Origin of the sequence: Mucilaginibacter polytrichastri (assembly GCF_001911425.1) — a bacterium.
Lineage (GTDB): Bacteria > Bacteroidota > Bacteroidia > Sphingobacteriales > Sphingobacteriaceae > Mucilaginibacter > Mucilaginibacter polytrichastri.
The window spans coordinates 577,604-627,788 of sequence record NZ_MPPL01000001.1 but is presented as its reverse complement, the minus strand read 5'-3'; the positions used below and the strand labels follow the sequence as shown (position 1 = coordinate 627,788).

The 50,185-nt window shown below is 39.7% G+C and carries 45 protein-coding genes and 5 tRNA genes; 10 read left to right on the top strand and 40 right to left on the bottom strand.

The annotated features are described in order from the left end of the window. The 10 genes from RG47T_RS02840 to RG47T_RS02795 all read right to left on the bottom strand — a co-directional run. Positions 1–850, bottom strand: an 850-nt coding sequence (locus RG47T_RS02840) for a glycosyltransferase family 4 protein (RefSeq protein WP_216350998.1), incomplete at its 3' end; no start/stop codon positions are given. A 13-nt stretch (positions 851–863) separates the two neighbouring features. Further along, positions 864–1,952 carry an acyltransferase family protein gene (locus RG47T_RS02835; protein ID WP_074487976.1) on the bottom strand — a complete coding sequence of 363 codons (1,089 nt, stop codon included), beginning with the start codon at positions 1,950–1,952 and terminating at the stop codon, positions 864–866. 9 nt (positions 1,953–1,961) lie between these two features. Continuing rightward, positions 1,962–2,834 carry a glycosyltransferase family 2 protein gene (locus RG47T_RS02830; protein WP_074487974.1) on the bottom strand — a complete coding sequence of 291 codons (873 nt, stop codon included), beginning with the start codon at positions 2,832–2,834 and terminating at the stop codon, positions 1,962–1,964. A 4-nt stretch (positions 2,835–2,838) separates the two neighbouring features. Continuing rightward, entirely contained in the window at positions 2,839–3,969 is a 1,131-nt protein-coding gene (locus RG47T_RS02825; RefSeq protein WP_074487973.1) for a glycosyltransferase family protein, read from the bottom strand. 2 nt (positions 3,970–3,971) lie between these two features. After that, complete coding sequence (locus RG47T_RS02820; protein WP_074487972.1) at positions 3,972–4,544, bottom strand: acyltransferase; 573 nt, start codon at positions 4,542–4,544, stop codon at positions 3,972–3,974. 55 nt (positions 4,545–4,599) lie between these two features. Continuing rightward, positions 4,600–5,550 (bottom strand): hypothetical protein, encoded by a 951-nt coding sequence (locus RG47T_RS02815; protein WP_074487970.1) that lies wholly within the window; start codon positions 5,548–5,550, stop codon positions 4,600–4,602. A gap of 13 nt (positions 5,551–5,563) precedes the next feature. Continuing rightward, entirely contained in the window at positions 5,564–6,838 is a 1,275-nt protein-coding gene (locus tag RG47T_RS02810; protein ID WP_216350997.1) for an MATE family efflux transporter, read from the bottom strand. 33 nt (positions 6,839–6,871) lie between these two features. Next, positions 6,872–9,220, bottom strand: a complete 2,349-nt coding sequence (locus tag RG47T_RS02805; RefSeq protein ID WP_074487966.1) for a GumC family protein — start codon at positions 9,218–9,220, stop codon at positions 6,872–6,874. A gap of 8 nt (positions 9,221–9,228) precedes the next feature. Further along, a complete protein-coding gene (locus RG47T_RS02800; RefSeq protein ID WP_083627278.1) occupies positions 9,229–10,017 on the bottom strand; it encodes a polysaccharide biosynthesis/export family protein in 789 nt (262 codons plus the stop codon). Positions 10,018–10,109: 92 nt separating this feature from the next. Then, the gene (locus RG47T_RS02795; protein WP_074487964.1) at positions 10,110–10,421 is read right to left on the bottom strand and encodes a DUF3467 domain-containing protein; all 312 of its coding nucleotides are present in this window, start codon (positions 10,419–10,421) and stop codon (positions 10,110–10,112) included. Between the two features lie 259 nt (positions 10,422–10,680). Here RG47T_RS02795 and RG47T_RS02790 point away from each other — a divergent pair, with 259 nt between their 5' ends. Further along, complete coding sequence (locus RG47T_RS02790) at positions 10,681–11,268, top strand: hypothetical protein (RefSeq protein WP_074487962.1); 588 nt, start codon at positions 10,681–10,683, stop codon at positions 11,266–11,268. Positions 11,269–11,715: 447 nt separating this feature from the next. Beyond that, complete coding sequence (locus tag RG47T_RS26285) at positions 11,716–11,904, top strand: hypothetical protein (protein WP_139235621.1); 189 nt, start codon at positions 11,716–11,718, stop codon at positions 11,902–11,904. Positions 11,905–12,076: 172 nt separating this feature from the next. Here the strand turns inward: RG47T_RS26285 and rpoC are convergent, their stop codons facing one another. From rpoC to rpsU, 17 genes are all read right to left on the bottom strand, one after another. After that, on the bottom strand, positions 12,077–16,366 hold the full coding sequence (gene rpoC / locus RG47T_RS02785; RefSeq protein ID WP_074487960.1) for a DNA-directed RNA polymerase subunit beta': 4,290 nt from the start codon (positions 16,364–16,366) through the stop codon (positions 12,077–12,079). Between the two features lie 124 nt (positions 16,367–16,490). Further along, positions 16,491–20,294, bottom strand: coding sequence for a DNA-directed RNA polymerase subunit beta (rpoB, locus tag RG47T_RS02780; protein WP_074487958.1), 3,804 nt, complete (start codon positions 20,292–20,294; stop codon positions 16,491–16,493). 153 nt (positions 20,295–20,447) lie between these two features. Next, positions 20,448–20,828: a 50S ribosomal protein L7/L12 gene (rplL, locus tag RG47T_RS02775; protein ID WP_074487956.1), complete on the bottom strand. Its 381-nt coding sequence runs from the start codon at positions 20,826–20,828 to the stop codon at positions 20,448–20,450. Between the two features lie 57 nt (positions 20,829–20,885). Further along, the gene (gene rplJ, locus RG47T_RS02770) at positions 20,886–21,407 is read right to left on the bottom strand and encodes a 50S ribosomal protein L10 (protein WP_074487954.1); all 522 of its coding nucleotides are present in this window, start codon (positions 21,405–21,407) and stop codon (positions 20,886–20,888) included. A 2-nt stretch (positions 21,408–21,409) separates the two neighbouring features. Further along, a complete protein-coding gene (gene rplA, locus RG47T_RS02765) occupies positions 21,410–22,108 on the bottom strand; it encodes a 50S ribosomal protein L1 (RefSeq protein ID WP_074487952.1) in 699 nt (232 codons plus the stop codon). 23 nt (positions 22,109–22,131) lie between these two features. After that, on the bottom strand, positions 22,132–22,575 hold the full coding sequence (gene rplK / locus RG47T_RS02760; RefSeq protein WP_074487949.1) for a 50S ribosomal protein L11: 444 nt from the start codon (positions 22,573–22,575) through the stop codon (positions 22,132–22,134). Positions 22,576–22,727: 152 nt separating this feature from the next. Further along, a complete protein-coding gene (gene nusG / locus RG47T_RS02755) occupies positions 22,728–23,270 on the bottom strand; it encodes a transcription termination/antitermination protein NusG (RefSeq protein ID WP_074487947.1) in 543 nt (180 codons plus the stop codon). 14 nt (positions 23,271–23,284) lie between these two features. Next, positions 23,285–23,479: a preprotein translocase subunit SecE gene (gene secE / locus RG47T_RS02750; protein ID WP_074487945.1), complete on the bottom strand. Its 195-nt coding sequence runs from the start codon at positions 23,477–23,479 to the stop codon at positions 23,285–23,287. A 25-nt stretch (positions 23,480–23,504) separates the two neighbouring features. Then, positions 23,505–23,575: transfer RNA gene (locus tag RG47T_RS02745), tRNA-Trp, on the bottom strand. A gap of 72 nt (positions 23,576–23,647) precedes the next feature. Next, positions 23,648–24,835 (bottom strand): elongation factor Tu, encoded by a 1,188-nt coding sequence (tuf, locus tag RG47T_RS02740; protein WP_074487943.1) that lies wholly within the window; start codon positions 24,833–24,835, stop codon positions 23,648–23,650. Between the two features lie 66 nt (positions 24,836–24,901). After that, a tRNA-Thr gene (locus RG47T_RS02735) sits at positions 24,902–24,973 on the bottom strand. A 96-nt stretch (positions 24,974–25,069) separates the two neighbouring features. Continuing rightward, positions 25,070–25,142 (bottom strand) — tRNA-Gly (locus RG47T_RS02730). 86 nt (positions 25,143–25,228) lie between these two features. Continuing rightward, positions 25,229–25,312, bottom strand: a tRNA-Tyr gene (locus tag RG47T_RS02725). A 77-nt stretch (positions 25,313–25,389) separates the two neighbouring features. After that, positions 25,390–25,462: transfer RNA gene (locus RG47T_RS02720), tRNA-Thr, on the bottom strand. 171 nt (positions 25,463–25,633) lie between these two features. After that, positions 25,634–25,987, bottom strand: coding sequence for a ribosome hibernation-promoting factor, HPF/YfiA family (gene hpf / locus RG47T_RS02715; RefSeq protein WP_074487941.1), 354 nt, complete (start codon positions 25,985–25,987; stop codon positions 25,634–25,636). 13 nt (positions 25,988–26,000) lie between these two features. Continuing rightward, the gene (locus tag RG47T_RS02710; RefSeq protein WP_317041618.1) at positions 26,001–26,921 is read right to left on the bottom strand and encodes a tyrosine-type recombinase/integrase; all 921 of its coding nucleotides are present in this window, start codon (positions 26,919–26,921) and stop codon (positions 26,001–26,003) included. 46 nt (positions 26,922–26,967) lie between these two features. Further along, on the bottom strand, positions 26,968–27,159 hold the full coding sequence (gene rpsU, locus RG47T_RS02705; RefSeq protein ID WP_074487938.1) for a 30S ribosomal protein S21: 192 nt from the start codon (positions 27,157–27,159) through the stop codon (positions 26,968–26,970). A 278-nt stretch (positions 27,160–27,437) separates the two neighbouring features. Between rpsU and RG47T_RS02700 the strand changes: the two genes are divergently transcribed. Beyond that, positions 27,438–29,849: an ABC transporter permease gene (locus RG47T_RS02700; protein WP_074493068.1), complete on the top strand. Its 2,412-nt coding sequence runs from the start codon at positions 27,438–27,440 to the stop codon at positions 29,847–29,849. Positions 29,850–30,007: 158 nt separating this feature from the next. On the opposite strand, the gene RG47T_RS02695 is transcribed toward RG47T_RS02700, so the two are convergent. From RG47T_RS02695 to RG47T_RS02675, 5 genes are all read right to left on the bottom strand, one after another. Next, positions 30,008–30,535: an adenine phosphoribosyltransferase gene (locus RG47T_RS02695; protein ID WP_074487937.1), complete on the bottom strand. Its 528-nt coding sequence runs from the start codon at positions 30,533–30,535 to the stop codon at positions 30,008–30,010. 47 nt (positions 30,536–30,582) lie between these two features. Beyond that, the gene (locus tag RG47T_RS02690; protein WP_074487936.1) at positions 30,583–30,858 is read right to left on the bottom strand and encodes a hypothetical protein; all 276 of its coding nucleotides are present in this window, start codon (positions 30,856–30,858) and stop codon (positions 30,583–30,585) included. Positions 30,859–30,949: 91 nt separating this feature from the next. Beyond that, on the bottom strand, positions 30,950–32,521 hold the full coding sequence (locus RG47T_RS02685) for a glycoside hydrolase family 28 protein (RefSeq protein WP_074487934.1): 1,572 nt from the start codon (positions 32,519–32,521) through the stop codon (positions 30,950–30,952). Between the two features lie 81 nt (positions 32,522–32,602). Then, the gene (locus tag RG47T_RS02680; protein WP_074487933.1) at positions 32,603–33,832 is read right to left on the bottom strand and encodes a DUF3179 domain-containing (seleno)protein; all 1,230 of its coding nucleotides are present in this window, start codon (positions 33,830–33,832) and stop codon (positions 32,603–32,605) included. 9 nt (positions 33,833–33,841) lie between these two features. Then, complete coding sequence (locus tag RG47T_RS02675; protein ID WP_074487932.1) at positions 33,842–34,420, bottom strand: carboxymuconolactone decarboxylase family protein; 579 nt, start codon at positions 34,418–34,420, stop codon at positions 33,842–33,844. Positions 34,421–34,678: 258 nt separating this feature from the next. On the opposite strand from RG47T_RS02675, the gene RG47T_RS02670 reads away from it, so the two are divergent. From RG47T_RS02670 to RG47T_RS02660, 3 genes are read left to right on the top strand one after another with little or no spacing between them, the layout of a single operon-like run. Beyond that, positions 34,679–35,515, top strand: a complete 837-nt coding sequence (locus RG47T_RS02670; protein WP_074487931.1) for a beta-1,6-N-acetylglucosaminyltransferase — start codon at positions 34,679–34,681, stop codon at positions 35,513–35,515. 16 nt (positions 35,516–35,531) lie between these two features. Next, positions 35,532–35,906, top strand: coding sequence for a sugar 3,4-ketoisomerase (locus RG47T_RS02665; RefSeq protein ID WP_074487929.1), 375 nt, complete (start codon positions 35,532–35,534; stop codon positions 35,904–35,906). Beyond that, entirely contained in the window at positions 35,903–36,988 is a 1,086-nt protein-coding gene (locus RG47T_RS02660; RefSeq protein ID WP_074487928.1) for a DegT/DnrJ/EryC1/StrS family aminotransferase, read from the top strand. The genes RG47T_RS02665 and RG47T_RS02660 overlap by 4 nt, the downstream gene beginning before the upstream one ends. A 4-nt stretch (positions 36,989–36,992) precedes the next feature. On the opposite strand, the gene RG47T_RS02655 is transcribed toward RG47T_RS02660, so the two are convergent. From RG47T_RS02655 to RG47T_RS02620, 8 genes are all read right to left on the bottom strand, one after another. Next, the gene (locus tag RG47T_RS02655) at positions 36,993–37,295 is read right to left on the bottom strand and encodes a type II toxin-antitoxin system RelE/ParE family toxin (protein WP_074487926.1); all 303 of its coding nucleotides are present in this window, start codon (positions 37,293–37,295) and stop codon (positions 36,993–36,995) included. After that, the gene (locus tag RG47T_RS02650) at positions 37,280–37,471 is read right to left on the bottom strand and encodes a hypothetical protein (RefSeq protein WP_216350995.1); all 192 of its coding nucleotides are present in this window, start codon (positions 37,469–37,471) and stop codon (positions 37,280–37,282) included. Before RG47T_RS02650 ends, RG47T_RS02655 begins: the two co-directional genes overlap by 16 nt. A 109-nt stretch (positions 37,472–37,580) precedes the next feature. After that, positions 37,581–38,720 (bottom strand): glycoside hydrolase family 26 protein, encoded by a 1,140-nt coding sequence (locus RG47T_RS02645; protein ID WP_074487924.1) that lies wholly within the window; start codon positions 38,718–38,720, stop codon positions 37,581–37,583. Between the two features lie 117 nt (positions 38,721–38,837). After that, positions 38,838–40,109: a glycoside hydrolase family 27 protein gene (locus RG47T_RS02640; RefSeq protein WP_074487922.1), complete on the bottom strand. Its 1,272-nt coding sequence runs from the start codon at positions 40,107–40,109 to the stop codon at positions 38,838–38,840. Positions 40,110–40,118: 9 nt separating this feature from the next. Next, entirely contained in the window at positions 40,119–41,330 is a 1,212-nt protein-coding gene (locus RG47T_RS02635; RefSeq protein ID WP_074487921.1) for an AGE family epimerase/isomerase, read from the bottom strand. 25 nt (positions 41,331–41,355) lie between these two features. Then, positions 41,356–42,534, bottom strand: a complete 1,179-nt coding sequence (locus tag RG47T_RS02630) for a glycoside hydrolase family 130 protein (RefSeq protein ID WP_074487920.1) — start codon at positions 42,532–42,534, stop codon at positions 41,356–41,358. Positions 42,535–42,541: 7 nt separating this feature from the next. Next, entirely contained in the window at positions 42,542–44,374 is a 1,833-nt protein-coding gene (locus RG47T_RS02625) for a sodium:solute symporter family protein (RefSeq protein WP_074487918.1), read from the bottom strand. Between the two features lie 165 nt (positions 44,375–44,539). Continuing rightward, complete coding sequence (locus RG47T_RS02620; protein WP_074487917.1) at positions 44,540–45,415, bottom strand: AraC family transcriptional regulator; 876 nt, start codon at positions 45,413–45,415, stop codon at positions 44,540–44,542. 225 nt (positions 45,416–45,640) lie between these two features. Between RG47T_RS02620 and RG47T_RS02615 the strand changes: the two genes are divergently transcribed. The 4 genes from RG47T_RS02615 (at position 45,641) to RG47T_RS02600 (ending at position 49,640) form a co-directional block, all read left to right on the top strand. Then, entirely contained in the window at positions 45,641–46,453 is an 813-nt protein-coding gene (locus RG47T_RS02615; RefSeq protein WP_074487916.1) for an MlaE family ABC transporter permease, read from the top strand. A 3-nt stretch (positions 46,454–46,456) separates the two neighbouring features. Beyond that, positions 46,457–47,230 carry an ABC transporter ATP-binding protein gene (locus RG47T_RS02610; RefSeq protein ID WP_074487915.1) on the top strand — a complete coding sequence of 258 codons (774 nt, stop codon included), beginning with the start codon at positions 46,457–46,459 and terminating at the stop codon, positions 47,228–47,230. Beyond that, a complete protein-coding gene (locus RG47T_RS02605) occupies positions 47,231–48,250 on the top strand; it encodes an MlaD family protein (protein WP_074487913.1) in 1,020 nt (339 codons plus the stop codon). Positions 48,251–48,533: 283 nt separating this feature from the next. Further along, positions 48,534–49,640, top strand: coding sequence for an acyltransferase family protein (locus RG47T_RS02600; protein ID WP_074487912.1), 1,107 nt, complete (start codon positions 48,534–48,536; stop codon positions 49,638–49,640). Positions 49,641–50,185: the final 545 nt, after the last annotated feature.

The following is a 50,185-nucleotide window of genomic DNA, read 5'->3' as shown; positions in this document are numbered from 1 at the left end:
GCCCCCCGCTTGCAGATACTATTGGAACACACCCGCAAGCCATACCTTCTAAAGCCACTATACCAAACGGTTCTTCCCATACCGAGGGTATAAGTATATATCTGTGCTCATTTAATGCATTTACTAAGGCTTCTCCTTTCATCGAACCGGCAAAAGTTATGGCCTTATCAAGACCATATTCAGAAACTTGTTTTTTTAAATTATCAAATTCCTCACCAGTACCTATAACAGTTAAAGTATATGCATAAGGAGGTGACGTTGAAAGGGCATTTTTATTTAATAGATATATTGCTTCAACAGCCATACTTGCCCCTTTATCAGAAACCAATCTTCCTAAAAAAACGAATTTTTTTTGCCGGTTAGCTATTGGAACAGTATTTAAAAACAGCGTATCATTATATGCATTTTCGATAACAGTTGCAGTTGGCCAGCATCTTTTTCTAACAGCGTCACTAACTGCAATAATAGATGTTGCTCGTTTAAGCCATTGATATTTAAATGTACTTTGTAATGATTGCTTTTTGGCTTCAAAGTCGTCCAGCCAAGTGTTTATGGATATTACTAAAGGCTTTTTAATAAATAAAGATGGCCATGAAAGGCGCAGAACAGGGCTGTTTTCAAATACAATATCTGCCCAGCGATGCTCTTTTAACAAAACTCTTAAGCTGGGATTACGAATGACTTTATGAGGAAATTCCTTTTCCCCGGTTTGTAATGTCCATGTTAAAACGTGTACTTCTATACCATAGCCTACAAATACCTTAGCCAAAAATTCTGCATTCGCTTCAGTACCACCGATATCGGGATAAAATTTATGCGTTATAAGCAACAATTTATAATGCTTTACCATTTACTCAAGTTCATTACTGAATTACTAATTTTATCTTATTCAAAAATTGTTTAAAGGGAGAAATCCATCTAAAACGATTTTTCTCCATTATACTCCCCAAGTACATACAAGTAATAAAAACTATTACTAAGCCTACAATCATATTTAAGCTATTATTTGCATATTCTTTATTTATTACTCTAAATAATACCAAGAGTGGTTCATGCAATACGTAAAGAGGAAATGTCAAATCTGCAAATTTCCTAAAAGTTTTTAATGCCTTTCCGGGTACCTTTTCTGATGCAATATTGTAGCTGGGTAAAAGCCAGAACGCTATGCCTATAAACAAGCTAACTATAGTATCGGATATAAACTGAGCTGAAAAAAACAGCGGTGAAGTTCCTAATTTAAAAGGCAATGCCGGTAATGCAATATAAAGGATAATTGCAATTGACAAAGCGCCGGCTACCAAAAACCAAGATATTGCATACCTATTTTTTAACGGATTATTTAGTCGATATGCTATGTTTCCAAAAAGCCAAATAGGCATCATTGATAAAATTTTAGGGCCAGCAATCATACAGGCTAACAATGGTATTATTACTGATTGCCAACCTTTAAATTTAAAAAAAACACAACCAAAAATAACGTAATACCAATATTCATAAGATAATGACCATAAAGGGCCATTTATTGGGGGCGATGCAGAAAAAAACCACATTTCATTCAAAAACAAGCCCGAAAGTATATAACGCGGTAGTGGATTCCCTCGTTGATAACCTATTGCAATTTCGGGAGATAACTTAACCACTGCAAATTCAATAATAGCTGTGATTATTAACGTCGGCAATAATACCGAATACAATCTGCTTAAACGTGCTTGAGCATATTGCAAAGGACCTCTATTTTTTTTTGAGGTGGTATGGGCAATTACGTATCCCGATAATACAAAAAATATAAGTACAGAAAAATGTCCAAAGTCAGCCCCCATAAAGTTATTGCCTACAGTAATATATCCCTGGGCATAAGCGTGGCCTATAAAAACAACTATTGAGGCTATTATCCTTAGTGCATCTAAAAATATACTGCTTAAGCCTGAAAGGCTTCGGGGTGTATGGGCCATATAATAGTATTATATCGTACCGTTAACAAAAAGTGAGATAAGTTTTGAGCGCGAATATGCCTTATCTTTTCTGACCTCTTCAGAATATTTAAAGCGCCCCAAAACATTTATAAAAACATACTCAATACTTAACCGACCTATAATAATCATATTTAAAAGAGGCCCAAGTGGGTATTTATTAAATTTCTTGAGCAGCATAACTCTGTTTTTGTAAAAGCGTATCAATCTCTTGCTTACAAGTTGTGGAGTACCGCTTCCCTTATGAAAAGCTTTTATTGGCATTACGCCTATATGCCAGCCTTTTCTTATAGCTCTCATGCAAATATCATGATCTAGCTCTAACCAGTCGTAATTCTCATCAAAACCGCCAATTTCCTGTAATACTTCTTTACGAATTACCATGGCACATGTATAAACCGTAATTAGTTTAGGGTTTTTGTTAAATTTAGACTGGTAGTATTTATGCAGTTTCTGGCCGAGTACTACACTCATAGCATCGGGCTCTGGTTCAAATACTGCCGTTGGCTGGCCTTCGGCATTCTCTATCTCATATGCAGCTATGCCCACTTTAGGATTATCTCTAAAATATGCTTTCGTTCTTTCAATATATTTTTCTAGTGGCCATGCATCAGAATCAAATAGGATAACCAAATCCGTATCTAAGGCTGCTAATCCCACATTAAGGCTTTTAACCAATCCTTTATTCTCAACGTTTCTAATCAAAGTGACATTATCAAACTCCACGTCAAATTTTTCATTAGAACAATCATCAACAACTACAAATTTATCTATGGTATCGTCAGCAAAACGCAAGCAATTCTCAATACATTTAGTACTTAACTCATACGTATTGTAATTGGTAGTTAATAAACCTACTGTCATATGGTTATTGGTTAAAATTTTTTAAATATTTTTCAAATGCCTCTTTTGCTCCATAAAGTGCCGAAAAGCTTTTATCCTGATCAAAGAATTTTTTAAAATCGAAATTTTCGCTCCATTCTTTTAGTTCAGTAATTTGACGGTTATCTTGTTCAAAAGATTCCTTAAATAAAATAACCGGACAACCATTAATTAATAAAGCAGCTATGCTACCGCTTTTTTCATAAAGTATTTTAGGATAAGTAGAAAGCCCTAAATCAATTGTAGACAAATAATCAGCTACGTCATATTCATCCCATTCTCCAAGCACTGCAGTTTCTATGTTTGTAGTTTTAGTAATATTATCTAAAACCTCTTTTACTTTATCTGCCTTACCTATATGTGTTACCATTAGCTTTTTACCGAGTTTATCTTCAATCGTTTTTGCAACTTGATTTAGTTGCTGCCCTAACTCAGTATAGGCATGAAAACCACCGAAAAACGACGCAATAACGTAATTGGCTTTATTATCTAAAACAGATTTTGGTAGTTGCATAAATATTTTCCCGGGCGATGAACTACCAGCTGGAATGTTGCTAAAAACTGGGATTTTGTCCGTTTGAATGCCCAAATTAGAAAAGCATTTTTTATAATACTCATTAGTCGTAGAAATAAAAACGGGTTTCAGCTTTGATATAATACCAAGAGTTATTCTTTTCTGGAAGTATCCAATTATCTTATCCTTGATTGTACTCTCTATAGATTCTCCCTGCCATATTTCGTGAAACATAATGCTCCATTTTGCAAATGGCCTTAATTTCTTAAGCTTTTTACCCAAGTTAATTGGCAGGGCTCTTTTATCAAAAGAATAAGGTACATACTGGAAGCTAATCCAATCGGGGTCAAAAATTTTTAAATATTTCTCAGCTTCTTTAAATTGATATTTTTTTTCCAGTGAATGAGGGATACGTAACGTGCTAACTTCCACCCCATCTATTACCTGTGACCCTACTGCAATTTTATTTATATGACGATCAGCAAGAGAAATTACAACTACCTCATGATTATTTTGCTGAAACTCTTTGGCTAACCTGCGCGTGTAGTCGCCAACGCCATCTTTACCGGGCTCTAATCCTCCACAAAGAAATGCAATTTTCATGTTTAATTTCGTTGGCTTATTTTTTTTGCAGGTATACCTGCCCATATTTCATAGGGTGGTATATCTTTGGTTACTACGGCCCCAGCTGCAACAATAACTCCATCGGCAATTTCAACACCTTTTAGTACAACAACGTTACAGCCCAACCATACATCGTTTCCAATAAGTATAGCTTTTTCTGGCCCCTGCTGCTTATGCATTGGTGATGATAGTGATGTACCATGATCGTGATCAATAAACTTGCAGCCGGAAGCTATAAGGGAATTATCACCAATAACAATTTCCTTACGAATATTGAATTCACACCCGGCACCAATAAATACATTGTTTTTTATAATTATGGAAGGCCCTTGTTTCCATATGCCGTCAAATTTAAAGTAAATACCTTGTTCTAAACTGCAGTTATCTCCAATTACTACTTGGTGCGGCCAAGTTATTTTAATTGAAGGCAAGTACGTATTATGCCCTACATACATGCCTTGCATATGATACCACAGCTTTCTAAACCAGCTTAAAAAGTTATATAGATAACGTGATATTAAAATAAAAAACACCTTCTGAACTAATTTAGCCATTGTAACTATTTGCTTATTGCATACACTAATGTCCTACAATATTTCAAGTATGGTACTACGGACGATGATAAAAACGCCCAATGAATTTAGCAATTAACATACTTGTTACTTTATACTTAATAAACGCCTTGCTATGAACATTTAATGGTACCGCCCCTTGCATATTCAGCCAATATAAATTATCAGGCAAACTTGGTGCTTTGCCTTTAAAAGCATTTGAAATGAATTTTTTGCTCCAGGGCTTTGGTGTACCCGTTGCGTGTGACATAGTCCAACCTCCGTAAGTTAGATCCATACCTTCTGGGCCCATTTCACTGATTGGAGATGTTGTGCACATTGCCGTGATATTAAAAGCATCCTGATCTATACTCCAAAAAGGATAAGTTCTATCAAATGATGAAAACTTTTTTGGGTCTGCTTTATAAACATTTATGGCGGTATCTATTAACTTTTCCCAAGTTTCAAGAAATTCGATATCTCTTATATTAACACCACAAAAACCACCATTAATGTAAGCACTTACTTGATGATTTATTATTTTACCAATGCTATGTATTACTTTAGTCCACTCCATGCGGATTGGGTGCGTAAACGGCAAATCATTGCTAACAATCTCATGCACCATTGCAACTCCGTGGTTTACCCATTCTTCATAAAATGACCATCTGCATTTAATTACAATGTCGGGGTCAAAATAAAACAAGTTGGTACAATCGCTTCTAAGATCTCTCCAAAGTTTAAGCATAAAAGTTGCCTTATAGTTGGTAAGATGGTATTCAGTATCAAGAGGCAAAAAGTGAATTTCAATATCATTAGTAACATTTAACGTAGTACTTCCCACCCAGTTGAAAGAACTGGAAGATTTTCCTTCAGCCCACTTAGGCAATGCGCCCTTGTACCCAACAAATATTTCCCCTTTATACCCCTGCTTATAAAGCGAATTTACCAATCCAGCTATGCCATAGTGATAGTTTTTTTCAAAAAGTGTACAAACGATTGAAGACATAGATGTGATGTAATTATGTATGATTAGATGATTTTATTATTTTTATTAGACAATAAAGTGCATTAATCAGGTATTCTGCAGATGCTATAAAAATATTATATAACAAAGCACCTTCAATAGTTGACACTTTTAAAACCAAAATCCCAAGTATTATACAGCTAACATTAATAGGAACAGAAATTACCGGATTAATTGCCCACCCCCTGGCCGTATATAGCCCAAACATAATTCCTGAAGCTAACACGATACAACTTCCAAGTATACTTTTAACCAAAGCAGAACCTAAATTCCCATAGCTTTTTCCTAATAACCATAATATTTGAGTTGGAAATAAATAAGCTACACCAACTATAAGTGCACCAATGCCAATTAACACAAACTGAATTTTAACATAGTTTTTCAATAGCGTTGTCTTATCGTCTGGAAGTTTTGAAAAACTGGGAATTATTAAGGTTGTAAATACTATACTTACAACGCTTAGCATCATTGATAAACGTCCCAGAGCACCTACCTGGGCTACCGTAGTACTATTACCAAATACTGATATTATCCAAATTGTTACCTGTCCTGAAACACAGTAATAGATAGAACCGGGAAGAATTCTTTTTACCCCTCTAAGTATTTGCCGCTGAATATTAGGATTAGGCTCTGCGTGCCAATTTGCATAACCAGCAGATATTTTTTTTAACTTCAAATTACCCCACATTCTGGGTATACCTGCCGCCAGTATTGCAATAGCTGCAAATGGTGATATTAAAAGACTACCAAGCATTAAAAATCTTAATATATTAACTATAATTTGATTTTTCTGGAGTGAATTAATATCCTGATGCAGCTTTGGAGCAATCTCCAATAAAGAATCTGAGAGGGCAGCCACAAATGCCGGAATAAGTGTTATTACAATAATAGTTGCTTTTAAAGTTGAAGCTCCATTATGCATAAGCAGATAAAACAGTATAGGCACTGCAACTAATAAACTGCCTATAGCAAATTTTTTCCTTAAGCTTAGCCCTGTAACTAATACTTCTCCAAGCTTATCACCATCTTTCCATACTTTCCCTCCCTGAGCCATTACACCAGCCCCAATTCCGCCATCTGCCAAAACTGTCATAGTACCAAGCATTGTATTTACTAATGTATACAATGCATATTCCTTAGTTGGAAGTAATCGTATTATAAGTATTCCGCTAACCAACCCTAAGCCTTGAACAATAATCTGCGCAAACCCGGTAACGGATATTAATTTAGCCCATTGAACTATTTTTGAATACTTGGGGTTAATGGACATTGAGGGCATATGCTACGGAAAAATAAATTTTAATTATCGTTTACCCAGAATTTTCTTCCAAAAACTCTTATCGGGCGTAGTTTCTTCATAATAACCGTAGCCATAACCGTAGCCGTAGCCGTAGCCGTAACTACTTCTTTTATGATCCACGGAATTGAAAATTATGCTCATTTTTTTGAATACCTTTTTTAATCGAAACTCTTCTAATGAAGCAATACTTTCTTTATGTGTATAATCATATCTAACAATAAAAAATGTTGCATCCGCATACTTACTTAAAATTTGAGCGTCTGCTAACAATCCTACCGGCGGGGCGTCCATAATTATATATTCATAATCATTTTTCAGCTCATTAAAAAGTGTTTCAATACGTCCATTCAATAGTAGTTCAGCGGGATTGGGAGGCTTAATTCCGCTGGTTATAATATCTAAATTTGGCTGCTGAGGATGGGTTCTGATAATTTCTTTATAATCCTGCTTGCCAATTAAATAACTAGACAATCCAACAGAGTTATCGATACCGAGAGTTATATAAAATCTGGGCTTTCTTAAATCAAGCTCTAAAACAATTACTTTTTTTCCTGTACTTGCCAAACTTGCACCTAAGTTTAAAGAAATAAATGACTTACCTTCACCGCTAATACTTGAAGTAAATAATATATTTTTGTGCTTACTTTCAGGTACAATAAAATCCAGGTCTGCTCTCAAAGATCTTATCTGCTCTGAGATCATAGATCTTGGGTGGCTTATTGTAACCAATGCGTCTGAAATATCAGAATGATTCAATTGAGCTATAATAGGTACCCTTGTTGCTCTCTCAATATCAGCTTTTCTTCTTACGGTGCTATTAAATATACCTCGTATGTAAATTATTACAATGGGTAAAAATATACCAATTAAAAAGAAAGTTATATAGATTAAATTTTTGGCGGGTTTAAAGTACATCCCAGAACTTACTGCTGTATCAATAGTTTTACTATCAGAAACTGTTGAGGCTAAAAGTATTTGTGTTTCTTCTCTTTTTTGAAGTAAAAAAGTAAATAAATTATTTTTAATATCGCGATCACGCATTACATCTATAAGCCCTCTTTCCTTGGTAGGAACATTTCTAATAGTTGACTCAAATTTAGAATTTTGCGCTTGAAGCTGTTTTTTACTATTCTCTAAACCCGATCTCACGTTTAGCAGCGTATGTAGAATTGTTTTCTTTAAAGCCTTGATCTGGTCATTAATAGAATTGACAATAGGATTGGTTTCTGGTATAGTACGAAGCTTTTGTTCTCTATCAAGCATGGCGTTGCTTAATTGCGTTACCAAACCTAACAGGGTTGGGTCTTCAACCCCTTGCATAGAAGGAAGCTTTTCTAAATTTGTACTCTCATTTTTTAAATAAGTTTCCAAATTATTAAGAATGCCAAACGTTAAATCTATTTTGGTTATTTGCGCGTCGTTATTTTGGACATTATTTAAAAAAATGCCAGATTGCGCCGTTATATCAATAATTTGATTTTTAGATTTGTAGTTTTCTACGCTTTTCTCAACATTGTTTAATTCTGATGCTACAACAGTAAGTCTGCTTTCAATAAAACTAAGCGTATTGGATGTAGTTATATTTTTGTCATCGATTGACGTTTGGTTATACTCATCAACCAATTTTGTTAAAACATCTTTACCCCGCTCAGGTATTTCATCTTCCATTGATATAAATAGCACCGTAGCCTGTTTGCTTGCAGGCACTATACTGAGCTTACTTATATAATATTGCGCAACACCTTCTACCGTACCAAAGTTAACTTTAACGGGAATATGTGTAGGGTTTACAACATGCTGAGGAATTGCAATCAATAAGCCTGCCTCAGTTTGAACCGGTTTATCATATGGAATTATTTTCCCATCAAATTCAATACTTTTATCATCTATATATTTGGCTATCCATTTCTTATTATTTGCATTTTTATATTCCCCAATTAATTTTATTTTGAAGGGCACATATTTATTGTATAAAATTATTTTTCGCAGATTGTTCTCAATAATGTAGGTATTCTCTAATTCCAAAGATTTAATAACCTTTTCCATTAGCATTCGAGTTCTCAAAACTTGTATCTCGTTATCTATAATTTTATCAGACGAATTCAAGTTCAATTGCTGCAATACATCTTTATCATTATTTTGCTCTTTATCTTTAATCAATAAAGCAATATCAATCTTGTACTGTGGTACCTGCATTTTAGAATAGATACTTCCCAGAATTAACATTGAGCCGATGGATAATATAAACCAACGCCAATAGGTTAAATACCCAAACAGTACTTCCTTAATGTTTACTTCTTTTTCAAATTTGCCGTCAGGCATCTCTTCAACTGTATCTGAGTTATACCTCATTTTTATTGCTATTTTATGATAAGTAATATAACTGTGACCAAACTTATCGCAATCGGCAACAACCGAATTGTCAAATCAGATTGTACAACTTTGCTTTTAGTTGCTTTTACATACACGATATCATTAGCATGCAAATAATAGTATGGTGAGGTAAATACGCTCCTGTCGCTTAGGTCAATTTGTCCAAATTCCTTCTTTCCATCAATCTCTCTGATAACTTGAATCTCACTTCGTTTTCCATAAGCAGTTAAGTCGCCTGCCATCGTTATCGCTTCTGGAATAGTAATTCTTTCATTAGGCACAACATATACGCCAGGCTTGATAACCTCACCTAAAATAGAAATCTTATAATTCAAAAACCGAACTATTATAGTTGGTTCCTTTAAGTATTCTTTTAATTTGCTTAAAAGTAAATCATGGGTTTCGGCGGTTGTTAATCCACCAACATTAACATTCCCAATTAATGGCAGGCTGATTTCGCCTTTATTACTCACCAAAAAACCAGGGGCTGCAGATTGGCTAAGTCCATTAGAACTACCACCCGCATCTGAAGGAACAGTATTTGCAGAATAAGGATTAAAAAAACTACTAGCTTCGGGGCTTAACGAGTTAACGTAAAGCGATAATATATCACCTGGTTGTATTTTGGCCTCATATGCCTTTGACACAACAATGGTATCTGTTTGATTTGGCGCTTTTTGAAAATACGCTAATTTTTTTTCGTTAAAACACGACGAAAAAAGTATAACAAGAACCACAGGTACAATTTTTTTTAAAATATTTTGCATATTCTGCATATTCAAATTCTATTAATTTCAGCAAGAAATTAGGGTTAATATAACATCTTAAATAGCGTGGGAAGATTTCAGGTATTACCTAACTTAAGGTATTAAGCCTGCCCTATTGTACCACCAAAATTCATAGAAAAACCAGAGTTTTCTTCCTGAATTTTAATGCGGCCATTAACAGCCTCAAACTTTTCAATATTTTCTTTCAACGCTGTTAATAAGCGCTTGGCGTGTTCTGGAGTTAGTATAATTCTTGATTTAACTTTAGCTTTGGGTATACCAGGTACAACTCTTATAAAATCAAGTACAAATTCAGCATTTGAATGTGTAATGATAGCCAAATTAGAATAAATCCCTTCAGCTATTTCTTCTGAAAGTTCAACATTTAGTTGAGATTCGTTTTGTTCTTCCATAGCATAGATCACTACATCACTGTAGCCTTGTTTTGACAAATTTATTAATTTAAGTGAATATATTTTATATTTTGATTTAAAAATAGCTTTTTAATAATCAACATTACAAAAACACAACCTACGAGTTAAATTAGCCGTATACATGTATCAAAAAGCAAACTTTCTAACGTTATTGCTTACATCTTAAAGATATTTTATTTATTATTACATTTTATTTGCATTCTGTCATCTACATTATTAAAAACTTAACAATAAATTAATGCCTGTGAAAAAGTATTTACTTTTAGTTATAACCATTGCGCTTAGCTTTTTTGCTAATAATGCCAAGGCACAATATTACAATAATACGTTTAGAGAAGATAGCTGGCACGTTACTATAGGGCCAGACATTTTTGGAGTATTAAATCCGAACCAGTATATCGACAACACTAACACTAAGCTTCCTCCAATTCCTAATATTGTGTCTCGTTTAGGAATAGGTGGAACTGTACATGCTGAATATTATCCAAACCCATTTGTAGGGCTTACCTTAGGTACTGGCGTTGAATTTTTTAAAGCCTCAGGAAACGGTTATAAAAATCAGATTGTTGTGCCTGGTACAATTGGCGCAAAAGCTTTTTTTTCTCAAACCATGTATTTGGGAGCGGAGGCAGGATTAGCCTACACAACCCTAGCTTATAAGGATTCTCATATCGCAAAAATAGTATCACCGGCATTAGGTTATAACGATAATAATACTGGTTTAGATATTAGTTTACGATATGAATTACTGCACAGTAAAAATCAATATATGACTAGTTTTGGCTTACATATAGCCTACTCGTTTGACTTATCTCCAACCTTTTAAACTGATACAGAATTAAAACAGGTTGATAAATTTGATAATGCCGTCAAAAAATAGTTAATAAAACCATGTAACTATATTGACTATCAAATAACTGCATTGAGCCAATTGAAAGTGTTTTCAATTGGCTTTTTTAGTTTATGAAGGTGTTTAAAAAACGCATGTGGCGCCTGCGGTAGCTTGGCCGTTATTAGCTGGCGTAATCAGCAATGGAAGCACCCCTTTAAGTGCAAATCCTGCGATACGAATGTTTACCCGATCGAACCCGGAGCTTGCTTTCAATAACCAATTTGCTTGGTTTGAGAAATGTTTTAGCGAGTGCCGGGTACAAGTACCTTGTAATGTACAGCGGTTTATCTAAGAGCAGTATCGAGCGCTTATTTCGGGCATTACCTTGCCCGGGCTCTCAAGGTACTGATCAAACCAAAGCAAAGACGCACCTGTTGATCGGTGCAACATATTTCCCAAACGAGTTATGCCTGGTACTTTATCATGATCCATGATATCCTTTATACGCAGTTTTACCGAATGATAGATAAGGAACGTTATGAGCAAATGCGTGAAGAGCTGGAGAACTTGAAAGTGCTGGGGGTTGATATAGCGAGCATTACCTGCTACGAACATAAAAGCTATTCGTAATGTTTACCCTGATGTATTGACCCAGCAGTCCCTGAAACATATCAAGCGGCAAAGCCAAACATGGCTTATTAAAAGCCCTAAGGCACTGGTTTAACAGGAACTGCTTGGCATTTATAACAAAAAAGGCTCCCTGGTTTACCCGGGGAGCCTTTTAAATATAATCAGTTTTTGATTAAGCGCCTACGTCTTCTGTTTTAGAAGCCATCAGGCGGTCAAACTCTTCTTGTGAACCTACACGTACATTATCATAGATACGCATACCGGTACCTGAAGGAATTAAGTGACCTACGATCACGTTTTCTTTCAGACCAAGCATTTTATCACGTTTACCTGCGATAGCTGCTTCGTTCAGTACCTTGGTAGTTTCCTGGAACGATGCTGCAGAGATAAACGATTTAGTACCTAATGAAGCACGGGTAATACCCTGTAACAGCGGACTAGATGTTGCTGCAATAGCGTCTCTTACTTCTACCAGTTTCAAATCTTTACGTTTCAAGATAGAATTTTCATCTCTCAATTTACGTAATGAAACAATCTGGCCTGGTTTCAATGAATTTGAATCACCTGGCTCAATAACAACTTTCTTATCGAATATGTCATCATTTTCCAGCATGAAGTCCCAACCGTCAACCGCTTCTTTTTCTAAGAAACGAGTATCTCCCGGATCCTCAATCTGTACTTTCTGCATCATCTGGTGAACGATAACCTCGAAGTGCTTATCGTTAATTTTCACACCCTGTAAGCGGTAAACTTCCTGGATACCGTTAACAAGATACTCTTGTACAGCAGCAGGGCCTTTAATCGCTAAGATATCGGCAGGAGAAATTGAACCATCTGATAACGGCATACCAGCTTTGATAAAGTCATTATCCTGTACCAGGATGTGCTTAGAAAGTGGTACCAGGTATTTTTTAACCTGTCCGTCTTTTGATTCGATGGTAATTTCACGGTTACCACGTTTTACACCGCCTAAGGTTACCACACCATCAATCTCGGTCACAACGGCCGGGTTAGATGGGTTACGAGCCTCAAACAATTCGGTTACACGTGGTAAACCACCCGTAATATCCCGTGTTTTACCAGTTGAACGAGGTATTTTAGCAATAACCTGTCCGGTTTGTATTTTCTCATTCTCGTCAACCGCAATGTGTGCGCCTACCGGGATGTTATAACCTTTAATGATGTTACCCATGCCATCAGCAATCTGGATCACAGGGTTTTTAGTTTTATCCCTGGTATCGATAATTACTTTTTCACGGTGACCGGTCTGCTCATCAGATTCTTCACGGAAAGTGATACCCTCTAATACAGCGTCGAACGCAGCCTTACCCGCAAATTCTGAGATGATAACCGCATTGTACGGATCCCATGAACAGATACGATCGCCTTTGGTAACCTTGCTGCCATCTTTTACATACAGGTATGAACCGTAAGGGATGTTGTTGGTAACAATTACCTTATTGCTGCCTTCTTCAATGATACGGAACTCACCAGAACGACCTAAAACAACCTCTACAGGTCCGTCTTCGGCTGTTTTGTATTCAACAGTACGTATGTTTTCAAATTCAATGATACCCTCGTAACGAGCATTGATCTGAGACTCTGCAGCAATGTTTGATGCAGTACCACCCACGTGGAATGTACGTAATGTTAACTGTGTACCCGGCTCACCGATTGACTGTGCTGCAATTACACCCACAGCTTCACCGCTTTGTACACGTTTACCCGATGCCAGGTTACGTCCATAACAAAGGCCGCAAACACCGCGCTTGCTTTCGCACGCCAGTACAGAACGGATTTCGATACCTTCTAAAGGAGAGTTCTCAATTGATTTACCAATTTCTTCAGTAATGTCCTGACCTGCGCCTACCAACAGTTCGCCGGTAATTGGGTCATGCACATCATGCAGTGAAGTACGACCTAAAATACGGTCATATAATGGCTCAACGATATCCTCGTTATCTTTTAATGCTGTAGTGAAAATACCGCGTAAAGTTCCGCAATCTGTTTCACCCACAATCATATCCTGGGCAACGTCATGTAAACGACGGGTTAAGTAACCAGCATCAGCTGTTTTCAACGCCGTATCCGCCAAACCTTTACGGGCACCGTGGGTAGAGATAAAGTACTCTAATACCGACAGGCCTTCTTTAAAGTTTGATAAGATCGGGTTTTCAATGATCTCGCCACCTGAACCTGATTTTTGAGGCTTAGCCATCAAACCACGCATACCTGCAAGCTGACGGATCTGCTCTTTAGAACCACGTGCACCAGAGTCAAGCATCATGTAAACAGAGTTGAAACCTTGATTATCGTTAGACAGGATATCCATTACATTCGCAGTTAAGCGGTTGTTTATACGTGTCCAGATATCGATAATTTGGTTGTAACGCTCGTTGTTGGTGATGAAACCCATGTTATAGTTACCCATAACCTCTTCAACTTCTTTAGTTGCCGATTCGATTAAAGTAACTTTCTGAGCAGGGATGTTAACATCCTGCAGATTAAATGATAAACCACCACGGAATGCCATTTGGAAACCTAACTCCTTAATATCATCAAGGAACTGGGCTGCACGGGCCATACCGGTGTTTTTAACAACTTCACCAATAATATCACGAAGTGACTTTTTGGTTAGCAATTCATTGATATAACCTACTTCTTCTGGTACGTGCTGGTTAAACAACACACGGCCAACTGTAGTATCAATTAATTTATTTACGATGCTGCCATCGCGTTCTTTTACGTTTGCTTTAACTTTAATAAAGGCATGCAGATCAATCTGTTTCTCGTTGTAAGCGATAATCACTTCTTCGGCAGAATAGAAAGATAAACCTTGTCCTTTAACAACACGACCTTCGTCTGTTTTGCGGCCTTTAGTAATATAGTAAAGACCCAAAACCATATCCTGTGATGGTACTGTAATTGGGGTACCGTTGGCAGGGTTCAAAATGTTGTGCGAAGCAAGCATCAGGATTTGGGCTTCCAAAATTGCAGCGTTACCCAGGGGTACGTGAACTGCCATCTGGTCACCATCAAAATCCGCGTTGAATGCTGTACAAGTTAACGGGTGTAATTGGATCGCTTTACCTTCAACCAATTTAGGTTGGAAAGCCTGGATACCCAACCTGTGCAACGTAGGCGCACGGTTTAATAACACAGGGTGACCCTTTAATACGTTTTCCAGAATGTCCCAAACTAATGGATCTTTACGGTCAACGATTTTCTTAGCTGATTTTACCGTTTTAACCACACCTCTTTCGATCATTTTACGAATGATGAATGGTTTAAACAGCTCGGCAGCCATATCTTTTGGTAAACCGCACTCATGCAGTTTCAAGTTAGGGCCTACAACAATTACCGAACGTGCAGAATAATCGACACGTTTACCCAGTAAGTTTTGACGGAAACGACCTTGTTTACCTTTCAGGATGTCTGAAAGAGATTTTAAGGCACGGTTACCTTCAGTTTTAACAGCGTTAACTTTACGTGAGTTATCAAATAAAGAGTCAACCGCTTCCTGAAGCATACGTTTTTCGTTACGCAAAATTACTTCCGGTGCTTTAATCTCGATCAAACGTTTTAAACGGTTGTTACGGATAATTACACGACGGTAAAGGTCATTCAAATCCGAAGTAGCGAAACGGCCACCTTCCAGGGGCACCAATGGGCGCAGTTCTGGCGGGATAACCGGAACGATCTTCACGATCATCCACTCCGGGTTGTTATCTATACGTGTACGTGCATCACGGAAAGCTTCAACAACTTGTAAGCGTTTTAAGGCTTCGTTTTTACGTTGCTGAGAAGTTTCGTTAGCAGCCTGGTGACGTAAGTCGTAAGACTGTTGGTCAAGGTCAAGGCGTTTTAATAATTCTTCTAACGCTTCAGCACCCATTTTAGCTACAAACTTCTGTGGGTCTTTATCGTCAAGATATTGGTTTTCTTTTGGTAATGTATCTAAAACATCCAGGTACTCTTCTTCTGTCAGGAAATCCATTCTTGCAATTCCGTCAGATTCTTTGATACCAGCCTGTATAACTACATAACGCTCGTAATATATAATAAGGTCGAGCTTTTTAGTTGGCAAGCCCAGTAAATAACCGATTTTGTTTGGCAAAGAACGGAAATACCAGATGTGCGCAACAGGAACCACCAAGTTGATGTGGCCCATACGCTCACGACGTACTTTCTTTTCGGTTACTTCAACACCGCAACGGTCGCAAACGATGCCTTTGTAACGGATACGTTTGTATTTACCGCAATGGCACTCATAATCTTTAACCGGACCAAAAATACGCTCGCAGAACAAACCATCACGCTCAGGCTTGTAAGTCCTGTAGTTGATGGTTTCGGGTTTTAAAACCTCGCCGCTTGAACGCTCAAGAATAGACTCCGGAGAGGCCAGACTGATCGTGATGCTGGTGAAGTTACTTTTGATTTTATTATCTTTTTTGTAAGACATAGTCTCCCTTTGTTTTAATTATTGAATGACTGATTTAGTGAACGAGTGAACTAATCACTATTTGCACGTAGAAGTTAACAAAGGATTGAATAATTACTTATTCAATCCTTCACTAATTCATTCATTATTCTAATGTGATATCCAAACCTAAACCTCTTAATTCGTGAACCAATACGTTGAATGATTCCGGAACTGATGGTGTAGGCAGATTTTCGCCTTTAACAATGGCTTCGTAAGTTTTGGCACGTCCAATAACGTCATCCGACTTCACAGTCAGGATTTCTTGAAGGATGTTAGCCGCACCGAATGCTTCCAGTGCCCAAACTTCCATCTCACCAAAACGCTGACCACCAAACTGTGCTTTACCACCCAATGGTTGTTGTGTGATAAGTGAGTACGGGCCGATTGAACGGGCGTGCATCTTATCATCAACCATGTGGCCCAGTTTCAGCATGTAGATAATACCTACAGTGGTTGTCTGGTCAAAACGCTCACCGGTTAAACCGTTGTAAAGGTAAGTACGGCCCGTTGCAGGTAAACCTGCTTTGGCAACCCACTCTTCCACTTCCTGATAAGTTGCCCCATCAAAAATTGGCGTAGCGAATTTCATACCCAGCTCTTTACCGGCCCAGCCTAAAACGGTTTCGTAGATCTGGCCTAAGTTCATACGTGAAGGTACACCCAGTGGGTTCAACACAATATCAACCGGCGTACCATCTTCCAGGAACGGCATATCTTCGTCACGTACAATACGTGCAACGATACCCTTGTTACCGTGGCGGCCTGCCATTTTATCACCTACTTTTAACTTACGTTTTTTAGCGATGTAAACTTTTGCCATTTGTACAATACCAGATGGAAGCTCGTCTCCTACGCTGATCGCAAATTTATCGCGACGGTAAGAACCAAGTTCTTCGTTCATCTTAATACCGTAGTTATGCAGTAATAATTTGATCTGATCGTTCTTGTCGTCATCAGTGGTCCATTTTGTTGGGTTGATGTTTTCGTAAGGCAGCTCAACCAAAATCTTTTGGGTAAACTTAACGCCTTTGGCAACAAGCAGTTCTTTGTAAACGTTAAACACACCTTGCGATGTTTTACCATTTACGATCTCGAACAATTTCTCGATCAGGGTATTTTTTAATTCTTTGTTCGCTCTGTCGTGCTTGATATCAAGTTTCTCCAATTGCATTTTTTCTTCTGCTTTGGTAGTCTTTTTAGCACGTGAGAACAATTTGGTATCAATTACCACACCCGCGATAGACGGCGGAGTTTTTAATGATGCATCTTTAACATCACCGGCTTTATCACCAAATATAGCGCGAAGTAGTTTCTCCTCTGGTGAAGGGTCTGACTCACCTTTAGGGGTGATCTTACCGATCAGGATATCGCCTTCTTTAACCTCGGCGCCTACACGGATAATACCGTCTTCGTCAAGGTCTTTAGTAGCTTCTTCAGATACGTTAGGGATATCAGCAGTTAACTCTTCTTCACCGCGTTTAGTGTCACGAACTTCAAGCTCGAACTCTTCTACGTGGATAGAAGTAAAGATATCCTGTGATACAACACGCTCAGAAATTACAATCGCATCCTCAAAGTTATATCCCTGCCAAGGCATGAACGCAACTTTTAAGTTACGGCCCAGTGCAAGTTCACCGTTTTGGGTAGCATAACCTTCAGACAATACTTGCCCTTTGTAAACTTTTTCGCCTTTTTTAACAATTGGCTTTAAGTTAATGGTTGTGCTCTGGTTGGTTTTCTTGAACTTGGTTAAACGGTAGCTTTTGCTATCACCATCAAATGATACCAAACGGTCATCATCATTACGATCATATTTAATACGGATCTCGTTCGCATCAACATACTCAACCACACCATCGCCTTCGGCATTGATAAGGGTACGAGAATCTTTTGCCACACGGCCTTCCAAACCAGTACCAACGATAGGAGCTTCCGGACGCAACAAAGGCACTGCCTGGCGTTGCATGTTAGATCCCATCAGGGCACGGTTAGCATCATCATGTTCTAAGAACGGAATCAGCGAAGCCGCTATAGAGGTAATTTGGTTAGGCGCAATGTCCATTAAATCCAGACGCTCTGGCTCAATAACCGGGAAGTCACCCTCGAAACGTGCTTTAACACGTGGGCTGGCGAAAACACCGTTATCATCATAATGGGCGTTAGCCTGGCCTATAGTTTTACCATCTTCATCCTCTGCCGATAAGTAAATTACCGGTTGATTCACTTCAACTTTACCATCGGTAACACGTTTGTATGGTGTTTCGATAAAGCCTAAGTTATTGATCTTGGCATGTACGCAAAGTGAAGAGATCAAACCAATGTTCGGGCCTTCCGGAGTTTCGATGGTACACAACCTACCGTAGTGGGTGTAGTGAACGTCACGAACCTCGAAACCCGCACGCTCGCGCGACAGACCACCAGGGCCTAAGGCTGACAGACGACGCTTGTGCGTAATCTCTGCCAGTGGATTGGTTTGGTCCATAAACTGTGATAACTGGTTAGTTCCGAAGAACGAGTTGATCACAGAAGATAGTGTACGTGCATTGATCAGGTCGGTTGGTGTGAACACCTCGTTATCACGAATGTTCATACGCTCGCGGATGGTACGTGCCATACGGGCTAAACCAACACCAAATTGCGCATAAAGCTGCTCGCCAACCGTACGAACACGACGGTTTGACAAGTGATCGATATCATCCACCTCAGCTTTAGAGTTGATCAACTTAATTAGGTACTTAACAATAGCAATAATATCTTGCTTGGTTAAAACCTTAGTTTCGTTAGAAGTCTCTAACTTCAATTTACGGTTGATGCGGTAACGACCAACATCACCCAAATCATATCTTTTATCAGAGAAGAATAAACGATCGATGATACCACGAGCAGTTTCCTCATCAGGTGGTTCGGCGTTACGTAATTGACGGTAGATGTGCTCCACCGCTTCTTTCTCCGAGTTCGAAGTATCTTTTTGTAGGGTATTATATATAATGGTGTAATCACCGCTGGTAGAAGCATCTTCCTTGTTCAGGATAATGGTTTTCACACCTGCATCGATGATCATATCTATATGGTCGTCTTCCAGTACGGTTTCGCGCTCGAGGATGATCTCATTACGGTCGATAGATACAACTTCACCTGTATCCTCATCCACAAAATCTTCAACCCATTTTTTAAGCACCCTTGCAGCAAGCTTACGGCCAATAAATTTCTTAAGGCCAGATTTGCTTACTTTAACTTCGTCGGCAAGTTCAAACAACTCAAGGATGTCCTTGTCCGAATCATAACCGATAGCACGAAGTAAGGTAGTAACCGGGAATTTCTTTTTACGATCTATATATGCATACATCACGTTATTAACGTCTGTAGCAAACTCAATCCATGATCCTTTGAAAGGGATAACACGGGCCGAGTATAATTTGGTACCATTGGTGTGGCGGCTTTGGCCAAAGAACACACCTGGCGAACGGTGTAACTGAGATACAATTACGCGCTCGGCACCGTTGATCACAAATGTACCTTTAGGAGTCATGTATGGGATAGTACCCAGGTACACGTCCTGTACAATAGTTTCAAAGTCTTCGTGCTCTTCATCATTACATGATAAACGCAGTTTGGCTTTTAACGGAACACTGTAAGTTAATCCGCGTTCGATACACTCTTGTATATCATAACGTGGCGGGTCAATAAAATAATCAAGAAACTCTAAAACAAAGATGTTTCTTGAATCTGAGATAGGAAAGTTCTCAGCAAATACTTTAAATAAACCTTCGGTATGACGGTTATCTGAAGTAGTTTCTAGCTGAAAGAATTCCCTGAAAGATTGCAACTGAACATCCAGAAAATCAGGGTAATCAATTACGTGCCTGCTGGTTGCAAAGTTTACTCTTTGATTATTGTTGTTTGCCAAGGGATTATAATTTAAAATTTATAAATTTCTTTTGCTCTGTGCAAAACTGGTTCTTAAACATTCAAGCAAAAAATGAGAACCATATAAATAGCAATAGACCCCGACCAAAAAAGGTCGGAGTCTCATGCTTTGGGCTATCGCCTGGGGTTAAAATTATTTAACCTCAACAACAGCGCCTGCGTCTTCTAATTGCTTTTTAAGTGATTCAGCTTCTTCTTTAGTAACACCAGCTTTTAATTCTTTAGGTGCACCATCAACTAAATCTTTAGCTTCTTTCAAGCCTAAACCAGTTAAGTCTTTAACCAATTTAACAACAGCTAATTTCTGACCACCAGCTTCTTTCAAGATAACATCGAAAGCGGTTTGCTCAGCAGCAGCTGCAGGAGCATCGCCACCAGCAGCAGGAGCTGCTGCTACAGCTGCAGCAGCAGCTGGCTCAATACCATACTCATCTTTAAGGATCTGAGCTAATTCGTTAACTTCTTTTACTGTCAAGTTTACCAACTGTTCAGCAAACGATTTTAAATCTGCCATTTTATTTTATTTTTTCTTAATTACGTAATTTTTAAATCGAACTTTATAGGTGTTCGGTTAACCTTCTCTTTCTTGTAATGTTTTAACAAGCCCTGCAATGATATTTCCGCCTGATTGTAATGCAGAAATAACGTTTTTAGCAGGAGATTGTAATAAGCCGATGATCTCACCGATCAATTGTTCTTTAGATTTCAATGCAACTAAAGTGGCCAATTGGTCGTCTCCGATAAACACCGATGAATCAATGTAAGCTGCTTTTAAAAGTGGTTTATCACCTTGTCTTCTAAGTTCTTTAATCAGTTTTGCCGGGGCAGTGCCTGATTTAGAGAACATGATAGATGATGAACCTTTTAAAACACCATACACTTCATCAAAGTCGCCACCAACGGTTTCCATAGCTTTACGAATAAGGCTATTTTTTGCTACTTTAATAGTAATGTCGTTTTCAAAACATTTGCGACGGATCTTGTTGATCTTTTCAACTGACAGGTCTGAGGTATCGGTAATATAAAAATTACCAAACTCTTTCATCTGATCAGCAAGAGCAACAACTAGGTCGTTTTTTTCTTCTCTGTTCATGATTAAATTCCTGCTACTGATTTAGTTTCAACTGTAATTCCTTGCGACATTGTTGAAGAGACATGTATGCTCTTGAAGTATGTTCCTTTTGCTGAAGAAGGTTTTAATTTAGAAATGGTTTGTAATACTTCCAAAGCATTTTCATAAATCTTCTCAGCAGGGAAAGATACTTTTCCTATTGAGGCATGGATGATACCGGTTTTGTCAACCTTGAAGTCGATCTTACCTGCTTTTACCTCAGTTACCGCTTGCCCAACATTTGGGGTTACAGTACCTGATTTAGGGTTAGGCATTAAGTTACGTGGACCCAGGATACGTCCTAGTCTACCTACCTTAGCCATAACGCTTGGCATAGTGATGATAATATCAACATCAGTCCATCCGCCTTCTATTTTAGCAATGTAGTCATCCAAACCAACAAAATCTGCACCTGCGTCTTTTGCTTCCTGCTCTTTGTCAGGAGTACAAAGTACTAATACACGTACGGTTTTGCCAGTTCCATGAGGCAATGTTGCAATACCACGCACCATTTGATTGGCTTTACGCGGGTCAACACCTAAACGTACATCGATATCAACAGAAGCATCAAACTTGGTAGTGGTTATATCCTTTACCAATGCAGTTGCATCTTGTAACGTGTACGATTTATTAGCCTCAATTTTGGAGAGTACTGCTTTTTGATTTTTTGTTAATCTAGCCACTTTCTTTAACTGATTTGTATTAATTAATTATTCCAGGGTGCTGTACCAGATACGGTAATTCCCATACTGCGTGCAGTACCAGCCACCATTTTCATGGCAGACTCTACTGTGAATGCATTTAAGTCAGTCATTTTATCTTTGGCGATAGTTTCAACCTGATCCCAGTTTACACTGGCAACCTTTTTACGGTTTGGCTCTGCCGACCCACTTTTTAAACCTGTAACTTCCATTAACTGGATGGCTACCGGTGGAGTTTTAATGATAAAATCAAAAGACTTGTCAACATAAACAGTAATAACTACAGGAAGCACTTTACCAGGTTTGTCCTGGGTACGTGCGTTGAACTGCTTGCAAAACTCCATAATGTTCACACCTTTTGCACCCAATGCAGGGCCAATTGGAGGAGATGGGTTTGCAGCGCCGCCCTTTACTTGCAGCTTTACCATTGCACCGACTTCTTTTGCCATTTTACTTTGATTTATTTGTTACTTAATGTTAGTAAGTGGAAGCTTTGTAACATTTAACACTCTTCTTGATTTCGGATTTAACACTCTAAATAAGAAATCTATATTTTTTAAATTTTAAATCCGACATCGAAAATCCGACATCCGAAATAAAACTACTCTTTCTCTACCTGCATGTAATTCAATTCAAGCGGTGTACGGCGCCCGAAGATCTTTACCATTACTTTGAGTTTCTTTTTCTCTTCGTTCACTTCTTCTATCACACCGCTAAAGCCATTGAAAGGGCCATCCATTACTTTAACGTTTTCGCCAACGTAATATGGTACATTCATGGTTTCGCCTTGTGAGGTCATCTCATCAACCTTACCTAAGATACGGTTAACTTCGGCCTGGCGAAGTGGTATTGCATTTCCGGCTTTATCACCCAGGAAACCAATAACGCTGTTTATATTTTTGATGATGTGCTCAAGCTCACCATCTAAGGCTGCTTCCATTAATACATAACCCGGGAAAAAATTGCGTTCTTTTGCAATTTTCTTACCATCGCGCATTTGGTAGTACTTTTCGGTAGGTATTAATACCTGGGGTACTAAATGCGAAAGGCCCAAACGATTAATTTCGGCATCTAAATATTGTTTAACTTTTTTTTCTTTCCCGCTAATGGCCCTAACCACGTACCATTTTAAATTTTCACTCATCCCGATGTATTAAATTAAGTAAGTGAACTATAAAACTGCTTGATTAAATAACCGATAATCTGGTCCATACCAAAAACCAAAAGGGCAATAATGATAGCAGCAACCAATACTAAAACTGCGCTGTTCTGCAATTCGCGAAAGGTTGGCCAAGTTACCTTTTCCGTTAACTCTATGTAAGATCCCTTAATATATTCAGCTACGTTAGCCATCTTGTTATTTAATCAAAGTTGTTAGCACGGGAACAAGGATTCGAACCCTGATCAAAGGTTTTGGAGACCTCTATTCTACCGTTGAACTATTCCCGTGTATTATAAGAAAACATAAGTCTGCAGTTTACACATGCAGACTTACGTTTCTAATTAACCTTTTGAAATTTCTTATTTTAAAATTTCAGTTACCTGGCCAGCACCTACTGTTCTACCACCCTCACGGATAGCGAAACGCAGACCTTTTTCCATTGCGATTGCGTTGATCAAAGCTACAGTGATTGTAACGTTATCACCTGGCATAACCATTTCTACGCCTTCAGCTAAGGTGATTTCACCTGTAACGTCTGTGGTACGGAAATAGAATTGTGGGCGGTATCTGTTGAAGAAAGGCGTGTGACGGCCACCTTCTGCTTTTGATAATACGTAAACTTCGGCTTTGAAATCTGTGTGAGGAGTTACTGAACCTGGTTTGCAAATAACCATACCACGACGGATGGCTTCTTTTTCAATACCACGTAACAATAAACCTACGTTGTCACCTGCTTCACCTCTATCAAGGATCTTGCGGAACATTTCAACACCTGTTACAGTTGATTTTAAGTTTTCAGCACCCATACCAAGGATGTCTACTTGCTCACCTGAGTTAATGATACCACGCTCGATACGGCCTGTTGCTACAGTACCACGACCTGTGATTGAGAATACATCCTCAACTGGCATTAAGAAAGGTAAGTCAGTTAAACGTGGAGGAATTGGAATGTAGCTATCAACTGCATTCATCAAATCCATAATTTTTTCAACCCATACTGGCTCGCCGTTAAGGCCACCAAGAGCTGAACCTTGGATAACAGGAATATCATCACCAGGGAAATCGTAGAATGATAATAATTCGCGGATTTCCATTTCTACTAATTCTAGTAATTCTGGATCATCAACCATGTCAACTTTATTCATAAACACAACTAATGAAGGCACACCAACTTGGCGAGACAACAGGATGTGTTCACGAGTTTGAGGCATTGGACCATCAGTAGCTGCAACAACGATGATAGCACCGTCCATTTGAGCAGCACCTGTTACCATGTTTTTCACATAATCCGCGTGACCTGGACAGTCAACGTGTGCATAGTGACGGGTAGCAGTAGAATACTCAACGTGAGCAGTATTGATAGTAATACCACGCTCTTTTTCTTCAGGAGCTGAATCGATTGAATCGAATGAACGAGCTTCTGAAAAACCTTTGTCAGCCAAAACTTTAGTGATAGCTGCGGTAAGGGTTGTTTTACCGTGGTCAACGTGACCGATTGTACCGATGTTTAAGTGCGGCTTGCTGCGGTCAAACTTTTCTTTTGCCATGATTTATAAATGTTTGTAGGTTAATTTTCTATTTAAATTGTCGTTATATATTACTATAATACGCCGAGCCAACGAAGGGATTTGAACCCTTGGCCTCTTCCTTACCAAGGAAGTGCTCTACCCCTGAGCTACGTCGGCTTGTATTTTTTGCTCAGGTTATTTAGTTATATGTTATTAAGTTACTCGAAACAAATCTTTTAAACCTAACAACTCAGTAACTTAATAACCTACCAGAGCGGAAGACGAGGTTCGAACTCGCGACCTATAGCTTGGAAGGCTATCGCTCTACCAACTGAGCTACTTCCGCATAACAATGAGTGGGTTAGTGAAGGACTGTGTTAGTGAATAAAACTCACTTACTCAACCAATCAACAACTCACTCATTGACGCTTGTGGGGGGAGGAGGATTCGAACCTCCGAAGTCATTACAACAGCAGATTTACAGTCTGATCCATTTGGCCGCTCTGGAATCCCCCCATCGAAACATTTTGTGTTTCGGGTCGCAAATATGAACTTTTATATTCACATTACAAATCGAAAATCAAAATTTTCTGAGCCTCCTATCGGGATCGAACCAATGACCTACTGATTACAAGTCAGTTGCTCTACCAGCTGAGCTAAGGAGGCTTTTAACAATAAATTTAAAGAACTCTTTTAATCTGTGTCTTCTACGTTGATGACCTTCTCAAAAGGGAATGCAAATCTACACATTTTTGCAGCAGAACAAAATTTTTTTGCAAAAAAAATCGGCAGGTTTTAAACCTGCCGATTTTGACCATTTTAAAGGCCTTTTTATTGCTAAAACTCGTCTTCTAAAGCTGCTTCACTAAGCACTACTTTGGCTGCTGTTGCAGCTGCGGCGGCATTTTTCTGCTTATGGCGTTCAATCTGCTTGCGTAAACTTTCAACTGCTAAATCAGTTGCCTCTTCAAAACTTTTGCACTTTTCTTTTACAAATAACTGGCTACCAGGTATCAGGCATTTGATCTCTGTAATTTTGTTCGCCTCATCTTCTACATTCTCTAATTTCAGGTAAACTTCACCACTAATTATCTTATCATAAAACTGGTCCAGCTTATCTACTTTCTTCTGTATGAAGTCTAATAATTTCTTGTCGGCATTGAAATGAATTGATTGAACTGAAATTTTCATGTTTCCTCCTGTTTTAGGCCTTTGGATGGGCCAGTTTGTAAATAGATTTTAAACGTTCCACAGAGTTGTGGGTGTAAATTTGGGTTGCGCCGAGGCTTGCATGCCCTAACAATTCTTTAATAGCGTTTAAATCGGCCCCGTTGTTCAGCAATGCTGTTGCAAAGGTATGCCTTAGCACGTGGGGGCTTCTTTTATCCTGTGTTGATATGCCTGACAGATATTTATGCACTATTAAATAAATTAGTTTCGGATAAGCATCGGCTCCCTTATTTGTAACGATCAGCGTTAACGAATTGTTATCAAAAATTTCACTTTTTTTTAACACCAGGTACTCGGCAAGCAAATGCCGCAGTTGGGTGTTTACCGGTACTATCCGCTCTTTATTGCGCTTGCCCAGCACTTTTACGGTGCCTTCGTAAGCATCATAATCAGTTTCTTTAATGCCCAACAGCTCGGAGAGGCGAATGCCGGTACCAAACAACAGCTCAATTACCAGCTTATCGCGCATGCCTTTAAAGTCGGGCGTAAAAATATCCTCGCCATCCAGCATTTTGGATAGTTTCTCATCCTCTACCACAATGGGCAGCTGCTTTGAAATTTTTGGGGCTTGTACACGCGATGCCGGGTTTGCTTCGATCAGTTTTTCCTGAACCAGAAATTTAAAATATTTGCGAAGCGTAGCTATTTTACGGTTAACGGTGCGCGCGCTGCGGTCGTCGTCCATCAAAGTCACAATCCACTGGCGGATGTGGTGATGTGTTATTTCCTGTAATTGTATTTCGGGGGTTTGGCCAAGGAACACAATAAATTGCTCCAGGTCATTTTTATAAGCGGTTACCGTATGCGCCGAGTAGCGCTTTTCGTGCTGTATATATTGAATGAACCGCTGTAAAAACATAAAAACTATTTGCGCATTGAAAAAATCAATGTACAAATAGTTTTAATATTTATGGAAACTAAGTTTAACTTTTTTTCAAAAGTTACGCCTGGTCTAAATTCATATTTTGTTTGTAGATCGCATGTTTGATCTCGTGTCTGCGGGAAACAGATTTTTTCTCGAAAGCTTGACGACTGCGTAGTTCGCGCAATACACCTGTTTTCTCAAATTTCTTCTTGAAGCGTTTTAACGCTTTGTCTAACGATTCTCCGTCTTTAATATTTACTATAATCATATACCCTCATACCTCCTTTCAGGGACGGCAAAGATAGGTGAAATAATTGATTTTCAAAATGGTATTTGTAAATACGTTTTATATAAGATCATTTCTGTTAGATATATTTAACATGCCTTGTAAAAAAACAGACAAATGTTGGTTGCAAGCCATTACTTTTGACCATTAACGTACATTAGGTGTACGATACCGAACACGACAAATTTATTAATATATTGATCTGCAATGATTTATATCGTGGCATATTATTTCGTTTAGCTGTTCTAAATATCTGTATTATGTTTCGACACTTTTTACTTATCGCCAGGCGTAATCTGCTCAAAAGAAAGTTCTATAGCTTTATCAATATTATCGGGCTTACAATAGGGATGAGTTGCTGTGTGCTTATAGGATTGTATGTGCAGCACGAGCTTTCGTACGATCGTTATAATACCAGGCATGATCGTATCTACAGGGTATTACAGACCTTTCGCAGTGTTGAAAAGGGGCAAAAGATAACCGCTCCCGCGCCTGAAGATTACCAGGTTTGGGGCTGTGCGCCGGTTGGACCCGCTTTAGCGGCCGATTTTCCACAAGTAAAAGAGATGGTGCAATTTATGAGCCCCGTAAGTTTACTGCTGGAGTATGGAGATAAACGTTTACAGCAGGAGAACCTTATTTGTATAGACTCTACCGCTTTTAAAGTTTTCAGTTGGAAACTCTTACAGGGTAATCCACAAACTGCCTTGGTTGCTCCTAATAGCATAGTATTAACTCAAAAAATAGCCGAGAAATTTTTCGGCCATACCAATGCCGTAGGTAAAACACTACGGGTAAACAATGGCGACCATTTTACCGTAACCGGAGTTGTTGCTGATGTGCCTGCAAACTCGCAAATTGCTTTCAACGGGCTAATATCTATGTCAACCGCCAGAAAATGGCGTGAAGACGTTTTTAGTGCCTGGGGATACGTAGATTTTTACACCTACTTTGTGCTTAAAGACCATGCAGATATTGCAGCTATGCAAGCAGCTGTCCCTGCATTTTTAAAACGCCATAACATGGAAGATCCGGGTTATACGATTGCATTTGAAAAAATCGATGACGCTTATCTTCATTCAAAAGCGTCCAGACAGCCAGGCCCTGTAGGCAGCATGAGTAACATTTATTTATTTTGCTGCATTGGTATTATCATACTGATTATTGCCTGTGTTAATTTTATGAATTTGTCTACAGCGCGTTCGCTCGAAAGGGCCAAAGAGGTAGGCGTGCGGAAAGTACTAGGCGTGCAACCCTCGGCACTCAGGTGGCAATTTTTATTCGAGTCTATTTTAATTTCAATGATCGCGGCTACCCTGGCGGTTGCATTAACCAACCTGAGCTTGCCCGTAGTTAGTGCTTTATCTGGTAAAGACTTTGCTCCAAAGGTTTTCTTTAGCGGCCAATTAGCCGCATGGATGGTTATACTTACTTTGGCAACAGGTGTTTTAGCGGGGGCCTACCCTGCCTGGTTTCTTTCCCGCTTTCAACCAATAGCTGTTTTGAAGGGCGTATTCAAACCTTCGAACAGTAATATATCCTTACGAAAAGCACTGGTTATTTTTCAGTTTACACTTTCCATTACATTAATTGCAGGGACTGCAATTGTATATACAGAATTAAAGTTTCTTAATAATCATGATCTGGGGTTTACAAAAGATCAGATGCTGGTTTTAAACTTTGAAGGCGATGACCAGGTACAGCAAAATTTAGAAAGTATAAAAAAGTCGCTTGCCGACCAGCCTGGTGTTGTATCGGTTGCAGCTTCACGCGCAGTGCCGGGCGAGTTTTTACCGAATGCGGGTACAGATATACAAGGCCCCGACGGGCAAATGACGAATAAGATTCCGCTTATTTATGAAATCGATTTTGATTTTATTTCATGTCTTAAAATCCCGCTCGCAGCAGGCAGAAATTTTTCGCGCGCTTTTATTACAGATAGTACTCAGGCAATAGTGATTAATGAAGCCGCTGCAAAATTGTATGGCTATCGCCATCCTGCGGATGCCATAGGTAAAAAGTTTTCGCAGTGGGGCAGGCAGGGCACTATAATAGGCGTGGTTAAAAATTTTAATTTCCGCTCTTTACATACAGAAGTAGAACCATTAACCTTAAGGTACGGAATGCCCGGCTCACTTAATCGTATTGAGGTAGCTATTAAAGCTGAGCATGTTGCTGCTACCATTACAGCGCTCGAAAAAACATGGAAGAGCGTGGCGCCACAAAGGCCTTTTTTGTATTATTTCTTAGATCAATCGTTCAACAAGCAATATGAAGCAGATCAACACTTCGGCTACCTGTTCTCCTTATTTTCTTGTTTGGCTATTTTAATTGCCTGCCTGGGCCTATTTGGATTAGCCACATTTACTGCGCAACAGCGTGTTAAAGAAATAGGAATACGTAAAGTGCTGGGTGCCTCTGTTTATAATATTGTTGTACTTATTAGTAAGGATTTTATGCGTTTGGTATTAATTGCTATTGTAATAGCCATACCGCTGTGTATATTGATAATGAACCAATGGCTAAAAGATTTTGCTTACAGGATAACAATTAGTCCGGGAATATTTATCATAACAGCCATTATCGCACTTTTAATCGCCTTATTAACAATTAGCTGGCAAACCATTAAAGCTGCCCTGGCAAATCCCGTAGAATCAATTAAAAATGAATAATATATCAGCCTGAAGCACACACACAATAAACCAAACACGCTAATACTTTCCTGACCTAATTAGTGACAATATTTTGGCACTGATTAGGTCCACGCCTGCCACGATGATTACGTAGCTTATACAATATTTGATTCTTGCCTCTACTTCCTGGTTCTTTATTAATATTCAGCCAATACAATTATTTTATTGCTTGTAGATGCAATGCGCTCTTTACCGTTCAGGAAGTTTAACCCTATTACAAAAGAGAAACCGGCTATTATCCCACCCATCTCCTGTATAAGTTCGCTGGCTGCAGTAACGGTGCCACCGGTGGCCAGCAAATCATCATGGATCAGCACATGCTGGCCGGGCTCAAAGGCATCGGTGTGCAACTCTATGGTTGCTGTGCCGTATTCTAACTCATAAACTTTTTGCTTTATCGCATAAGGCAGCTTACCGGCCTTACGTACAGGCACAAAGGGTACGCCCAACTTATTAGCCAGGGTTAAGCCGAATAAAAAGCCCCTGCTCTCTACCCCTGCTACCACATCAACACGGGTACCGTTTAACTGGTTGATAAAAGCATCAACAATAGCATTACAAAGCCCGGGTTCTTTCAATATCGGGGTAATATCTTTAAATACAATACCAGGTTTTGGAAAATCGTGAATATCCCGTATAACTGCTTTTATCTGCTGATCGATCATGTGGTGTGTGAATGCTTTGCCAATATTAAGCAAATTTCTGCAATCGATTATTCATTGCCGTTTTCCAGATCGCTTTCGTGCGGGTTCAGGATGTACTCGATCTCCTCGCGCGAATTTTTGATCACGAACCTTAAGCGTTCTTTGGGTAAAGTAATATCCAATGATATTTCGGCCAGTACTGTTTCCAGGTTATCGGCAAGCTCTTTAATGTTGCGGTTATCGGGTACATGGATCAGAATATCATCGCCTTTTCCATCTATTTTCCATTGCGGCACGTTGGCATGCTGTAAAACTTCGATCCACTTTTGCTGGTAGGCATTCATATAAACTAGGGTTGGTTAAAACTAATAAAGCCTGATAAGCTGCAAAAGGTTTTATCCAAGCCCGGTTTAATTAGTCCATATTACCTTAATATTACTTTAAAGCTTTAAAGCCGATAACATTGGTTTGCGCTATACTTTTAATATCAGTTGTTACCCCAATACCATTACTAAGCGAAAGTATAGCCGCTTTAGTATTCTGCGGCGCAGCCGAACCCTTAAAGCCCGAGATATACAGATCTTTAAAATGATCTGCAGCTATGCCGCTGGTAAAATAAGGCTGGGTTATGCTGTTATCCCAGCTTAATCTGAAATTATTGATTGATAAACCAGCTACAAAATGAGCCATTAAACCCGGGATATCACTGGCAAACAATTGGTCTTTGGGTGCCAATCCACCACGCATATCAATATTACCGCCGGCAACATCATTCAACTTGCTATTTTTTAATTGAAAAGATACATTATTGAAACGCACATCCTGTATCACACTTTCGGCCGAACCATAGATCAGCATACCGTTTTCGCCGGTACAGCTAATGTTGTTAAACTCTATGTTTCTGATCGTACCCAGCTTTACATGCTCTTTACCCCTGACAGCCGAAATATGGATCGGCTCGCCATTGCCCCACCAATCGCCAGTGTGCAGATAGGTTTCGATGTGCATATCAGAAAACGTAATATTCTCCAGCGAGCCTTCGTCGCGCAAAAAGATCCCGATGCCCCGGCTGGAGTTGGTGATATTGGTATGGCTTACATGCACATTACGCACCGTATTTTGATCCAGAAACCCAATACGGATACCACTTGAGTTTGACTGCAGGTTACAGTTTGATACAATGATGTTTTCAGACACATGTTTCAATCCCTTAAACCCGGGAATTTCGAAGTGATGATCGTATCCCACAATGGCAATGGCGTCGTCGCCCGCGCGGATATCGCAGTTATCAATTACCACGTTGCTGCAGCTGGTTACATCAATACCATCGGCATTGGGTACCAGTAAACCGCTCCATAACCTGATACCGCTTACATTAACCGCATCACAATCTGCAAAGTGCAGGGTCCAGAATGGAGAGTTAATGAGCGACACATCCCGCATGTGTACATTTTTGCAATTAGAGAAAATCACCATCTGATGCGGCCGGTCTTTATTGGGTACCACCGGGCCATCCCCTATCCCGCTTTCCACATGGCGGAAATTATCTTTTTGCCGGGTAAGGCTGCTGCTTTTGGCATCAATTTTTTTTGCCTTTGTAAAATCGTGAAACACGGGGTTGTTACCGTCTATAGTCCCGGCACCTGTTATCGATACATTTTCTGCATCGGTTGTATAAAGCATCCCGTAATAATTAAGCCCATATACCGGCATGGTATAGGATACATAGTCCTTCAGGTCGGGGCTGCCTTTCAGCACGGCTCCGTTTTCGAGATACAGGTTTATATTACTTTTTAAATGGAAGGTACCCGTTACAAAAGTGCCGGCCGGCACGTAAACCATGCCCCCGCCATTAGCGCTGCAGGCATCTACAGCATTTTGTAAAGCCGCAGTGTTTACCGTTTTACCATCGGCAATAGCACCGTAATCTTTTATATTAAATGTTTGTGCAAAACACTGCTGAACAAAGAATACGAGCAGGACAGATAAAAATCTCAACTTATTCATTCGTAAAAATTGGTTAATAATTGGTTTACGAAGATGTTGCTTGTTTAGGCTAAACTGTAATGATAATATGCCTTTTACTGATTATAATTTGGCTACATGCAGTATCACATTATTACCATGCCAAAGCTTTGTAGCCGGGTGAAAATGCTGCCACGAATGCCAGTACTCCTGGTAAGCCTGTACGGTGGTTAACTGCTTGCCTTTTAATTTACCATCAGTACAAAAGCCGTCCCAATCCCAAAGTGAGCCGGTTTCGGTATCGCTGATGATACCAACAGAATTTAAATTAAAATGCAGTGGTTTGTTATTGACAGTACTATTCCATACGTGGAAAGTTAAACTATCCTTTTCTATACCTATTAACAGGTTGGTTTTGCCGAGGCTGTCATTAAGTATTTGCTGCTTGTATAGTTGCCGCCATTCATAAGCCTTTTCTTTATTATTTAACGCCACACCAATTACCCAGCTCTTCCTAATCAACGAATCTTTATTTTTGAGCAAGCTATCCTTATCAACAGGTTGGCGGTTGTCATAATTTTTCAAGTCGGCATAATCATTTGCAAAGGCGCGGTCGGGCTGCATAATCAGTGATCCGGGGTGCCTTCTCAGCCAGGCCTCCAGCGTTGTTTGCTCGTAATTAACTTCTTTTAGCGATGCGCCTTTCAACTCCCCTACAGCTGCCTTGCCTGTAGCCTGGTACCACCAGGTGCCGGTACTTTCGTCTTCAACAACAGCATTGTAATGTCTGGCACCTACCAGCCTAAAGTTTTGCCGCTTACCGTTAACAACCGGGCTGTATACCCTACCCGTACGGCACATGGTACAATAGGTTACCAATACAGGCTCGGTGCCTACATTGTCCTGCACTTTATGATGGTACCCCAGGTAAATAAGCGGGTAGGCTTTTGCCACCCCATTATGTACCACACCAAGTATCACATAACCTTGCGGTACTTTATTTTGCAATGCGTTGGCAAACACAACCGAATGCGGTTCCTCGAACATTTTCTCTGCTTTGTACTGTACATCGGTTACATAATATATGCCTGCACAAATAAACAGCATCACCAATTTCCATGCTTTTTGGTTGCGGGTATCCTGGTTAAAAAAGCTAATTAAATACCAGATCACTAAAATGCAACCGAGTATCCGCAATGGCAATACCATTTTTTCGAGATAATAGGATACCGTAATAGCTTCAAGATTCTGGCTGCCGGGGAACGGCATTAATAAATACGCATGTACCAAACCGGGTATCAGCAGTAAAAATATACCCAGCCAAAACAAGCGATTCTTATTTTTGATAGTCATGGGCTGTTATTATTGTATTGAAGTATCTGCCTGCAATGCAGCATACCTGTTTTCTGATGGCAGGTAGCCGCTTGTTTTTAAAATGCCGCCCAAACGATCATAAAAACCAGATTCAACAGCGGGTGTAACCGTGTTCAACCCATCTACATAACGATTATATAAACTAAATAAAGCAGCGATCAATACGGTATCATGCAGTTCCATATCCGTTGCGCCTGCCTCTTTGGCCAGGCCAACCAGTTCTGGCGTTACATTTTTACCACTAACCTGCACATTACGGGCAATCTCCAGCAAAAATTTCATTTTCACGCTTACGGGCGCATAGTCCGGGTCATTTTTTACTTTTTCAGAAGTCTCGTTTTCTTCTAATAGCGCATCGGCTGCGGCTGTATGCGCGGCAGTACAAAAGCGGCATTGGTTACCATGCGAAACTACAGTGGCTATTAACTCACGTTCGCCCTCGGTAAGGCTCGACGGGCCACGCAACAATATTTGGGTAAGCTCGCGAATGGGCAAGGCGGTGTCTAAACGGTAATTTAGCAATCCTGTTATACCCGGCAGCTTATCATCTAAAGGAATGTAAGGCATCTTTTCAATAATTAACTAGCTTTCTGTTGGTTACAGAAATATGGTTTATAATATTTAAAGATACTATTATCTTTAAGTATCATCCAATTAATTGCCGGCGATTGTTTTATTATTTATTAATAAACGCTATTCATTTTAATCACTTTATCATCTCAAAATCAAAAACTCATGATTTAGGCATAACTGGCACGGTATTGTAAATATTAGTAGCAAGGCAATGAAAACCATTTTATAAAATTTGCCGTACTATTAACTACAATGAAAGTTGCCCACTTAATACTCACTTATACTAACCCCAAACTAACCGAGCGATTAATCAAACGTTTATCCCACCCGGAGTTTGATTTTTACATTCACGTCGATAAAAAGTTTAGCATAAAGCCGTACCTGTATTTACAGCAATACCCCAACGTATTTCTGGTACACAACCGCGAAGATGTACGCTGGGCTGGTTATAATACCATTAAGGCTACCTTTAAATGTATTAAAGAAATTGCCTCTACCGGAATTAAATACGACTATATTAACTTTATAAGCGGACAGGATTACCCCACTAAATCGCCCGAATACATGCTTGATTTTCTTACCCGGAACCAGGGTAAAGAGTTTATTGAATTTGAGAGTATACAGGACGATTGGCTGGAAGCCCTGCCGCGTATAACCCGCTATCACTTCGCTAACTTTACCTTTAAAGGCCGTTACAGGTTAGAAAGGCTGATTAATATTTTTACGCCTAAACGAAAATTACCGGAGGATTTAAAACCTTACGGAAAATCGATGTTTTGGATACTGAGTATCGATTGTGCAAAATATGTTGTGGATTATGTAGAAAGTAAACCCCATCTCGAGCGTTTTTTCCTGTTTACCTGGGGAAGTGACGAATTTGTTTTTCAGACCGTATTAATGAATTCTGATTATAAAGATAAGTTGGTTAATAACGATTACCGGTATATCGATTGGTCGGCAGGCGGGTCGCATCCCAAAACTTTAACTATTAAAGATTTTGCAGCATTAAAGAACACAGACGATCTGTTTGCGCGAAAATTTAGTGTGGATGCCGACAGCAAATTGCTGGATATGTTGGATGAATTGTAAATTACCCCCACCCCGAATGGCTTACCTGATAAACATAACCACATTTAGTGATACACGTGGTAACTTAACCGTACTAGACGAAGCGATACCCTTTGATATTAAACGCCTGTTTTATATATACGGCGTTGATAGTTCGGCACGTGGCGGGCATAGGCACCATAAAACAGTGCAGGCGGCTATTTGTATACAAGGCAAATGCACCATTGATAATGACAATGGCATTAATATAGAAACGTTTGAACTGGACAGCCCGGATAAATGCCTGATACTCGAAACACAGGATTGGCATGTAATGAAAAACTTTTCGCCCGATGCCATATTGCTGGTTTTGGCCTCTACATCCTTTGATGCTACAGATTATATTTTCGACCCATACCAGCATAACGAATGATCCCTTACGAAAACCTGTTTGAACTAAATAAACCGTTTAACGAAGCATTTAAACAAAGTTTCAGCGACTTTTTAAACAGCGGCTGGTATATTTTAGGTAAATACACTGCAGATTTCGAACAGCAGTTTGCCCAATGGAACCAGTCTGAATATTGTGTAGGCGTTGCCAACGGGCTGGATGCCTTAACGCTTTCGTTAAAAACTTTTGACTTTGAACCCGGCAGCGAGGTTATTGTGCCAGCCAATACTTACATTGCCACCATATTATCTATCACCAATAATGGCTTAATACCTGTATTGGTAGAACCGGATATAAGTACCTACAATATTGACCCGGCTGAAATAGAAAAAGCCATTACCCCCAAAACGCGTGCAATAATTATTGTACACCTGTATGGCAAATGTTGCGACATGGATGCGATAATGGCGATCAAAGAAAAATACAACCTGGTTTTAATTGAAGACTGTGCGCAATCGCACGGTGCTATGTTTAAGGGTGAAAAAACGGGTACCTTTGGCGAGTTTGGCGCTTTTAGCTTTTACCCAACCAAAAACCTAGGTGCCCTTGGCGATGCAGGAGCTATAACCACCAACCATGCAACATACGCCGATAAAATGCGAAAACTGCGCAACTATGGCTCTGAAAAGAAATACTATAACGAATACATGGGTGTTAATTCGCGGCTGGATGAATTGCAGGCGGCTTTTCTCCAAATAAAACTCGAAGCGCTGGATGCCATTAATGCCCACAAACAAAAGTTGGCAGCCATGTATCTCGACCAGCTAAGAGCAGATTATATATTACCGGTTGTTGATGCTGATTATACAGATGTTTACCACATCTTTAACATCCGCCATCCCCGCCGCGATGCATTAAAAGCTTATTTATATGAACATGGCATTGGAACCGAAATCCACTACCCTGTGCCGCCGCATCAGCAAAAAGCATTATTGCCCTTATTAGCAGGATTAAGTTTCCCTATTTCTGAAGAAATTCACCAAACAACCCTAAGCCTGCCCTGCTCCTATTGCCATACCGAAAAAGATGTGCAATTTGTGATTGATAAGTTGAACGATTTTTAGTTAATTAAAAATTCTGTTTTTTAGGATTTTGCCTATTATCAATAAAAGCGATTAGTTCAATTTTAACACCACGAGGCTTTACCCGATATATTATAGATACTTGTTTTATAATAACCCCGATATGGGTATGTTTCAATTTTGCAGATTTACGGAACATAAGGGGTTGGTCCTTCAATGAATTTAGATATTCATTGACACGGGATGTGAAATTAAAAATCTCTTTTTCAGTCCAATTTTTTTCTAGATATGTTATTCTGTCTCCAAATGTTTGGATAGCTTTTTTAGACCAAACTATTTCAAACCCCATTTACTAAATAATTTAACAACTTCAGAATGGGAAACTGTTTCACCGCGATCAGCCTGGGCTAACCCTTCTAAAACATCTTTCTGCTGATCCTGTCCTAACTCATCAAACCAGTCGGTCTTTCTGTTAGAAAGAAATGCTTTAACATCTAAAATCAAACCCTCATCAGTAGTATTCATGATTGTTTGTAATAGATCTAATTTCTCGGCTTGTATATTCATACTATCGAATTTAATGCTAAAATAATCATTTTGATTCATTAAAATCCCTTAATATATCCAGTTTGACTTAATGACCTGTTTGATCATTTGTATTCAAGACCTTCCCATATATCCCCATCGGCGATAACTTATCCTGAAACAATACCTTGGGGTTGTTATAAAATCTCACAAAATCTGCTGCACTCTTTTGGCCGGGATACGGCGCAAAATGATGATTAAGGCCACCGTTGCGCCAGGTAAGCAGGTAAGATAATTTGTATTTTGCTATTTCGGGCAGTAAAGTGCCTGTCCACCAATTGGCATCGGGGATGCTCTGGTAACCGGTTTCGGGCACGCAGGCTATTTTGTGATGTTCGGCAGCTACGGTTTGTAGTATGGATAATTGCTTATCAAGCCGTTGCACAAATTGAGGTACATTATCGGTGCAATACAGATCGAAGCCCACCAAATCTACATAATCATCACCCGGATAGCGGGCCATAAAATCTTCGGGCGAATTAAAATCGGCAGTAGAATAAACAACTAATAAGTTATGTACCTTCTCTTTCTTTCTTAAATAATCTATGGTAAAACGCCATATCGCAATCAGATCCTGCGGATCGGTAGTTTTATTGCCCCACCAAAACCATCCACCCGTAAGTTCATGAAAAGGCCTGAATAAAATAGGGATAGCCTCGCCATTGTCCCCCTTAAATGACTTTATAAATTTGGCAGCCTTTTTCAGGTATGCTACGTATTTATCATGTGCTTCGCCATCGGCCAAAATGTCTTTTACGCTATTATTCGTAGTATCCCAGGCAGTTTTATCATTAACCGGGTTATCCATGTGCCAGCAAAAAGTATTTACGCCCCCGCGCTGATAAGCATCTTTAACCAGTTGACGCTGGGTTTCAAAAGGGATACCATTAATATCTGAGGTACTATCATGCTCAATCCTGGCCAAATCCCAGCCATAAATGGCCGGGTATGATCCGGTAACGGCTTTCACGTCCGAACTATCGGCCTGTAAACGCCAGTTAACGCCATAGCCGGTATCGTCATGATGGCCATACATGATTCCTTTCTCAACCAATTGACGCATATTATTATACAGGTTGCGTGTTTCTTTAGTTGCCTTTGGGTCGCAGGGAGCATTGGGCTGCACTTGCGCCTTTAGGCTGGTTATAGATAAAACAGTAATTATAGAAACAAGCAAAACGTTTTTCATAGATAATATCAAGAGCCGCTTCGCGGCCTGTAAAATTGATAAGTTTTTATTTATAAACACCAAAAAGCCGGCCTATTAATACTAAGCCGGCTTTAATACAACGAATTATATTACAGATTAGTTTGCTTTACGCAAACGCAACATTACTACATCGTGCGGTGCAATAACTTGTTTAAACAGTTTTTTGGTTGTACCCAAATCCTTTTTAACCCACAGGTCGCGAACTTTATAAGTCTCTTGTGCAAAGTTGATATTCAGGTGCGAAATGGTATCCTGTAACAAATGCTCTTCCCAAGCGTAATCTATATTCTGCGGATGGGCACTGCGGTTTAAAAAGCATACAGCTACATCTTGTTTATTAAGCGGCTTAACCCACATCTCTAAACCATCGAAGGCATAATAGCGAAAACCTTGTATCCCTAACGAATCCTGATCTACAGCAATTGCTTCCTTATTAGTTAGGATCTCATGCGTTTGCGGCGACATTTTACGCAGGTCATTCCCAGCCATTAAAGGCGCAGCCAGCATACACCATAAAGAGAAATGCGCGCGATCTTCGCTTACGCTCATGCCATTGCCAACCTCCAGCATATCCGGATCGTTCCAATGGCCCGGGCCGGCATACTGGCGAATTTTATCTTGTTTATCCAATATGGTCATTACGCTTAATGCAGTCCATGTACCTACGTTTTTATCTTTGTCAAACTGGTTACAGATATCGCCGGTACTGCGCCATAGCTGCCCAACACCTTTACCCCACAACCACGGCTGGTGGTTACCCCACTCGCAAAGGCTAAACACAATAGGCCTGCCGGTTGCTTTTAAAGCTTTGCTCATGGTAATGTAAGCTTCGCGGGCATTCAGGCTGTCGGTGTTACACCAGTCATATTTTAAATAATCAACATCCCATGATGCATACAGGCGTGCATCCTGATATTCGTGACCACGTGTACCGGGGTAACCGGCACAGGTTCTGTCGCCAGCGCAATTGTAGATCCCGAACTTTAAACCTTTTAAGTGTACGTAATCTGCAAAAGCCTTCATCCCGTTGGGGAACTTTTTAGGGTCGGCTACCAGATCGCCTTTGGCATCGCGGTCCATAGTCATCCAGCCATCATCCAGCACAAAATATTGGTAACCGGCATCGCGCATACCAGATGATACATAGGTATCCACCATTTCTTTCAGCATCTGCTCATTAATATTGGTTTGGAAAGTGTTCCAGGTATTAAAACCCATGGGCGGAGTTAGCGCCAGATGGCTGTTGTCTGCATCTGCCTGTCTGGTAACCTTTACAGGTGCGGCAGCATCTTGTGCAACTGTAATATTTACAGTTATTAAACTGGTTATGCAGATAAGAACCAGGTTTTTTAATTGGTTAAACTTCATTATGGTCTGTTACGATGTACTATTTATTCGGTTTATGATTTCTATACAGGCGCGGGTGTTATGGTAAGGGCATTTCCATAATCCTGCTTTATCTTCATCGGGCATTAGCTGGCCGTGCTGGTTAATGCCCCAGTGCCATTCGCCGTTATACTTGTCCAGGATCTTGTCTTTTACAAAAGCCCAGTTATTTAGAGAGAGTTGTGCATACTTTTCTTCCCCGCTTATTTGGTAGGCATTAAAATAACCGATCATCGTTTCGGCCTGTACCCACCAGTGCTTCTCGCGGATGAGATGATGAGCAGCAGGCTCAAACTCATACCACATACCGCCATCTTTATCCAGGCCTTTGGTTGCGGCCCCGGCAATTAACACGGCAAGATCACGCAGTTGTGCTACCAGTTTATCATCGCCAATTACATCGGCTGCATGCAATACCAGCCAGGCAGCTTCAATATCGTGACCGTAGGAAACCAGATCTGATCGCAGTTTCCAATTCTCATCAAAAAAAAGGTTCAGCGTATGTTTCTTCGGATCGATAAAGTGATCTATAAAATCATATAGCAAGGTCAAAATCTGTTTACGCAAACCACCATCGGGCCAAATACGATACAGGTTGGCGTAACCCTCCAATACATGTAAGTGGGTATTCATGGTCTTTTTTTCGTTGGCGTCTTTAGCGCTCAGGCGAAGGTCATCCAATGGTTGCCACTCCCTGTTAAAGGCTTCGAAATAACCGGTTTTTAGCGTATTGAAGCTTTTTTCAACGAGCAAATGATAAAGCCTGATTGCCCAATCTTTCGCATACTCATCTTTAAACGCAATATAATATTCGCTTAAACCATAAATGGTAAAGGCGATGGCATAAACTTGCTTTTTAGTATCTAAGGGCTTCCCCTGGTAATCTACCGTCCAGTATACGCCGCCGTGTTCGTGGTCAATAAAGTGCTCAACGATATATTCATAGGCACGCTGAGCCAGATCTAAATAGTAAGGTGTTTGATCCTGGTTATAGGCTGCAGCGAACGACCAAAGAATGCGGGCATTCAGCACGGAACCTTTTGGCGCCTGCAGATCTACATTGTTATGCTGATCTATTTTGCCATAAAAACCGCCGTTTTTATCGTCAATGGTATATCTCGACCAGTAATCCATAATACGAACCAGCTCGGTGTTCAGCTCGTCTTTATAAGTTTGCAGTGCTGCGGCTAATTCGGCTTTCATAGGTATTGGAGATGATAATCCTAAGCTACTTATTTAAACTTTTATTTTTATCAATAATACGGTACAAGGTTTTAACAGACGCTGCCGAACGCAAACCATCTGCAGGGGTATACTTCACATAATCAAGTAGTTTATCAACCGTGCTGGTAGCCACATGCATGCGCGTGTCTGATGATGCATAGTAAATAAACACCGTGCCGTCATTATCCAAAATCCAGCCATTGCTGAATACCACGTTTGATACATCACCTACCCGCTCCTCACCTTCCGGGGCTAAGAAATAACCGGCCGGTTTATAAATTACTTTGGTCAGATCATGCAGATCAGTCATAAACATATATAACACATAGCGCAAACCTGCGGCAGTATTACGCACACCATGCGCCAGGTGCAGCCAGCCTTCTGTCGTTTTTATCGGCGCAGGGCCTTGTCCGTTTTTGGCTTCATAAACGGTATGATATTGTTTGGTATCGATAATTTTCTCCTCGCCTACCTCGGCATTTTCCATACTAGCAGTCAAACCGAAGCCTATGCCACCACCAGTACCTGCATTAATAAAACTATCCTGCGGGCGGGTGTACAGGCCATATTTACCGTCCACAAACTCTGGGTGCAATACTACGTTACGTTGTTGTGCCGATGATGTTTTTAAATCCGGCAGTCGTTCCCATGTAACCAGGTCTTTAGTACGGGCAATACCACAGGCCGCCACAGCCATCGACTGATCGTGTATTGGAGCCTCCGGGTCTCGACGCTCGGTGCAGAACAAACCGTAAATCCAACCATCTTCATGCTGGGTTAAACGCATATCATAAACGTTGGTATCGGGGGCTGCTGTTTCGGGCAGATTGATCGGGTAATCCCAGAATCTGAAATTATCTATACCGTTCGGGCTTTCTGCAATGGCGAAAAACGATTTGCGGTCGAGACCTTCGGTACGCACAGCCAGTATATATTTGCCGTCCCATTTTATGGCCCCGGCATTAAAAGCAGCGTTAATACCAAAACGCTCCATCAAATATGGATTGGTTTTGGGGTCAAGATCATATCGCCAAAAAACCGGCGCATGGGCTGCCGTAATAACCGGATTTTGATACCGGTGATAGATACCATTACTTGGCTCAACTTTATAGTTTTCTTTAATAACCAGCTGCAGCCAGTCCTGCTCTAATTGTGATAAACGTAGGTTAAATTGTTCTGTCATTGTTTTATTAATAATCACTCAGTTTGTTCCACCACGTTTTTTTGAGGATAGCACAGATCACTGCCAAAATACCTACCGTAATAGCTAATGCCATCTTTTGCATCAGTATGAGGTACATGGGTAAAATGGTAAAGCACAGTTGTGCTATGGTACCCAAAACCACGTTAAACATATTAAGCTTAAAGTTTTTGTTTCGTTGAAAATTGGGATCATCTGCCATTACAGCATCATCAACAGGCCCCCAGAATCCCCATGGGCGAACGTTTGAATAGAAGGATTTAAGCACAGCCATATCCGTAGGCGGTGCGGAGTATGTGCCAATAATAGACCCAGCCAACGACAAGCCAAACAGTACCGGGAACCAGTACAAAAGTTGTGCATCATCAATCAGTTTCGAAAAAACCAGCGCGGTTACGATACCGGTAAGCATACCCCAAAAAAAGCCATTGGCATTAAAGCGCCACCAATGCCATTTCAATACGTTCGAGGCCACATATCCGCCGTAAAGGGCAGATACAATCCACAGTAAAACGGCGTTTACATCTTTAGCAAAAAAACCTAATGCAACACCTACAATTACCACCACAATACCTACCATATAATTCATGGAGATGATCTTTTTGGTAGAAGCCTCCGGGTTAAAATATTTAAGGTAAATATCGTTTACAATATAGGCCTGGGCCGCGTTAAGCGTGCCGCTGAATGTACCCATAAAAGCCCCTAACAAACCTGTTAGTATTAAACCCACCAAGCCAACCGGTAAAAAGTTATTGATAACCGCAGGTAAGATCCTCTCGAAATCCACAGTTCCGTTGGCATCCTTTAAATTCATTTGATTATAGTACAGCAGGGCCAACACAGTTAATCCAATAATGAGCGAATACCGGATAGGCAGCAGCATTACATTTACAAAACCGCTCATCTTACTGGCTTCTTCGGGCGAACGGGTGGAAAGTATCTTCTGCATATCATAGTTGGGAGCAGGACCGGCCAAAGCTGCGAAGATACCCTTGAATGTAATCATCATAAAAAATATCCCGAATAATGAGTAACCATCGCTTTTGATCTTTTGGTTTACATCACTAATAATGCCTGTCCAGCTCATACCCAACTTCCAACCGAAGAACGGGCTATACCAGCCATCTGGTACATTGAGTTGATGGCCATGTAAGCGGGTCACAGCAATAATGGCTACCCAGATACAGGCCACCGTCATGATGCAGTATTTAATGATATCGCCCAGCACAATACTATGCATACCCCCTAAAATGGAGTAAAACATGGCAAACAGGGTAAAAATGATGCCGTAAAAATGTGGCACATATTGCGGGGTAACATTAAAAGGCACATAGGCCTTCACAGCATCCCAGGGCACAAAAATTTCGATGAATTTACCCAAGCCTATAAAGCCATAAGCGAGATAGCCCAGGCAACTTAATAAAGCAAATGCAATAACTACTTTGTGCGAATTACCTACCCCTTTACCGGTTTTACCAAAGCGGGTTTCTAACCATTCGGCACCGGTACTTGCATTAGATCGGCGCAGCCAGCGCGAGAGGTACATCATTAAAAATATCTGGTTAAATACCGGCCAAAGCCAGGGTATCCAGATGCTTTTCATACCATAGGCAAAGCACAGGCTCACCATCCACATGGTGCCGCTAATGTCAAACATATCTGAGGCATCACTTAAACCGAGCTTGTACCAGGGCAGCGTACGGCCACCCAGCATATAGCTATCTTTATTTTGGAGTGCTTTTTTACGATACCATAAACCAATAAATATGGTAGATATAAGGTATACGATTATAATAGAAGCATCCAGTAGAGATAGTTTCATTGATACGAAGCTTACATAGTAGCAGCCGCGGATATAAACATTCGCAAGGCCTGCTAATTATTGGCAGGAGTAAAACTATATATTTAAGCCAAAGCAGACTAATACTTTTTTAACCAAACTAAGTACATAATTCTTAATCGAACGTTTAATTAGACAATAAACCGGCTATATAAAAACCCTGTTGCCGGCATAAGTTTCTCTAAACTCTTTAGGGATACATAGTTTTTTACGTTTAAAGATCCTGTTAAAATTAGAGATATTGTTGAAGCCGCATTTGTATGCAATCTCGGCAATGGTGTTGGTGGTATCTATCAGCATACGCGATGCATGGCCCAGGCGAATCTCGTTCAGGGTATCTATAAAGGTTTTACCGGTACGTTTTTTTATAAAGCGGCTAAACGAAGCTTCGGGCATATTGGCCAGTTTAGATACCTCGGCCAGTGTTACCTGGCGGTTGTAATTGATGTTCATGTATTCAAACACACGCTCTATCCGACGGCTATTGTACTGGAAGCGATCATTAGAGAAACTAAGATCAGACAGGGTTTTAAAATTGCGCGAAACAGAGAGGTCATGCAAGATGGAAAGCAGCTCTAAAACCGAATCAAAGCCACTTTTTTTATCCAGCGACACTATTCTATCTTTAAGCAGCGCAATAGTTTCGGGAGAAAATAATACCCCACGCTGTGAGTGGTCGAGCATATTGCGCACAAAGTTGAGCTGGTTGCGCTTTAAAAAACGCTCGTCAAACAAGTCTTTATGAAACTGAATGGTTACCTCTGTAATGGCTTCGCTCTGGCATTGATGCGTAAACCAGGCATGATATAGGTTAGGGCCAATGAGTACCAATTCCACATCATCAATAATATCAATATGCCCGCCAACTACGCGTTTGGCTCCTTTGGCATGCAAAATAAGATTAAGTTCGTACTCATCATGATAGTGCAGCGGAAAGTCGAACTTTTGTTTGGTTCTCGAAAATATGGTAAAACAATCACTTGGGGTAAGCGGAGTGATCTCGCGCATCACATTCCCTGTCATAAAATTAGTTGGTTAAGAAAAATTGGTAATACAAATTTAACCATTAGCGTACAATATTTACTATGTTTTTACAAATTGATTATTTAATGTTATTACTAATAAAAGTAGGTTTGCTGATATTAATGTAAAATCTGCTTATTTTACACCCAATCGTAAAACAACATCGATTAGCATTTGTAAGTAAACATGGTTAATGATAATAAGCATTATCCACAAAAATAATTAATGGACACACCAGATAGCACAGCAGAACAAGTACCTGTTAAAAGGCCCAATAAATTAGCAAAAAGTTTGGCAGGTACTTTTACAGATCTGTACAACGTAGTCCGCTTTATTTTGCGCTTTTTTAAGGAGGCTTTTGTACCCCCTTATGAGGGCAAAGAACTTTTAAGGCAATGTTACGAAGTTGGCGTACGCTCCCTCGGGTTAATTACCCTAACCGGTTTTATTGTAGGTTTAATATTTACCAAGCAATCACGCCCATCGCTGTCAGAATTTGGCGCAACATCATGGCTGCCATCATTGGTGTCCATCGCTATTATGCGGGCGCTTGCTCCGTTGGTAACAGCGTTGATCACCGCAGGCCGGGTTGGGTCAAGTATTGGTGCCGAGCTGGGCTCTATGCGGGTTACCGAGCAAATTGATGCCATGGAGGTTTCGGGTACCAATCCATTTAAATACCTGGTATGCATTCGTGTATTGGCTACCACTATTACGGTACCTATCTTATCAACCTTTGCCGCTTTTGTAGCCATATTGGGTGGTTATTTAAACGTGCATCAAAACGAAGGCACCAGTTACAGCACTTTTATTGCCCAGGTGTTTGAACCGTTATCTTTCCTTGATTTTGAATCATCACTTATAAAATCCATTGTGTTTGGGTTTACAATAGGCATTGTGGGCGCTTATAAAGGCTATAACTCATCGCGCGGAACAGAGGGCGTGGGTAAGGCAGCAAATTCGGCAGTGGTAACTGCCATGTTTTTAGTGTTTATTGAAGAAATTGTGATTGTACAAATCATAGGATGGTTTAGATAATATATGGCGAAACCGAATACAAATATTGATTACAACCAAACGGTGATCAGCATCAGGGGACTTAAGAAATCCTTTGAAACTAATCATGTACTGCGCGGTGTTGACCTTGATCTTTATCAGGGCGAAAACCTCGTGGTGCTGGGCCGCTCGGGTACGGGTAAATCTGTGTTGATTAAAATTATTTCCGGACTGCTTACAGCAGACTCGGGCGAAGTACTTGTACTGGGGAAAGACATGAACAACCTATCGGCAAAAGAGCTGCGGGATCTCCGAATTAAGGTTGGGTTCTCTTTTCAAAACAGTGCATTATATGATAGTATGACCGTGCGTAAAAACATTGAGTTTCCGCTGGTACGCAACAGCCCAAAACTTACCCGCAAAGAAGTTACCATGCAGGTAGAAGAAGTGCTTGACAATGTGGGCCTGTTACAAACCATTAACCAAATGCCGTCTGAACTTTCGGGTGGGCAGCGAAAAAGGATAGGTATTGCACGTACATTAATTTTAAAGCCCGAAATTGTACTGTATGACGAGCCCACAGCCGGCCTCGACCCTATTACCTGTATAGATATTAATGAACTGATAAACGAAGTACAGCAAATGTACCATACCTCATCTATCATTATTACCCACGATTTAACCTGTGCCAAAGCAACAGGCGACCGTATTGTAATGCTGCTTGATGGTAAATTTGAACGCCAGGGCAGTTTTGATGAAGTATTTAACACAACAGACGAAAGAGTGAAAGCATTTTACGATTATAACTTTACACAATAAATGGATAACGCAGACAACAAAAAGGCCGTATGGGTAGGTGTATTTATAGCCGTAGGCCTTGCCATATTTATAGTTGCCGTTTTTACTTTTGGCAACTCGCGCAAAAGCTTTAGCAACGGCGTACATATCAGCGCTGTTTTTAATGACGTAAACGGCTTAATGAAAGGTAATAACATCTGGTTTTCTGGTGTACGGGTTGGCACCATCAGCGCCATTCGGTTCACCGGGATATCGCAGGTTTATGTAACCATGAACATTGACAAGAATGCCCAGCAATACATCCACCGCAATGCAGGCGTAAGGGTAAGCTCCGAAGGTTTTATCGGTAACAAAATATTGGTTATTGATGGCGGCAGCCCTAATGCCCCGGTTATTGAAGACGGCGACCGACTAAAAGCCGAATCGATGATGAGTACCGACGACATTATGAAAACCTTGCAGAAAAACAACACAAACCTGTTGGCCATTACCAGTGATTTTAAATTATTAAGCCATAACATCGTAAACGGAAAAGGCTTGGTAGGGCAATTAATGACAGATTCTACGCTTTCACTTCGGTTCAGGTCTATGGTAGAAAACTTAAACCGCACTACCGCAAATACAGCACGCATGGCAGATCAGTTGAACCAATATGGTGTTAAGCTGAACAGTAAAGATGGCTTGGCCAATAAATTTGCTACAGATACAGCTACGTTTAAACAATTTCAGCGTGCTGTTGAACAGTTGCAACAAACCACCAAAACAGCCAGCACTTTTGCGGACAACCTTAACAAGGCCAGTAATAAACTTAATACGACAGATAATGCCATTGGCGTGTTATTAAATGACCCAAAAGCGGCAGTTAAGGTGCAAAACACCCTTGATAAGTTGCAGGAAAGCTCGGTTAAGCTCAATGATGATCTCGAAGCGGCTCAGCACAACTTCTTTTTAAAAGGCTTTTTCAATAAAAAAGAAAAAGCGCAAAAAAAACAATTGAAATTACAGCAAGATTCAATTGAAAAAAGCAACAAGACGCAATAATTTATATCAAAAAGGCAACATAACTTTCTTTTTTTACAAAATTTTGATTTTGCGAAGAGAAACATTATCATTGTATCGTACTAATACAATGAACTAACTAAACTAACGCCAACAGCTCGAACTAACTAAGCTATTTAATCCCTAATTAATTAAACTATTGATTCGAGTTTATGAATTAAAGTCTCCCTCAAAAAAGGAGGCTTTTTTTGTTCTTAACACTTAATTCTATTTTATACATTATCTTCGGCTGTAAAACATTACCACAATTGTCATTTAGTCTACCATGCACAGAAATACAAATCCCCTATACCCCCTGAGATTCCTTGCAGCTTTAACCGTAGTATTATATCATTATACCCCAAAATCAATACAACCTAATGTTAATTTTATAATAAAGAATGGTAATGAAGCTGTAAACTTTTTCTTTTTCATTTCTGGATTCGTAATGATTTTGGCTAACAGCAATTTTCTAAAAAAAGACTCGGCAACATTTTCAAAATGGGATTTTTATATAAAACGTATAGCTAGAATTTACCCGTTATATTTATTTGCAATAATCGTACTAGCAGCATTTCACTATCTTATCAAACCAATTGATACCAATACTGTAAAATATCGATTAATTTTCGAGTCATTAGGAATTCAAAGATGGCTATATGCAGGCTCCTTCAATTACCCGGGATGGACACTCTCTTCCGAATTCTTTTTCTACGCTCTGTTTCCCTTTACCTTCCTTTTGATGAAGAAGAACTATTCACTTTACAAAAAACAGGTAATTGGCTATTTTTTGTTAGCTCTAATCATCACTGGAATATTATTCAAAATTGAACACCATGAGGGCCTGTCTCCTGTTCTAAAAAAGATTGTTTCTATTCTCTATCTACACCCCATTTTTAAAATCTCAATATTTTTACTTGGTACCATTTGTGGTAAAGTATTTATAGATAACAAGTTAATTTTTTTACAAAATAATCGTAATAGCTTACTATGCGTCGTATTTTGCTTTATAACTATCTTTTTAACCAAGCAGCTATTACCTGTAGATCATTACCTGCTTGGAGGAGGAATACTGGCAATTGCTTATTTCTTATTAGTACTGGCTATCAATAGCTTTGACAAAGACAAAACTCATATTTTTAACAATAAACTCATTATCCTTTCTGGCGAAGTCAGTTACGGGATCTACATTCTTCAATATCCAGTTTATATTTATTTTACAAACTTCATTCATCCGGTAACAGATTCCTTATCGCTAGGCATTTTTATTTTGGTATTAATTTCTGTTTCAATAGTAACTTATTACACAATTGAAATTCCGGCTAAGACACTCATTTTAAATCTCTACAAAAGAAATAAAACGATTAAAAACAGTACATTTTCTTCATTATAAGTCAATAAGTGAATTTGAGAACCCAAGGTTTTACTATTTGCTTTTGGTGTTACTCTAAACTGAATCAAATCTTTTAATTTACCACTCAATACCCATGCAAATATTCAGTGAAAAACAGCCCCAATCACATGTATTAACTACTAAATCCTCTGTATACCGGCAAGTTAGACGCGTGGCGCGCCATTGCTGCAATTTGGGTGGTAATGGCACATGCATGTTCAACAGTCATAACTGATACTCACGTTATTCCGGATACCTATTTTTGCAAGAAGCTTCTATAAGTTACTTTTTGACGACTAAAATGCCCACTGGAGCTGGAGCAAGTCGATTTTTGATCTTCGCAATATTATCGAAGAAGTAATGGATTTGTTTGCTCAGAAATTGGCCTACGAAACTATTATACCTTTCATAATGTTTCATTGCAACCTGTTTTGGGTAATTGGCTTGCTGCTGGAGCCTTTGAATTGTACATATTAAATGTATTAAGATCTGCGGCAGAAATCCCGTCAATAGTCATCACATCTTAATATCTTTACTATAAAAGC

Excerpts from the sequence above, each read along its gene's own strand:
- RG47T_RS02700 (WP_074493068.1), top strand. The coding sequence starts at position 27,438 with ATGTTTCGACACTTTTTACTTATCGCCAGGCGTAATCTGCTCAAAAGA.
- RG47T_RS02650 (WP_216350995.1), bottom strand. The coding sequence starts at position 37,471 with ATGAATACTACTGATGAGGGTTTGATTTTAGATGTTAAAGCATTTCTT.
- RG47T_RS02660 (WP_074487928.1), top strand. The coding sequence starts at position 35,903 with ATGATCCCTTACGAAAACCTGTTTGAACTAAATAAACCGTTTAACGAA.
- RG47T_RS02805 (WP_074487966.1), bottom strand. The coding sequence starts at position 9,220 with ATGAGGTATAACTCAGATACAGTTGAAGAGATGCCTGACGGCAAATTT.
- RG47T_RS02610 (WP_074487915.1), top strand. The coding sequence starts at position 46,457 with ATGGCGAAACCGAATACAAATATTGATTACAACCAAACGGTGATCAGC.
- RG47T_RS02645 (WP_074487924.1), bottom strand. The coding sequence starts at position 38,720 with ATGAAAAACGTTTTGCTTGTTTCTATAATTACTGTTTTATCTATAACC.
- RG47T_RS02820 (WP_074487972.1), bottom strand. The coding sequence starts at position 4,544 with ATGGCTAAATTAGTTCAGAAGGTGTTTTTTATTTTAATATCACGTTAT.
- RG47T_RS02680 (WP_074487933.1), bottom strand. The coding sequence starts at position 33,832 with ATGACTATCAAAAATAAGAATCGCTTGTTTTGGCTGGGTATATTTTTA.
- tuf (WP_074487943.1), bottom strand. The coding sequence starts at position 24,835 with ATGGCAAAAGAAAAGTTTGACCGCAGCAAGCCGCACTTAAACATCGGT.
- RG47T_RS02655 (WP_074487926.1), bottom strand. The coding sequence starts at position 37,295 with ATGGGGTTTGAAATAGTTTGGTCTAAAAAAGCTATCCAAACATTTGGA.
- nusG (WP_074487947.1), bottom strand. The coding sequence starts at position 23,270 with ATGAGTGAAAATTTAAAATGGTACGTGGTTAGGGCCATTAGCGGGAAA.
- rpoC (WP_074487960.1), bottom strand. The coding sequence starts at position 16,366 with ATGTCTTACAAAAAAGATAATAAAATCAAAAGTAACTTCACCAGCATC.
- secE (WP_074487945.1), bottom strand. The coding sequence starts at position 23,479 with ATGGCTAACGTAGCTGAATATATTAAGGGATCTTACATAGAGTTAACG.
- RG47T_RS02665 (WP_074487929.1), top strand. The coding sequence starts at position 35,532 with ATGGCTTACCTGATAAACATAACCACATTTAGTGATACACGTGGTAAC.
- RG47T_RS02670 (WP_074487931.1), top strand. The coding sequence starts at position 34,679 with ATGAAAGTTGCCCACTTAATACTCACTTATACTAACCCCAAACTAACC.
- RG47T_RS02640 (WP_074487922.1), bottom strand. The coding sequence starts at position 40,109 with ATGAAGTTTAACCAATTAAAAAACCTGGTTCTTATCTGCATAACCAGT.
- RG47T_RS02685 (WP_074487934.1), bottom strand. The coding sequence starts at position 32,521 with ATGAATAAGTTGAGATTTTTATCTGTCCTGCTCGTATTCTTTGTTCAG.
- RG47T_RS02625 (WP_074487918.1), bottom strand. The coding sequence starts at position 44,374 with ATGAAACTATCTCTACTGGATGCTTCTATTATAATCGTATACCTTATA.
- RG47T_RS02675 (WP_074487932.1), bottom strand. The coding sequence starts at position 34,420 with ATGCCTTACATTCCTTTAGATGATAAGCTGCCGGGTATAACAGGATTG.
- RG47T_RS02815 (WP_074487970.1), bottom strand. The coding sequence starts at position 5,550 with ATGTCTTCAATCGTTTGTACACTTTTTGAAAAAAACTATCACTATGGC.
- rplL (WP_074487956.1), bottom strand. The coding sequence starts at position 20,828 with ATGGCAGATTTAAAATCGTTTGCTGAACAGTTGGTAAACTTGACAGTA.
- RG47T_RS02600 (WP_074487912.1), top strand. The coding sequence starts at position 48,534 with ATGCACAGAAATACAAATCCCCTATACCCCCTGAGATTCCTTGCAGCT.
- RG47T_RS02615 (WP_074487916.1), top strand. The coding sequence starts at position 45,641 with ATGGACACACCAGATAGCACAGCAGAACAAGTACCTGTTAAAAGGCCC.
- hpf (WP_074487941.1), bottom strand. The coding sequence starts at position 25,987 with ATGAAAATTTCAGTTCAATCAATTCATTTCAATGCCGACAAGAAATTA.
- rpsU (WP_074487938.1), bottom strand. The coding sequence starts at position 27,159 with ATGATTATAGTAAATATTAAAGACGGAGAATCGTTAGACAAAGCGTTA.
- RG47T_RS02800 (WP_083627278.1), bottom strand. The coding sequence starts at position 10,017 with ATGCAGAATATGCAAAATATTTTAAAAAAAATTGTACCTGTGGTTCTT.
- RG47T_RS02620 (WP_074487917.1), bottom strand. The coding sequence starts at position 45,415 with ATGACAGGGAATGTGATGCGCGAGATCACTCCGCTTACCCCAAGTGAT.
- RG47T_RS02605 (WP_074487913.1), top strand. The coding sequence starts at position 47,231 with ATGGATAACGCAGACAACAAAAAGGCCGTATGGGTAGGTGTATTTATA.
- RG47T_RS02690 (WP_074487936.1), bottom strand. The coding sequence starts at position 30,858 with ATGAATGCCTACCAGCAAAAGTGGATCGAAGTTTTACAGCATGCCAAC.
- RG47T_RS02790 (WP_074487962.1), top strand. The coding sequence starts at position 10,681 with ATGCCTGTGAAAAAGTATTTACTTTTAGTTATAACCATTGCGCTTAGC.
- RG47T_RS02835 (WP_074487976.1), bottom strand. The coding sequence starts at position 1,952 with ATGGCCCATACACCCCGAAGCCTTTCAGGCTTAAGCAGTATATTTTTA.
- RG47T_RS02830 (WP_074487974.1), bottom strand. The coding sequence starts at position 2,834 with ATGACAGTAGGTTTATTAACTACCAATTACAATACGTATGAGTTAAGT.
- RG47T_RS02695 (WP_074487937.1), bottom strand. The coding sequence starts at position 30,535 with ATGATCGATCAGCAGATAAAAGCAGTTATACGGGATATTCACGATTTT.
- RG47T_RS02630 (WP_074487920.1), bottom strand. The coding sequence starts at position 42,534 with ATGACAGAACAATTTAACCTACGTTTATCACAATTAGAGCAGGACTGG.
- RG47T_RS02795 (WP_074487964.1), bottom strand. The coding sequence starts at position 10,421 with ATGGAAGAACAAAACGAATCTCAACTAAATGTTGAACTTTCAGAAGAA.
- RG47T_RS02810 (WP_216350997.1), bottom strand. The coding sequence starts at position 6,838 with ATGTCCATTAACCCCAAGTATTCAAAAATAGTTCAATGGGCTAAATTA.
- RG47T_RS02825 (WP_074487973.1), bottom strand. The coding sequence starts at position 3,969 with ATGAAAATTGCATTTCTTTGTGGAGGATTAGAGCCCGGTAAAGATGGC.
- rplJ (WP_074487954.1), bottom strand. The coding sequence starts at position 21,407 with ATGAACAGAGAAGAAAAAAACGACCTAGTTGTTGCTCTTGCTGATCAG.
- RG47T_RS02635 (WP_074487921.1), bottom strand. The coding sequence starts at position 41,330 with ATGAAAGCCGAATTAGCCGCAGCACTGCAAACTTATAAAGACGAGCTG.
- rplK (WP_074487949.1), bottom strand. The coding sequence starts at position 22,575 with ATGGCAAAAGAAGTCGGTGCAATGGTAAAGCTGCAAGTAAAGGGCGGC.